Source organism: Kitasatospora sp. NPDC058190 (assembly GCF_042883685.1).
Classification (GTDB): Bacteria; Actinomycetota; Actinomycetes; order Streptomycetales; family Streptomycetaceae; genus Kitasatospora.
In genome coordinates this window covers 1-57,671 of the sequence record NZ_JBHVVI010000023.1, presented here as the reverse complement: position 1 = coordinate 57,671, position 57,671 = coordinate 1, and the positions used below count along the sequence as shown (strand labels likewise).

The window sequence follows — 57,671 nt, the reverse complement described above, 5'->3', positions numbered from 1 at the left end:
GGCGGTCACCCACACCGATGGCTTCCCGGTCGAACCGGCCACCACCCAGGCGCTGCTGCTCGGCATGGGCGAGCGCTACGACGTCCTGGTCACCGCCAAGGACGGCGTCTTCCCGCTCACCGCGCTCGCCGAGGGCAAGAACGCCGCCGCCCTGGCCGTGCTGCGCACCGGCGGCGGCGCCGCGCCCGACGCCGGGACGCGCCCGGCCGAGCTGGACGGCAGGCCGCTGACCGCCGCGCAGCTCAAGGCCGACGCGAGCGTGCGGCTGCCCGCCAAGGCGCCGGACCGGACGGTGACGCTGGAGCTCACCGGCGGCATGGCGAAGGCCGACTGGGCGTTCAACGGCCGCAGGTACGATCCCTCGCAGCGCTACCCGGTGGCGGCGGGGGAGCGGGTGCGGCTGGAGTTCCACAACAGCACCGGCATGTGGCACCCCGTCCACCTGCACGGACACACCTTCGCGCTGGGCGGCGACGGCCCACGCAAGGACACCGCGATCGTGCTGCCGGGCACGACCCTGGCCGTGGACTTCGACGCCGACAACCCGGGTCTGTGGATGGTGCACTGCCACAACGTCTACCACTCGGAGGCCGGCATGATGACCGTCCTCGGTTACCAGGCGTAACCCCGGTCCACGTTCTGAGACACCGGGGCGGGGGCCACCCCCTCGCCCCGGTCCATGTTCTGAGACACCGGGCCGGGGGCCACCTCCCCCGCCCCGGCCTCCGCCCCGCCGCACCATGCCACCCGCCCCGACCTGCGCATCCATGACGTTTTCTTAACGCGGGCCGATGACGTCTCCTTAACGGCTGTCGCATAGCCTGGCGCACTGCCGTCGCCCGACGGCGCTTTTACGGGGTCTTTAAACAAGAGGTGCAAGGTGGTTTCGTCGGGTTCGACGGAGACGGCGACGGAGGATCCGTCGTCGGCTCGAATACGGCTCCGCAGCTGGCTGCTGGAGGACATGTCCCCGGACAAGTCCGCCCACAAGGCCGGCACGGAGGCATCGGAAGGCGGTGCGGAGCCGGGGGACTCCGCCGCCGACGCCGAGCACGGTGCGCACGCCGGCCAGCCGTGGTGGCGCGTGATGTGCCTGACCGGCCTGGACTACTTCTCGACGCTCGGCTACCAGCCGGGCATCGCCGCCCTCGCGGCCGGCCTGCTGTCGCCGATCGCCACGATCGTGCTCGTGCTCGTCACCCTGCTGGGCGCGCTGCCGGTCTACCGGCGGGTCGCCAAGGAGAGCCCGCGCGGCGAGGGCTCGATCGCGATGCTGGAGCGGCTGCTGCCCTTCTGGAAGGGCAAGCTGTTCGTCCTCGCCCTGCTCGGCTTCGCGGCGACGGACTTCATCATCACGATCACGCTCTCGGCCGCCGACGCCAGTGCGCACCTGGTCGAGAACCCGCACCTGACCAGCGTGCTCGGCGGCAAGCAGATGGTGATCACGCTGATCCTGGTCGCCCTGCTCGGTGCGGTCTTCCTCAAGGGCTTCAGCGAGGCGATCGGCCTGGCCGTGGTGCTCGTCGGGGTCTACCTGGCGCTCAACGTGGTCGTCGTCGCGGTCGGCATCTGGAAGATCATCCAGGCACCGCACGTCGTCACCGACTGGTCCAACGCGCTGACCGCCGAGCACGGCAACATCTTCGTCATGATCGGCGTCTCGCTCGTCGTCTTCCCGAAGCTCGCGCTCGGCATGTCCGGTTTCGAGACCGGCGTCGCCGTGATGCCGCACATCAAGGGCGACGCCGGCGACACCGACGCCAACCCGGCCGGCCGGATCCGCGGCACCCGCAAGCTGCTCACCACCGCCGCCGTGATCATGAGCGCCTTCCTGATCGCCACCAGCTTCATCTGCACCCTGCTCATCCCGGCCAAGGAGTTCGAGGACGGCGGCCAGGCCAACGGCCGTGCCCTCGCCTACCTGGCGCACCAGTACCTGGGCGGCGGCTTCGGCAGCGTCTACGACCTGTCGACCATCGCCATCCTGTGGTTCGCCGGCGCCTCCGCCATGGCGGGCATGCTCAACCTGCTGCCCCGCTACCTGCCGCGCTACGGCATGGCCCCGCACTGGGCGCGCGCCGTCCGGCCGATGGTGATCGTCCTGACGATCGTCGGCTTCCTGATCACCTGGCTGTTCGACGCGAACGTCGACGCCCAGGGCGGCGCCTACGCCACCGGTGTGCTGGTCCTGATCAGCTCGGCGGCCATCGCCGTCACCATCGCCGCCTACAAGAAGCGCCAGCGCGGCTGGACCATCGCCTTCGGGATCATCGCGGCGGTCTTCCTCTACACCACCGTGCTGAACACCATGGAGCGCCCGGACGGTGTCAAGATCGGTGCCTGCTTCATCGCCGGCATCATCCTGGTCTCGCTGCTCTCCCGCCTGAAGCGTGCCTTCGAGCTGCGCGTCACGGACGTCGTGCTGGACGAGACGGCCGAGCGTTTCATCCGCGACTACGCCCACCGCCCGCTGCGCCTGATCGCCAACGAGCCGACCAACCGGGACGTCGCCGAGTACCGCGACAAGATCCGGCAGATCCGCGCCGACAACGACATCCCGGGCGAGGACGACCTGGTCTTCGTCGAGGTGACGGTCAACGACGCGTCGGACTTCGAGTCCGAGCTGACCGTGCGCGGCGAGGTGCTGCACAACCGGTACCGGGTGCTCACCCTGGAGAGCTCCAGCATCCCGAACGCGATCGCCGCGCTGGCGCTCACCGTCCGGGACCGCACCGGGCAGCGGCCGCACCTGTACTTCGAGTGGACCGAGGGCAACCCCTTCGCCCAGTTCCTGCGGTTCTTCCTGTTCGGCCAGGGCGAGGTCGCGCCGGTCACCCGTGAGGTGCTGCGCGAGGCGGAGCCGGACCGGACCAAGCGTCCGCGCGTCCACGTCGGCTGACCCGCGCCCCACGCGGCCACGGCCCGTCCGGTCCTCCACGACCGGGCGGGCCGTCGCCGTTCCCGTAGGCACCCCTAGAGTGCGATCGGACCAACACTCCGTTGGTCGAGCACAGCGCCGGACACCGCGAGAAAGGGCCCAGCCCGCATGAGTACCGCACCCGAGCACTACGACCGTCTCCTCGCCGCCCACTACACCTGGATGCTCGGTGGCGACATCCCCGCGCTCGCCGAGGCGCAGGCCGAACTGCTGGCCGGGCTGGGGGTCGCGCCAGGGGCCGGTTCCGGCACCGCCGTGGACCTCGGCGCCGGCCCGGGCACCCAGACCCTGGCGCTGGCCGCGCTCGGCTTCGGGCCCGTCCTCGCGGTCGACACCAGCGGGCCGCTGCTGGCCGAGCTGACCGAGTCGGCGGCGAAGGCCGGGCACACCGAGGCGGTCCGGACCGTACGGGCCGACCTGCGCGGCGCGCTGCCGCAGCACACCGAGCCGGGCTCGGTGGCGGCGGTGGTCTGCATGGGCGACACCCTCACCCACCTGCCGTCCCGCGCGGACGTGGCCGCACTGCTGCGCGACGCGGCCGCCGCGCTCGCCCCGGGCGGGCGGCTGGTGCTCACCTTCCGCGACCTCACCCGCCCGCTGGCCGGCACCGAGCGCTTCCTGCCGGTGCGCTCCACCCCGGACCGGATCATGACCTGCTTCCTGGAGTACCCGGACGAGGACACCGCGCTGGTGCACGACCTGATCCACACCCGCGCCGGCGAGGGCTGGACCCAGCAGGTCAGCAGCTACCCGAAGCTGCGGCTGGCGGTCGGCTGGGTGGAGGAGCAGGTGCGCGCGGCGGGCCTGGAGGTGCGCCACAGCGAGACCAACGCGCGGGGACTGCACGTGCTGGCGGCGGTGCGGCCGTAGCCCGGTCGTAGCGCCGGGGCGCCTCGCGGAGAACCCCTCGGGGGACGACCGCAGGGCGCCGCCCACGCCGGAGGGGGCGTGGGCGGCGGGTCGGTCGGGCGCGGTCAGGACGGCAGGCGCAGCACCAGGCCGGGCTCGATGAGGTCCGGGTCCTCGCCCACCACGGAGCGGTTGAGCGCGTAGAGGGCGGGCCAGCCGCCGGGGACGCGCAGCTCGGTGGCGATCTGGTCCAGGGTGTCGCCCTCGCGGACGGTCCACTGGCCGTCGTCGGCGGAATCGGAGGCGGACGTGGACGCGGGGGCCGACGGGGAGGCCGGCGGCGGCAGCACGGGGGCGTGCCCGTGGTCACGGGTGGCCCCGTGGCCGTGGCCCTGACCGTGGCTGCGGCCGTTGACGGCGCGGGCGCCGCAGACCGGCCACGGGGAGAGGCCGCGACGGTCGGCGAGGTGCTGGGCGACCGCCATCTGTTCCTCGCGGCTGGCGAGGTCGGGGCGCGGGGCGTAGGCCAGGCCGCCGTTCGCCCGCCAGGTGGACTGGTCGAACTGGAGGCCGCCGAAGTAGCCGTTGCCGCTGTTGACGTGCCAGTTGCCGCTGCTCTCGCAGGCCGCCACGCGTTCCCAGTCGTACCTTCCGCCCTCCGGCCTCCCGCCGGGGTCGGTCCCGGTCTCCCCGCCCGGGGGTGCGGCGTGGGCCGCGGAGGAGGCGAGGGCCACGGCGAGGGCGCAGAGCGCGGTGGGGACGAGGCGGCGAAGACGAGCGGTGGGAGGCATGGGCGACTCTCAGATCCGGGAACAGGGCGCGCACCGCCCGGAGGCGGCGCCCTCCAACCGACGCATGCCGAGTGGGGCGTACGGTCGGCGACACGTCCGACAGGTCACCCGCTCGGCCCCCCGGGACCACCCCGGCGGCCCCCGGACATCCGGCCGTTCCCCTGCTGAAGGTCCGACTCCTAGAGTGGCCGGGATGCCTCTCGACGAAGGGTACGGACGAGCGATGACGATCGATCAGGGCACCGTACGGGCCGAGCTGGGTGTGATCGGCGGTTCGGGGCTGTACGCGCTGCTGGACGACGTGGCGGAGGTGCGGGTCGACACGCCGTACGGTCCGCCCAGTGACGCGCTGTTCGTGGGGGAGGCGGCGGGGCGGCGGGTCGCCTTCCTGCCCCGGCACGGACGTGGCCACGAGCTGCCGCCGCACCGGATCAACTACCGGGCCAACCTGTGGGCGCTGCGCTCGCTGGGGGTGCGGCAGGTGCTCGCGCCGTGCGCGGTGGGCGGGCTGCGGGCGGAGTACGGGCCGGGCACGCTGCTGGTGCCGGACCAGTTCGTGGACCGGACCTCGGGGCGGGTGCAGACCTTCTACGACGGGCTGCCGCTGCCGGACGGCTCGGTGCCCGAGGTGGTGCACGCGTCGATGGCCGACCCGTACTGCCCGGCCGGGCGGCGGGCCGCGCTGGAGGCGGCGGCCGGGGCGGCCTGGGAACCGGTGGACGGCGGCACCCTCGTGGTCATCGAGGGCCCGCGCTTCTCCACCCGGGCCGAGTCCCGCTGGTTCACCGCCAACGGCTGGTCGGTGGTCGGCATGACCGGGCACCCCGAGGCGGTGCTGGCACGTGAACTCGGGCTCTGCTACAGCTCCTTGGCGCTGGTCACGGATCTGGACGCCGGGGTGGAGAGCGGCGGGGGCGTCACCCATGCGGAGGTGCTGGAGGCCTTCGCGGCCAACGTCGACCGGCTGCGCACGGTGCTGTTCAAGGCGCTGGAGCTGTTGCCCGGCGAGCGGGACTGCGTCTGCTCGCACGCCCTGGACGGGGTCGTCACCGGGCTGCCGGGGGTGGTCGCCGGCTGAGCCGGGACGCCCGGCCGGCCGCTGTCGCCCGACCGGCCGGGCGGGCGCTCAGCCGACGGGCCGGGTTCGCATGCGTCAGGTCCTCACGCGGTGGCGCCTTCGGCGACCGGCAGCTCGGCCAGGCGCCACTCCAGCATGCCGTCGTGGAGCCGGACCGCCCGCCGCCCGCGCGCGCTGAGCAGCCGGACGGCGTCGTACGCGAGCACGCAGTACTCGCCGCGGCAGTAGACGACCACCTCGGTGTCGGCGGGCAGCTCGTCCAGGCGGTCGGCGAGCTCGTCGACCGGGATGGAGAGCGAGCCCGGGATGTGCCCGGCCCGGTACTCCTGAGCCGGGCGCACGTCCAGCACGACGACCTCCCCGGCCTCGGCCCGGGCGCGCAGTTCCTCGTGGTCCACCTCGCGGGCGCCGTCCTCGCCGAGGTAGGCGTCCAGGGCGGGCGGTACGGCGGCCTGGTGGCGCTCGGCGACCTTGCGGAGCAGGACGAGCAGCTCGCCGACGTCCTCGCCGGAGAGTCGGTAGTGGATCCGGACGCCTTCACGGCGGGTGGCGACGAAGCCGGCCTGCTTGAGCGCCTGCAGGTGGGCGGAGGCGGTGGTCAGGTTGAGTCCGGCCGCCTTGGCGAGCGCGTCCACGGTGCGCTCGCCCTGGGCCAGCAGGTCGAGCAGCTCCAGGCGCTTTCCGCTGGCCAGGGCCTTCCCGCTGGCCGCGAACGCGTCGTACAGCCGCGCCTTCGCGCCGTTCTGGGTCATCGCTTCCTCGCTTTCTCCGCGCGGTGCTCCGGAACCGTAATCCAAGGTTCCATGGAATAGAGTACCGGGCTCGCTTCGACCACCTCGAACCGTCGCCCGCCCTCCCTGATCAGCATCTTCCAAAAATCCATGGAATATTGTCGATGGCGCCGGTTGCTGCATCCGGACGCAGGCCGCACTGTCAAACCAGGAGGACCGAGATGCGTTTCGCCGACGAACACCTGATACCGCTGATCGACGAGGGACTGGGCAACAGCGCCTACCTGGTCGACCTGGGCGACGGCCGCGCCCTGGCCGTGGACGCCAGTCGGGACCTGCGCGCCCTACGGGCCGCCGCCGATCGGCGTGGGCTGGCCGTGGCCTTCGCCGCCGACACCCACCTGCACGCCGACTTCCTCTCCGGCGCCGTCCAGCTCGGCCACGACGACGGCGCCACCGTGCTGGCCTCCGCCGCCGGCCACCGAGCCTTCCCGCACACCCCGCTCGCCGACGGCGACGAGGTCGACCTCGGCGGGCTCGCCCTGCGCGCCCTCGCCACCCCCGGACACACCGACGAGCACCTCTCCTTCCTGCTCCTCGACGGCGCCGGAGCCGACGCCACCGAGCTCGGCGTCTTCACCGGCGGCTCGCTGATCGTCAACTCCGCCGCCCGCCCCGACCTGCTCGGCCCCGAGCGCACCGAGGAACTCGCCCGCGCCCAGTACCGCTCGCTGCGCCGCCTCGCCGCCCTCCCCGACCACCTCCCGGTCTGGCCCACCCACGGCGCCGGCTCCTTCTGCTCCGCCCCGCCCGGCGCCGCCCGCACCACCACCGTCGGCGCCCAGAAGCAGTCCAACCCGCTGCTCGCCGCGCCCACCGAGGACGCCTTCGTCGCCGAACTGCTCGCGAGCCTCGGCAGCTACCCCGCCTACTTCGCCCGCCTCGGCGAACTCAACCGCACCGGGCCCCAGGTGCTCGGGGGCGCGCCGCGGCTCCCGCTGCTCGACGCCGCCCAGCTCGGCCGACTGCTCGCGAGCGGCGGCCAGGTCGTGGACGTCCGCCCGGCCGCCGACTACGCCGCCGGGCACATTCCCGGCGCCCTCTCCATCCCGCTGCGCGGCCAGTTCGCCACCTGGCTCGGCTGGCTGCTGCCCGACACCGCCCCGCTGGCCTTCGTCACCGGCGAGGACCAGGACCTCGACGAGCTGGTCTGGCAGGCCCACAAGATCGGCTACGAGCGCCTGGCCGGCCGACTGGCGGGCGGCATGCGGGCCTGGCGCGAGGCCGAAGGAGCCGTCGCCGCAACCGAGTTCGTCACCCCGGAGGAGGCCGGACAGCGCCCGTACCTGGACGTCCGGCAGGAGTCCGAGTTCGCCGCCGGGCACGTCCCGGGCGCCACCCACATCGAACTGGGCTCGCTGACCGGCCTCGCCGCCGACGCCCCGCAGGGCGCGCTGATCGCGTGCGCCCACGGCGAGCGCGCGATGACCGCCGCCAGCATCCTGGAGCGCGCCGGGCACACCGGCCTGGCCGTCCTGCGCGGAGGGTTCGCCGAGTACGCCGCCGCCCGCGGTGTCCGCCTGGTCGAGGGGGCGGCGGCGTGAGTCCTCTTGCGACTGCCGCGCCGGCCCGTGCCGAACTCCCGGTCCGGCTCGGCCTGCGGGAGAACCGGCTGCAGTTCACCCTGCTTGTCGTGGTCACCGCCACCGTCGGCGGCCTGGTCGGGCTGGAGCGCACCACCGTGCCGCTGATCGGCTCCGAGGTCTTCCGCCTGACCAGCGACCTCGCCGTCTTCTCCTTCATCATCGCCTTCGGCGTCACCAAGGCCCTCACCAACCTGGCGGCCGGCGCCCTCACCGCCCGGTTCCGCCGCAGGCAACTGCTCATCGCGGGCTGGCTGATCGGCATCCCCGTCCCGTTCGTCCTGGCCTGGGCACCTGCCTGGGGCTGGATCGTGGCCGCCAACGTGCTGCTCGGCATCAACCAGGGCCTCACCTGGTCGATGACCGTCAACATGAAGATCGACCTGGTCGGCCCGGCCCGCCGCGGCCTCGCCACCGGCCTCAACGAGGCCGCCGGATACGCCTCGCTCGGCGCGACCGCGCTGGTCACCGGCTACCTCGCCACCGCGTACGGGCTGCGCCCGACCCCCGAGCTGATCGGCGTCGTCTTCGTCGTCGCCGGCCTCGTGCTCTCGCTCGTCGTCCGCGACACCGCGGCGCACGTCGCGCTGGAACTCGCCCGGCACCCGTCGTCGGTCGAGGTCGGGCCGCGCCCCGGGCTCTGGCAGACCTTCCTGCACACCTCCTGGCGGGACCGCTCGCTGCGCGGCGCCAGCCAGGCCGGGCTGGTCAACAACCTCAACGACGGCCTCACTTGGGGCGTCTTCCCGCTGCTGTTCACCGACCACGGGCTCGGGCTCGCCGCGGTCGGCCTGATCAAGGGCCTGTACCCGCTGCTGTGGGGCTTCGGCCAGATCCCCACCGGGCACCTGGCCGACCGGATGGGGCGCAAGCCGCTGATCGTCACCGGCATGCTGGTCCAGGCCGGCGGCCTCGGTCTCGCCCTGGTCCTGCTGGACCGCCCGCTGCTGGCCGGCATCGCCTCGGCCGTGCTGCTCGGCCTCGGCACCGCGATGGTCTACCCGGCGCTGATCGCCTCCGTCTCCGACCACGCCCACCCCGGCTGGCGCGCCAACGCCCTGGGCACCTACCGGTTCTGGCGCGACATCGGCTACGCGGCGGGCGCCCTGGTCGCCGGCGTCCTCGCGGACGCGCTCGGCCTGAACGCGACGATCGTGGCGGTGGCGGCGCTCACGGCGGCCTCCGGGCTGCTCGCGGCCCGACTGATCAGGGACAAGCCCGCGCGCTGAGCTTGCGTCGGGGCAGTGTTCAACTTCCGTTCTCCGTCAGCATGGTTGAGCTCGGCTCGACCGTGCTGTTCGGCTGGGAGCCTCCTCAGCGGCTGCCACCCACGTCCCCGGCATGCGCTTCGGCCGCATCATCGCCGCGGACGGCAACCGGCGCTTCGTCGCCGTCCAGGGTGTCACAGGGACCTTCGCGTCATTGGACGCGGGCCCGTTCACGTGCCGGTGGCCCGGACGTAGATGTCGGCCGCGCCCGCGCCGACGGCGGACGGGTGCTTCACCACGAAGATCCGCCGCCCGGCCTGCCCGTCGGACACCAGCGAGCCCTCGGCCGGCTCGTCGCCGGGCAGTGCCGCCCGCAGGTCCTCCGGCAGCGGTGCAGGGGCACCGGGCTGCGGCAGGTCGTAGGTGCGCAGGAAGTCGTCGATGCCGACGTCGTCGCCGCCGGCGAGTTCGTAGTGCAGGTAGGAAACTGGCACCCCGTCGGTGGTCCGGGACAGCACAGCGTTCGCCGGGACGTAGTACCGACCCTTCTTGGGATGCTGCTCGTGATGCAGGCCCGCCAGTCGCTCTGCGCGGTCGAGGTCTGTTTCAGGTGGATGGCCGAACCGGAGAAACGCGGCCACGCCCCACCAGACGCACCCCACGGTGACCAGCGCGCAGAGCACGAGGAAGAGGCCGAGGAGCCTCCGTGTCCACGGCCTGCCACCGGAGCTGCCGGGTGTCATGTCAGAGCTTCCTGGTCCTGGTTTTGCTGGTGCCCCCCATGTCGAACTCCTGAGCCAGGCCGGTCCGGTGGAGGCGTTGGATGTCGTCGTCGGTCACCCGTCCTACGCCGGGCACGTCGGTGGCCTTGCCGCTGTCCCAGTTGTACCGGTCACGGACTTGGGTCTGGTAGGTGACGGTCACCTCCGGGGGAGCGCCCGGCGACGTCGGCTTGACCTCGATCTTCGCTGCGGTGTTGTAGTGGAAGGAGCCGACCGCGTAGAACCAGTCCATGCTGCTTTGCGGCGTCGCCGACATGGGCTGCCAGCCGGTCTGCTGGACCAGTGCGACGGGCTTGCCGGTACGTCGGTACTCTGCCAGGGCTTCGGCCTCCCAGCCGGCCATGTTGCCGTTCAGCGTGGTGTTCACGCTCTCCTGGAAGTCGGGGATGTCCTTCAGCATGTCCTCGACGTTCAGGTCGAGCGGCTCGCCCGTGCCGGAGAGATAGTGCGCCATGTTGGCGCTGGCGTGGGTGCCCCCGGCCGCGAACGGCATACCCGCGATGCCGGCCCCCAGAGTCGCCGCCAGCTTCCGGTCCCGATCGGTCGGGCTTTCCGAGTCGTAGGCGCCTGCACCCCGGTCGTAGGGGTCGGGTGGCAGCAGCACCCCGCCCTCGCCGCCGAAGACCCTCGGCAGGTCCCGTGCGGCGGCGAGGTCCTCGCCGACCACCCGCTTCGTCCAGTCGTCGAGGTGGCGGTACTTGGCGGCATCATCGATGCGATCCAGCTCGTGCCCGGCCGCGTTGCTGACATCGGCGGCGTAGGTCACTGCGGCTTTCAGTAGATTGCGGATGTCTCCGGCAACGCCGGCCAGTCGACGGGACTCACCCTGACTCTCCGGGTCATTGCTCCCGGTCAACCAGGCGGGATAGCCGATGTCACCGTCGTCCTTGACGGTGAGGTCGTTCACCCGGGCAAGGTCGTCCGCTTCCGCCACCCATCGGCGGGCGAGTGCCAGGCCGGTGGCGGCATTCACCAGGGTGAGCCGCGCGGCCTCCATCTCCTGCTCCGCGATGGACATTTCGTCGAGCAGATCTTTGAGCGCCCGGCGTCCGAGATCCGCGGCCTCGCCGCTCCAGCCCTCCTGGAGTGTGGAGAGGACGTCGACGGTGAGGAAACGGGCAGAGCCCAGGGCGGTCCCGAGTTCGTCCCACTCCTCCGCCGCCCGATGGAAGGCCTCGGGGTCGCAGGACCGGATCTGCTGCAGGGTGACCGGTTTCGCGAAGCGGCGCTCATGGACGGGTTGGGCGACCTTGCGGCGGCCGTCCGGATCCTCGTCCTCGTCGTAGATGGACGGCATCAGCTGTCGCCTTCCAACAGGGCGGTAGCGCTGCGCAGTTGCTCTGCGACGGCGGCTTCCTGCCGGTAGTAGTTGGTGGCGGTGGCCCGAAGCCCTTCGGCGAGTTTGCGCATCGCGTCGGTGATCTTGCCGGTCTCCGTGGACCAGTGGCTGGTGCACGTGCCGAGGGATGAACCGATGGTCCATTCGCTGTGGCGAGTCGCGGCTGCTGCCGACTCACCGAAGCCGGTGTACGCCTGTGAGAGCTTGTCCGCTCCCTCATCCACCTTGGCCGCTGCCACGGGGAGCCGTTCCGGCTCCGACATGTACCCACCCATCCCGTGCCCTCCCCATGCCCCCGGTGCGGTCCTGGTTCTCACACTAACGAGCGAAGGAATCGGGCGCAGGGGAATGGGATGACTCGCGAAAGGGCTTGCTCTCCTGGGGCTCGTCCTCCACAGCCCGCCCGCGCGCTCCTCCGTCGAAAGGCGTGCCAGCAGGCCGAAGGTCGGCGCCGCGCGCGAAGCGGGCCCGGCCGTCGTCCTCAGCTCACGTCGGTCCGCCGTTCCATGGGGACAGCGCGGGTCTCCCGGTTCGGAGTCCCGCGCTGTCGCTGTTCGTGGTCGGCTGGGTGCCGGTGTCCTCAGCTGCGGTGATCGCAGTGCGGCCACTCGCCGCCGTGGTCACCAGTGGTGATGGTCGTCACAGGGGTCGATGATGGTGGGGTCGGTGGCGGTAGCGGTGCCGTTGCCGCCTCCGCTGACCATGGCGGTGTTGGTGAGGGTGCCGGTGGCGGTGCGGGCGACGCGGACCCGCAGCGTGATGGGCGGGTAGGTGTTCCCGGGGTTGAGGACGTCGCTGCGGGTGCAGGTGAGGGTGGCCCGCGTGCAGCGCCATCCCCTGCCGGTGATGCTGAGGGCGGTGAGCCCGGCCGGGAGGGTGTCCTTCATGGTGACGGTGGTGCCGTCGGTCGGGGTGGTCCCGTTGTTGCCGACGGTGATGGTGTAGACGCCCGGCCTGCCCGGGGTGAAGTTCCCGGTGTGGGTCTTGGTGATGGTCAGGGCCGGCCCCGGCGGGGTCGGGGTGATCGCGACCCCTTGCGGGGTGGTGCCGACGCCGACGGTGGTGGTGACGGTGTTGCTGGCGGTGTCGATCACCGACACGTTGTTCGAATTGGCGTTGGCGACGTAGACGTGCTTGCCGTCCGAGGTGATCGCCAGACCGTCCGGGGCGCTGCCGACGCCGACGGTGGTGGTGACGGTGTTGGTGGCGGTAGCGATCACCGACACGTTGTTCGAATTGGCGTTGGCGACGTAGACGTGCGCGCCGTCGGGGGTGATCGCCACGGCGAACGGACTGGCGCCGACGCCGATGTTGGCGGTGACGGTGTTGGTGGTGGCGTCGATCACCGACACGTTGTTGGAGTTCACGTTGCCGACGTAGACGTGCAGGTTGTCCGGGGTGACCGCCACACCGATCGGGTTGGTACCGACGCCGATGTTGGTGGTGACGGTGTTGGTGGCGGTGTCGATCACCGACACGCTGTTCGATTGGATGTTGGTGACGTACGCGTGCAGGCCGTTCGGGGCCATCGCGATGCCGGACGGGTCGCCTTGGACGGTGATGGTGGCGGTGACGGTGTTGCTGGTGGTGTCGATCACCGACACAGTGCCCACGCCCGCGTTGGTGACGTAGACGGTCAGGCCGTTCGGAGTGACCGCCACGCCTCTCGGCGTGTTGCCGACGGGGATGGTGGTGGTGACGGTGTTGGTGGCGGTGTCGATCACCGACACACTGTTCGAGCCGGCGTTGGTGACGTAGACGTGCTTGCCGTCCGGGGTGACCGCGGCACCCGTCGGGGTGCTGCCGACGCCGATGGTGGCGGTGACGGTGTTGGTGGCGCTGTCGATCACCGACACGGTGTTGGAGCCGCGGTTGGTGACGTAGACGCTCGGGGGTGTGGCGGCCCAGGCATGGGACGGGGCGACGGCCGGCAAGGCCAGTCCCGCCAGCATGGCCAGCCCCGCCACGTAGGCCCGCACCCACGCCCATGGTCGTGATCGATGTCCGCTCTCCTCGGGCCCCGGACCGCGATGCGCCTCGGTCTGCTGTCTCCCGTGCCTGATCACTGACACCTCCAGCTCGCGTAAGGGCGGCCTGTGCCAGCAGCACCGGAGGAGGTGGTGACACGGCCAGCGATCACTTGGCGCGATCGCGGCATCACCTTACGTAGCGTGTGGTGGGTCGGGTGAGCTCGACACGCGTCGACCCGGCGCGGTCGGCACCGTCGGCCGCGCAGCGCGTCGACGAGCGACATCGCGCCGCAGTGCTAGCCGGGGAAGACGCGGCTGAGGTGGTAGTGCAGGACGGCGGTCGCTTCCTCCGCTGTCCGTTGGCCGAGGAGGACGCTGAGGCCGAGTCCGGCGGAGACGGCCAGGAGGACGACGGCCTCCTGGCGGGGGTCGAGTTGCGGATCGGCGTCCCCGGCCTGCTGGGCGGCCGTCAGTTGGGCGACCAGGAAGGCCTCCATCTCGTTGGGGGCGGCGAGGAAGGGCTGCCCGCCGAGGGTGGGGTCGGTGACGGAGAGGACCGCGTACTCGGTGTAGATGAGGTGGAAGGCGCGGCTCTCCTCGTCGGTGGGGACGGCCTCCAGGAGGACCGCCTCGATGATGCCGCGTGGGTCGGTGTCGGCGCCGGTCGCGCGTACGCGTCGTTGGACTCGCTCGCCCATGCGGGTCGCCAGGCGGGTCATGGCGGCGAGGAGCAACTGCTCCTTGGTGTCGAAGTAGTACTGGACCAGCCGCACCGAGATGTCCGCCTCGATTGCCGCGGAGCGCATGGTGACGGAGTGGAGGCCGTTGCTCGCCGCCGAGCGGAGCAGGGCGTCGATGATGTGGGCCCGCCGTTCCTCGTGATCCACCAGCTTGGGCATCGGGTTCCCTTCGGATGTTTTTGTGGTACAACCATACCATCAAACCGGGAGGGAACATGACTAGGACCAGCGTCGGACACTTCGTCAGCGAGCGAGCCCGTACCAAGTTCCTTGAGGCGTACGACCGGGCCATGGAGCTGTGGCCGGGCCCGCGCCAGGAGTTCGATGTCGAGACCGCGTACGGGAGCGTTCACGTCCACCGTTACGGCGCGACGACCGGCGAGCCGATCGTGCTGCTGCACGGTCACGCCGGGCACCCGTCCAACTGGTACCCGCAGATCGCCGCCCTGGGCGAGCGCCACCCGGTGTACGCGATCGACACCCTGGACGACCCCGGGCGCAGTGTGCAGCGGGCCGTCGCGGCGGGGTCGGCGGAGAACGCGGAGTGGCTCGGTGAGGTCTTGGAGGAACTCGGGCTGGAGCGGGTGCACCTGGTCGGGGTCTCGTACGGCGGCTGGCTCGCCCTCAACCAGGCCATCCATGCGCCCGAGCGGCTCGCCTCGATCGCGCCGCTGGACCCGGGCGGGATCGAGAAGGTCCCGGCGCGGTTCTACGTCCACATGGTCGGTGGCCTGTTCGGGATGCTGGCCCCACGGCGGTTCCGTCCGGCCGTCGGGCGGCTGCTGGCGAACCCGGCGCTCAGCGCGCCGCGCGAGATGATCGCGCCGCTGATGCTCGCCATGCGGAGCTACAAGCCGAGCAGTCGCCCGCCGGCCCGGCCCTTCACGGACGAGGAGTTGGGGTCGATCGAGCTGCCCGTGCTGGTGCTGGTCGGCAGGCGCAGCGCCCTGCTGCGCCCGCGCCACGTGGTCGAGCGGGTGACGGCGCGGATCCCGGGCGTGCGGGCCGAGATCCTGGAACGGGCCGGGCACGGGCTCAACTTGGAGCAGCCCGAGGCGGTCAACGAACGGCTGCTGGGCTTCATCGGCGCCGTCGGGCGGGAGCAGCAGGCGGCATAGGAGCCGTGCCACCGGTCAGCCGGGCGGGGTCGGCACGCAGTGGCGCAGCACCACGCCCCTGCGCCACCGCACGCCGCCCGGCAGGTCGAACTGTCTCTGACGGCTCACCACCGTGATCCGTTCGACGGCCAGCTCCGCCTTGGCCGTGCAGAAGCCCGCCCGCACCGCCACCAGCCTGCCCTCGCGTACGACGGCCACGATCCCGTTGAGCTCGAAGACCACCTCGATGTCCACCGCGAGGGTGCCGACCGGCACCCCGTCGACCGACACCTTCACCGTCGGGTGGTGGACCGACCTGACCCGGTGGTCCAGCAGTGCGACGACCTCCTCGCTGCCCGGGGCCGCGCACGTGTTCCGCGCGGCCGCCGCGAGCCCGGCGTGGGTGCGCCAGCCGCCGGCCACCAGATCGATCATGTCCAGCCCCAGGAAACCGTGGACGACGCGCGTCACCTCCTGCTCGGCGGCCTGGGAGAGAGCCCTGTTCAGGCCGCCCAGGGCGGTGACCGCGTCCTGTCGGCGGAGGGCGTCGGCGAGTGGCTCCACGGTCCCCAGGAACGTCCCCAGGGAGTACGGGTCATCCGTCGCGACCATCGTCATCGCGCACCTCCTCGATGCTCTGCCGGCCCGGGTCCGGGTGCGGCTCCAGCCGGACGCTGCGCCCGGGCCCGGCGGGCCCGCCCTGCTCGGTCAGCTCGGTCCGGGCGTCGCCCCACGCGCCCGCCTCGGCCGTCACCGTGCCCGACGTGCCGCCTGTCCGCAGGGTGCGGTGCAGCCCGAACGCCGCCAGGGCCGCCGCCGCGAGAGCGCCGAGGACGATCCAGAGCAGGTGGTCCGGCTTCGGTGGCTGAGGCGGGATCTGCCGGGCGACGAGGACCGGGACGGTCTCGGTCACCGTGTGGGTGTCCGCGCATTCCACGGTGATGTGGTGCGGGCCCGTGGGTGCGTTCGACGGGATGGTGGCGGTCACGTCGAACTTTCCCGACCCGTCGGCCGCGACCGGCTGCGACTTGGGCCCGTTGTCCCAGGAGAGCACGACCTGGCGCGACCCGGCGCCCTCGGGGCAGGCGTTCGTCCGGCCGGACAGGTGCAGGGCGGCGCCCGGTGTCGCGGTCATCGTCCTGACGGGTGACGGCTCGGTCGGCGTCGGCGTCGGCGTCGGCGTCGGCGTCGGCGTCGGCGTCGGCGTAGTCGGTGCCGGGGACTGGACCCGGACGTGCGCGTCGGCCGTGATCCGCGGCTCCGATGCACAGGACGCGCGCAGGTCGTGGTCGCCGTCGGCCGCGTCCGGGGGGACGGTGACCGGGGCGCTGAAGCTCCCGTCGGCGTCGGGCTTGCCGGGGCCGGGAAGTGCGGTGGTGTCCCACGTCAGGGCGACGGTGTCGTTCGCGGGACAGGCGAAGCCGGTTCCGGACACGGTCGTGGTGGACCCCGGTGCCGAGCCGGCTGGATCCGCCGTCAGCGTGGGCGGCGCGACGGTGAACGTGGCGGTGGCCGAGGTCGGGGGACGGCCCGGGCAGGTCACCGTGACCGTGTGCGGGCCGTCCTTGGCACCGTCGGGCACCGTGAACGTGCCGGAGGGCGGCTCGTCGTCCCTGGCCTGGACGGTGGTGAGCTCCATGGCCGGGTCGTCCCAGGTCACGCCGAAGGGGATCGAGGCGGGGAACTCCCCGGAGACGGCCGTGCAGCCCCCGGACCCGGACAGCGTCACCTGAACGGTCCCGAGCCGGGGTCCGTGCGTCGGCTGCAGGGAGACGGCTTGTCCCGGCGCGCTGGTCCCCGTGGGCGTGGGCGTGGGCGAGGGCGAGGGCGTGGGCCTGGGCGACGGCGTCGGCGAAGGGGAGGGGCTCGCGCCCGTGGCGAAGGCGGCGAGGACAGCCAGGACCGCGACGAGCGTGGCCAGGCCACCCGGTAACGCCTTCACCGGCGACTCCATCCTGTGCCCGGCCCCGCCGCCCATTCTCACCACCAACCCGTTCGTGTGCACCCCATGGTCGCGGAGCCCCGCGGATCGGGGTGCTCGGCGGCCGGCGAATTCAGGGCGGTACGAGACTTTCCGTCAACTGTCGGCCGGGTGTAACTTCTCCGCCACCCGGCTACCGACCGGTAGCCATCTGGCTGCCCGACAGTCGCCGACGTCGGAGTTGTCCAGACTTCTCGGAGGCCTCACGTGTCACCCGTCACCCGTCGCACCTTCCTCGGCTCCGCCGCCGCCCTCGGTGCGGCGATCGGGCTGGACGCAGCCCTGCCCGGCGCCGCGCCGAGCGCGTCCGCCGCCACGGCCGGCACCACGGGCACCACGGGGACGATCCGGGACGTCAAGCACGTCGTGGTGCTCATGCAGGAGAACCGAAGCTTCGACCACTACTTCGGCACCCTGAAGGGCGTGCGCGGATTCGGCGACCGCACCGCCCTCCAGATCGCGGGCGGCACCAGCGTGTTCAACCAGCCGAACGGCAGCGGGCGGCAGTACCCCTGGCAGCTCAGCAAGACCAACACCTGGTGGTGGGGCGTCAGCGCCGAGCAGCTGGCGCAGTGCGACGGCTCGCTCGACCACTCGTGGTCCACCCAGCACCAGGCGTGGAACAACGGGAAGATGGACTCCTGGATCGCCGCCAAGGGCTCGGACAGGACCATGGGCTTCATGGCCCGCGAGGACATACCGTTCCACTACGCGCTGGCCGACGCCTACACCGTCTGCGACGCGTACCACTGCTCGATCCTCTCGGCCACCGGCCCCAACCGCACCTACCTGTGGTCCGGCACGATCGACCCGGGCGCCACCGCGGGCGGTCCGGCCTACGACGGCGGCTCCGAGTCGGGCCTGCGCTGGCAGACCTATGCCGAGGCCCTGCAGAACGCGGGCGTGAGCTGGAAGGTCTACCAGAACGCCCACGACAACTTCGGCGACAACGGCCTCGCCTACTTCAACCAGTTCACCAGCGCGCCGAGTTCGAGCCCGCTGGCCCAGCGCGGCATGGGCTCGGTGCCCAGCGGCACCGGCTCGACCCCGGACGACATCGCCGCCGCGATCAAGGCCGACGCGCTCGCGGGCACCCTGCCCCAGGTCTCCTGGGTGGTGGCCAACCAGCTGTTCTCCGAGCACCCGGACGGCCCGCCGGAGAACGGCGCGCACTTCGTCAACCTGGTGCTGCAGGCCCTGGCGGCCGACCCGGAGGTCTTCAACTCCACCGCCCTGTTCCTCAACTACGACGAGAACGACGGCTTCTTCGACCACGTGCCCCCGCCCGCGGCCCCGGCCGGCACCGCCGGCGAGTTCTGCAAGGGCGCCAACATCGGCCTCGGCTTCCGCGTCCCGATGATCGTGGTCTCGCCGTGGAGCCGCGGCGGCTGGGTCGACTCCCAGGTGTACGACCACACCAGCGTCATCCGCTTCCTGGAGACCTGGACCGCCGCCCTGGGCACCCCCGCCGTCTGCCCCAACATCAGCACCTGGCGCCGCCAGGTCTGCGGCGACCTCACCGGCGCCTTCGACTTCACCAACCCCGTCTACGGCGTGCCCGCGCTGCCCGACACCAGCGCCACCATCAGCCAGGCCACCGCCAACCTGCAGATCAACCCGAAGCCGGGCACCAACTCCATGCCCACCCAGGAGCCCGGCAGTAAGCCCGCCCGCGCGCTGCCCTACCAGCCCAACGCCTGGGTCGACCGGATCGAGTACGGCGCCAACGGTCGGATCCTGCTCTGGATCGACCTGGCCAACCAGGGCCCGCAGGCCACCGCCTGGGCGCACTACTCGGTGTACGCCAACGCCTACCGCAGCGGCGGCCCCTGGCAGTACACCGTCGCCCCGTACGACACCGCGACCGGCACCGACGGCAGCGCCACCGACTCCTTCGACATCGGCGCCGGCTACGGCAACGGGCAGTACGACCTCACCGTGCTCGGCCCCAACCGCACCCTGCGCCGCTTCGCCGGCAACGCGACCACCGCGGGCAAGACCGCGGAGGCCACCACCTCCTACGCACCGGCGCCGGACACCGGCAAGCCGGCGGTCTGGTTCGCCATGACCAACACCGGCACCAGCACCGTCACCTTCACCATCACCGCCACCAACTACCGTACCGGCAGCTGGACTTACCAGGTCGAACCCGGAGACACCGTTCAGGACCACTTCAACGCCGTCACCATCGCGCAGGGCTGGTACGACTTCACCGTCACCGTCGACAGCGACCCCGCCTGGAGCCGCCGCGCCACCGGCCACCTCGAAACCGGCGCCACCAGCATCACCGGCTGACCGGCACCCACCGGCGGCCGTGACGGGGCCCCAGCCACCGGGCTGGGGCCCCCTCCCCGTGCCCTGCGCTTCGGCGTGCGGCCGGCTCGGCACCGGCCGGGGCTCGCGGGCCCGCCGCGCCGGCCTCCTCCAGCGGGTCAGGCGGCCGAAGGCAGCGCCGTAGCCGACCGCGCCTCGTCGTAGCGCCGCAGCACCAGCCGGGCGACGGCCGGGTGGGCCGCCAGCGGGGCGCTGGTCCAGGTGGCCGCGGTGGTGGCGGCGCGGCGGGCGAAGAAGCCGGGGGAGAGGAGGTAGCCGGCGAGGGCCACGGCGGGGTGGCCCGCGGCGTGGAGAGCGGCGACCGCCTGGTGGGGGGTGGGGGCGGCGGCGGAGAGGTGGGCGGGGATGACCGGTCGGTCGAGGCGGGTGGCCAACAACTCCGCCATCCGGGCGGTGTCGGCGACGGCGGTGGGGTCGGAGGAGCCGGCTCCGGCGAGCACCACCGCTGCGTGGGAAGGGGCGCCGGCCTCGGTGAGGCGGTCGGCGAGGGCCTCGGCGAGCAGGGGGTGGGGCCCGAGTGCGGGGGCGAGGTGGGTGAGGGGGAGGCCCACGGCGGCGAGCGCCTCGGGGAGGTCGACCCGGGCGTGGTGGCCGGTGCCGAGCAGGAGGGGGACCAGGATCGGCCGCTGGTGCGCCAGTTGGGCAAGGGAATCCGAAAGCGCGGGTTGCGCGAGGTCCAGGAAGCAGCAACGAACGGTCAGTTCGGGGCGGAGGAAGCGAACCACCCGCAGCAGAGCCCGGGTCGAGGCCGCCGCCGCCGGATCGCGGCTGCCGTGGGCGACGGCGAGCAGCACCGGGGCCATCAACCCGCCGCCAGCCGGTAGCCGCGCTTGGGGACGGTGCGGATCAGGGTGGCGTGCGGCCCCAGCGCCGCCCGCAGCCGTCCGACCGCGGCCTCCACGGCGTGTTCGTCGGCGGTGGCGTCCGGCCAGGCGGCGCGCAGCAGGTCGGCGCGGCTGAGCACCCGGCCGGGCCGCTCGGCGAGCGCCCGCAACACCGCCGCGCCGCGCGGGCTGAGCCAGTGGCTCTCGCCGTCGACCAGGGCGGCGTTTCCCTGGAGGGTCAACACCCTTCCGGCGAGGGCGACTTCACGAGGGGCCCGGCCCGGCAGGCTGTCCGCGAGCAGCCGGACCAGTGCGCCGAGGCGGCCGCGCTCGGGGTGGACGGCGGGCAGGCCGAGGTCGGTGAGGGGGCGGGCGCACAGGGTGCCGACGCAGACCGGCAGGACGTCCGCGCGCAGCGCGTCCAGCAACGCGTCGTACAGGCCTTCGGCCTGCGCCGCGGCGAGCAGCGCGGTGATCGCGGGCGCGCTGGTGAAGGTGAGGGCGTGCACCTGGCGGCGGACGGTCTGGTCGAGGAGCCTGCGCACCGCGCCCGGGTCCTCCGGAGGCGCCCAGCGGTAGACCGGGACGGAGATCACCTCGGCGCCGCGTTCGCGCAGCGCCGCCGCGAAGGTGTCCAGGCGGACCCCGTGCTCCTGGACGGCGATCCGGCGCCCGGCCAGCGGCCGGGCGAGCAGCCAGGTGAGCAGTTCGTCGGTGGCCTCGGTGTCCGGGGAGTAGCCCTCGTCCAGCCCGCTGGCCCGGACCGCGCCGGTGGCCTTGGGACCGCGGCTGAGCACCACCGCGCCGCGGCAGGCCTCGGCGAGGGCGGCGCCCCGGCCCCAGCCCTCGGCCGCGCTCATCCAGCCGCGCCAGCCGACCCCGGTGGTGGCCACCACGTAGTCGAGCGGGGCGGCCAGGCAGCGGTCGGTGGCCTCGCGCAGCGCGAGGTCGTCGGCGAGCGGCAGGATGCGCAGCACCGGCGCCTCGACCACCTGCGCGCCGCGCCGGGTGAGCAGGGCGGTGAGCTCCTCGCGGCGGCGCGCGGCGGTGACGCCGACGGTGAAGCCGGTGAGCGGTCCTGGCGGGGTGAGGGTTGCTGCCATGCGCGACAGCCTGCGGCGCGCGTGTTACGGGGGCATTGCCCGGCCGTCACCTGCCGGTAAGCGAAAGTGCCGCTGCGGTTACGCCAGATGTCCGGCCGTGCACCCTGGCGGTCGGGCGCCGTGAGCGAGGTGTACCGCGCCCGCAACATCGACGACCCGATCGCGAAACAGCGGGCCGCGACCTTTCTCGGCATGACGCTGACCAGCCCCGCCGTCCTCGCCACGGCCACCGACACGCACTGCCCGTACTGCTCGCTGCAGTGCGGCATGCGGCTGTCGGCAGGCGCGGACAAGCCCGCCGAGGTGCTGGAGCGGCCCGAGTTCCCGGTGAACCGGGGCGCGCTGTGCGGCAAGGGCCGTTCGGCGCCCGCGCTGCTGGACCGGACCGTCCGGCTGACCGGCCCGCTGCTGCGTGACCGGCCCGGTGCCCCGCTGCGCTCGGCGAGCTGGTCGGAGGCGCTGGACCGGGTGGCCGCCGGGCTGGCCCGGACGCGGGCCGAGCACGGCGCGGACGCGGTGGGCGTGTTCGGCGGCGGCGGGCTCACCAACGAGAAGGCGTACCTGCTGGGCAAGTTCGCCCGGGTCGTGCTGGGCACCGCCAACATCGACTACAACGGGCGGTTCTGCATGTCCTCGGCGGCCGCCGCGCACCGCCGGGCCTTCGGCCTGGACCGCGGGCTGCCGTTCCCGCTCGCCGACATCCCGCACACCGGCTGCCTGATCCTGGTCGGCGGCAACCCGGCCGAGACGATGCCGCCCGCCGTCCGCTACTTCCGAGAACTGCGGGAGAACGGCGGCACGTTGATCGTGGTCGACCCGCGCCGCACCCGCACCGCCGAACTGGCCGACCTGCACCTGCAGCCCCGCCCCGGCGGGGACCTGGCGCTCGCCCTCGGCCTGCTCCACCTGGTGATCGCGGATGGCCTGACGGACCGCGAGTTCATCGCGCGACGAACGTCGGGATTCGACCGGGCCCGTGAGTCGGCGATGGCCCACTGGCCCGACCGGGTGGAGCGGATCACCGGCGTACCCGTCCACCAACTCCGCGAAGCAGCAAGGCTGTTCGGCGAGTCGGACACCGGCATCGTGCTGACCGCCCGCGGCCCGGAGCAGCAGAGCAAGGGCACCGACACCGTCGGCGCCTGGATCAACCTGTGCCTGGCCACCGGCAAGGCGGGCCGACCGTACAGCGGTTACGGCTGCCTGACCGGCCAGGGCAACGGCCAGGGCGGGCGCGAGCACGGTCAGAAGGCCGACCAGCTGCCCGGCTACCGCTCGATCGAGGACCCGGCGGCCCGGGAACACGTCGCCGCCGTCTGGGGCGTTCCGGCCGGGAGCATCCCCGGCCCAGGCAAGTCCGCGTACGAGCTGCTGGACGGCCTCGGGCAGCCCGGCGGCGTGCGGGCGCTGCTGCTGGCCGGCTCCAACCCGGCGGTCTCCGCGCCGAACGCCGGGCACGTCACCGAGCGGCTGCGCGCGCTGGACCTGCTGGTGGTCGCCGACGTGGTGCTCTCCGAGACGGCCGCGCTCGCCGACGTCGTGCTGCCGGTCACCCAGTGGGCCGAGGAGGACGGCACCACCACCAACCTGGAAGGCCGGGTGATCCTGCGCCGCCGCGCCCTCGACCCGCCCGAGGGGGTGCGCAGCGAGCTGTGGCTGCTGCGCGAACTCGCCGCCCGGCTGGGCGTTCCGGACGGCTTCCCGGCCGAGGCCGAGCAGGCCTTCGCCGAGCTGCGCCGCGCCTCGGCCGGCGGCGACGCCGACTACGCGGGCATCAGCTACCAGCGGATCGTCGCCGAGGACGGCGTCTTCTGGCCCTGCCCGGCGCCGGACCACCCGGGCACCCCGCGGCTGTTCCTGGACCGCTTCGCCACCCCGGACGGCCGGGCCCGCTTCGCCGAGGTCACCCACCGCCCGGCCGGCGAGGAGCCGGACGAGGAGTACCCGCTGTTCCTGACCACCGGCCGGGTGCTCTCCCAGTACCAGAGCGGCGCGCAGACCCGCCGGGTCGCCGAGCTCAACACGGCCGCCCCCGGCCCGTTCGTCGAGCTGCACCCGCGGCTGGCCGGACGGCTCGGGATCGCCGACGGCGAGCCGGTCGCGGTCACCAGCCGGCGCGGCCGGGCGGTCGCCCCGGCGCGGATCACCGACGCCATCCGGCCCGACACCGTCTTCATGCCCTTCCACTGGGCGGGCGCCGGCCGGGCCAACAGCCTCACCAACCCGGCGCTCGACCCGGTCTCCCGGATGCCGGAGTTCAAGCTCTGCGCCGTCCGGGTGGAGCCGGTCCTGAAAGAGGTGACGGCATGAGCGAGCGGAGCGAGCTCATCGTCAAAAGGCGCGCATGGGCGAACGCCCCTGCCGAGCGAAGCGAGGCGGGCGCATGAGCTCCAGGATCGCCGTGGTCGGCGGCGGCATGGCGGCCGCCCGCTTCGCCGAGCGCTACGGCGCCCTCGGCGGGCCCGGCACGGTCACCGTGTACGGCGCCGAGCCGCGCGCCCCGTACAACCGGGTGCTGCTCGCCGAGGTGCTGACCGGGCGCTACGACGCCGAGTCGATCGCGCTGCCGCTCGGCGGGGCGTCGGCCCGGCCCGGCTGCGAGGTCACCGCCCTCGATCCGGAAGCCCGGACGCTGGGCCTGGCCGACGGCACCGTGGAGCCCTGGGACGAACTGGTGCTCGCCACCGGCGCCAACCCGGTGCTCCCGCCGGTCCGCGGGCTGCGCCGCACCGACGGGTACGGCCTGGTCGAGGGCGTGCACACGCTGCGCACCCTGGCGGACTGCGCCCGACTGGCCGAGGAAGCCGTCGGCGCCAAGCGGGCGGTGGTGATCGGCGGCGGGGTGCTCGGGGTGAGCGCCGCCCGGGCGCTGGCCGCGCTCGGGGTGCGCACCGAGATCGTCCACCAGGCACCGAATCTGATCGAGCGTCAGCTGGACCCGGAGGCGGCCGCCGTGCTGCGCGAACGGCTCCAGGGGCTCGGCGTCGAGTGCTACACCGGTAACCGGGCCCGGACCGTGCACGGCGGCGATCGCGTCGGAGCGGTGGAGCTGGCCAGCGGCTACCGGCTGGACTGCGACCTGGTGGTCCTGGCCTGCGGCACCCGCCCGCGCACCGCGCTGGCCCACGCCGCCGGACTGCCCGTCAACACCGGGATCCTGGTGGACGACCACCTGGCCGCCGCCCCGCACGTGCACGCGATCGGAGACTGCGCCGAACACCGCGGCACCGTCCACGGCCTGGCCGGCCCCGCCTGGGAGCAGGCCGACGTGCTCGCCCGCCGCCTCTCCGGCGCCGAGCCCGAGGCCCGCTACCCCGGCACCAGCCCGCGCGCCCGGCTCAGCACCGGCGACCTGGAGTACGCGGCCTTCGGCACCGTGGACGAGACCCTCGACCCGGGCCTCGACGTGCTGCGGCTCACCGACGCCACCCGCGGCAGCTACAAGAAGCTCGTCCTGCGCGGCGACCGGCTGGTCGGCGCCATCCTGCTCGGCGACCTGGCCACCGTGGACGCGCTGGCCGGCGCCTTCGCCGACGGCGGCGCGCTCGCCGGCCACCCCCTGCACCTGCTCACCCGAGGAACCGCAATGACTGGAGAAGCGCGATGACCCTTGACGACCGCACTGTCCGCGACCTCGTCCTGGTCGGCCACGGCATGGTCGGCCAGCGCTTCCTCGAGGCCTGGACCGAGCAGCCGGCCGCGCGCGGCTGGCGGGTCACCGTGCTCGCCGAGGAACCCCGGCCCGCCTACGACCGGGTCCACCTCAGCTCGCTCTTCGACGGCAGCACCGCCGAGGACCTCGCGCTCTGCCCGGCCGGCTTCCTCGCCGAGCACGGCATCGACCTGCGCCTGGGCGACCCCGCCACCGCGATCGACCGGGCCGGGCGGACCGTCACCACCCGGTCCGGTACCGACGTCCGCTACGACGTCCTGGTGCTGGCCACCGGCTCGGTGCCGTTCGTGCCGCCCGTGCCCGGGACCGACGCCCCCGGCTGCCACGTCTACCGCACCATCGAGGACGTCGACGCCATCCGCGCCGAGGCCGCCGGCGCCGGCACCGGTGTGGTGGTCGGCGGCGGACTGCTCGGCCTGGAGGCGGCCGGCGCCCTGCGGGCCGGGGGCCTGGCCACCCACGTGGTGGAGTTCGCGCCCCGGCTGATGGCCGTGCAGGTGGACGACGGCGGAGGCGCCGCGCTGCGCCGCAAGATCGAGGACCTGGGCGTCACCGTCCACACCAGCGCCGGCGCCGGCGGCGTGCTCGCCGGCCCGGACGGCCGGGTCCGCGCCCTCGCCCTCTCCGACGGCCGTGAGCTGCCCGCCGACCTGGTGGTCTTCTCCGCCGGGGTGCGCGCCCGCGACCAGCTCGCCCGGGACTGCGGACTGCCGGTCGGCCAGCGCGGCGGCGTCGTGGTCGACGCGCACTGCCGCACCGAGGACCCGGCGATCCTCGCCATCGGCGAGTGCGCCCAGGCCGTCGACGGCCGGGTCTACGGGCTGGTCGCCCCCGGCTACCAGATGGCCGAGACGGCGGCCCGGACCATCGCGGAGCGGGAGGGCGAGGGCGCCGGCCCCACCGGCGAGGGCTTCACCGGCGCCGACCTGTCCACCAAGCTCAAGCTGCTCGGCGTCGACGTCGCCAGCTTCGGCGACCCGCACGGCAGCGCCGAGGGCGCGCTCGACGTGCTGTACAGCGACAGCCGCAGCGGCGTCTACCGCAAGCTGGTGATCGGCTCCGACGGCGCGCTGCTCGGTGGTGTCCTGGTCGGCGACACCGAGGGCTACGGCGCCCTGCGCCCGCTCGCCGTGGCCGGCAAGCCGCTCACCGTCGCCCCCGAACAGCTGGTGCTGCCCGCCGGGTTCGCCTCCGCCGGACCGGTCGCGCTGCCCGACGACGCGGTGCTCTGCTCCTGCCACAACGTCACCCAGGGCGCCGTCCGGGCCGCCGTCCGCGAGCAGGGCGCCGACAGCGTCGCCGCCGTCAAGAAGTGCACCCGGGCCGGCACCGGCTGCGGCAGCTGCCTCAAGCAGCTCGGCACCGTCGTCGGCGAGGAGCTGGAGGCCGCCGGGGTCTCCACCGTCAAGGGTCTGTGCGAGCACTTCGCCCACACCCGGGCCGAGTTGTACGAGATCGTCCGCGTGACCGGGCTGGCGAGCTTCTCCGAGCTGCTCGCCGCGCACGGCAGCGGCGAGGGCTGCGAGATCTGCAAGCCGACCGTCGCCTCCATCCTGGCCAGCCTCGGCAACGGCCACATCCTGGACGGCGAGCAGGGCGCCCTGCAGGACTCCAACGACCACTTCCTCGCCAACCTCCAGCGCAACGGCTCCTACTCGGTCGTCCCCCGGGTGCCCGGCGGCGAGATCACCCCCGAGGGGCTGATCGCCATCGGCGAGATCGCCCGCGACCACGGCCTCTACACCAAGATCACCGGCGGCCAGCGGATCGACATGTTCGGCGCCACCGTCGACCAACTCCCGGTCATCTGGAGCAGGTTGGTCGACGCGGGGTTCGAGTCCGGACACGCCTACGGCAAGTCGCTGCGCACCGTGAAGTCCTGCGTCGGCGAGACCTGGTGCCGCTACGGCGTCCAGGACTCCACCGCCCTCGCCATCGAACTGGAGTTGCGCTACCGGGGGTTGCGCTCCCCGCACAAGCTCAAGGCCGCCGTCTCCGGCTGCGCCCGCGAGTGCGCCGAGGCGCAGAGCAAGGACTTCGGCATCATCGCCACCTCGGCCGGCTGGAACCTCTACGTCGGCGGCAACGGCGGCATGACCCCCCGGCACGCCGACCTGCTCGCCGCCGACCTCGACCACGAGACCCTCATCCGCACCATCGACCGCTACCTGATGTTCTACATCCGCACCGCCGACCGGCTGGAGCGCACCTCGGTCTGGCTGGAGCGGCTGGAGGGCGGCCTCGACCACCTGCGCGCCGTGGTCCTCGACGACTCGCTCGGCATCGCCGCCGAGCTGGACGAACTGATGGCACGCCACATCGGCGGCTACCAGGACGAATGGGCCGAGACCCTGGCCGACCCCGAGCGGCTGCGGCGCTTCGCCTCCTTCGTCAACGCCCCCGGCACCCCCGACCCCGCCGTGACCTTCGTCCCCGAACGCGGCCAGATCCGCCCGGCCCGCCCCGGCGAGGCCGGCCACACCCTCAACGCCCCGGTGCTGGTCGCCGGGGCCCGACTGGAGGTGCTCACCCCGTGACCGTACAGATCCACGACGGCAGCCGCTGGCAGACCGTCTGCTCCCTCGCCGACCTCGAACCCGGCCGCGGCGTCGCGGTGCTGCTGCCCGACGCCGGCCAGGTCGCCCTCTTCCGCGACCGCGCCGGGGAGCTGTACGCCGTCGACAACCTCGACCCGTTCAGCGGCGCCCCGGTCCTCTCCCGCGGCCTGATCGGCAGCCGCGGCGAGCGGCCGACCCTCATCTCCCCGATGTACAAGCAGGTGTACGACCTCACCGACGGGCGCTGCCTGGACGAGGACACCGCCCCCGACGGCGCCCCCGCCGTGCTGCGGCGCTGGCCGGTCCGGGCCTTCGACCGGGAGCCGGTGGCATGACGGCCGTCCTCGAAGCGAGAACGCCCGCCCCGCTGGCCGGCTGGGACCCGGAGGACGAGGAGTTCTGGGCGCGCACCGGCGCCCGGATCGCCCGGCGCAACCTGGTCCTCTCGGTCCTCTCCGAGCACATCGGCTTCTCGGTGTGGAGCCTGTGGTCGGTGCTGGTGCTCTTCCTCGGACCCGAGTACCACATCGACACCGCCGGGAAGTTCACCCTCACCGCCCTGCCGACCGCGCTCGGCGCGCTGCTGCGGCTGCCGTACACCTTCGCCGTCGCCCGCTTCGGCGGCCGCAACTGGACGGTGATCAGCGCGCTGCTGCTGCTGGTGCCCACCGCGCTGGCGGCCGTGGTGCTGGAGCCGGGCGTCCGGTACGGGACGCTGCTCGCGGTGGCCTGCGTGGCCGGGGTCGGCGGCGGCAACTTCGCCTCCTCGATGGCGAACATCAACGCCTTCTACCCGCACCGGCTCAAGGGCTGGGCGCTGGGCATCAACGCGGGCGGCGGCAACCTCGGCGTCCCGGCCGTCCAACTGCTCGGGCTGCTGGTGCTGTCCACGGCCGGCGCCGCCCACCCCCGGCTGCTGCCGCTGGTCTACCTGCCGCTGATCGTGCTGGCGGCGGCCGGGGCCTGGTGGAGGATGGACAACCTGCCGGTGTCCGCCAGCGGTGAGGGGCGGGCGCTGCGCGAGGTCGTCCGCGACCCCTACGGCTGGGCGGTGTCCACGCTGTACATCGGCACCTTCGGCTCCTTCATCGGCTTCGGCTTCGCCTTCGGGCAGGTGCTGCAGGTGCAGTTCCACGAGCGCTTCGACACCCCGGTCAAGGCCGCCGCGCTCACCTTCCTCGGACCGCTGCTCGGCTCGCTGCTGCGGCCCGTCGGCGGGCGGCTCGCCGACCGGTACGGCGGCGCGCGGGTGACGCTGGCGACCTTCCTCGCCATGGGGGCCGGGACGGCCGTCGTGCTGGCCGCCTCCCGAGCGGGCTCGCTGCCGCTGTTCCTGGCCGGGTTCATCGCGCTGTTCGTGCTCAGCGGCATCGGCAACGGCTCGACGTACAAGATGATCCCGGCGCACTTCCAGTCGATCGCTCGCAGGGCCGTCGCGGGCGGCGCCGATCCGGACGCCGCCGAGGCCGATTCCCGGCGCCGGGCCGGGGCACTGATCGGGCTCGCCGGGGCGATCGGCGCCTTCGGCGGGGTGCTGGTGAACCTGGCCTTCCGGCAGTCCTTCCAGGCCAGCCACAACGGGGACGCCGCGTACCTGGGGTTCCTGGCGGCGTACGTGCTCTGCTCGGTGCTGACCTGGGCGGTGTGGCTCCGGCGGCGATGAGGGGGCGCCCGCCTCGGCCGCACCGGCGCCGGGTCGTTCGTACGGCGATCGGACGACTCGGCGCGCGGGTGTTCGGAACGCCGGTTAGCGTCGGCCGCAACACGTCCTCAGCCCCGGAGGTTGCAGTGCAGCGGTGGATCGTCCTGACGGTACTGACCTCGGCCCTCGTCGGCCTCGCCCCTCCGGCCCTGGCCGCCGACCCCGACCCGACCGATGACCCGGTCACCACGACGGTGACCCTCGGTAAGGCCCGGATCGATCCGAAGGTCCCCGGCCGGGTCCGGGTGGACGTCGACTACCTGTGCTCGGTCGCCGACGAAGCCCGCTCGCTCACCGTCTCGGTCGAGCAGAAGGACCCGGAGGACTCCTCCTCCATCGCCTTCGGCTCCAGCCGGACCGCCGAGGCCGACATCCTCTGCGACGGCACGCAGCAGCAGCGGCAGCTGATCGTCCAGTCCAAGACCGTCAACTGGATCCCGGGCGCCGACGCCGTCGTGATCGCCACCGTCTCCAACATCGGCGCCACCCCGTCGGCCGCCGCGGACTCCCTCCGGGTGAAACTCGCCGTCGGCTGACGCACCCGCCCGTCCGGGCCGGCGCCCTCGTCCTACCGCTGCACGTACCACCACGTCATGCGCGGCATCCTGACGGCGGTCGGAGCCTGACAACCCAGGCCCCGACCCGCGGCTTGACCCCTGTCCGCTCGGGCTCTATGCCTGAATTGAGGTACATCGCTCCGGGGCCCTGCGCCCGGAGGATCAGGAGGCCGGGAGATGACACGCGCGGTCGGGATAGACCTGGGTACGACGAACTCGGTGGTCTCCGTCCTGGAGGGCGGCGAACCCACCGTCATCACGAACACCGAGGGCGCACGGACCACACCGTCCGTCGTCGCCTTCGGGAAGGGTGGCGAGGTGCTCGTCGGCGAGGTGGCCAAGCGCCAGGCGGTCACCAACGTCGATCGCACGGCCCGGTCGGTCAAGCGGCACATGGGCGAGGGTGCCTGGCGGTTCCCCGACAGCGGGGACGTCGAGGGCCACCGCTACACCGCGCAGGAGATCTCCGCCCGGGTGCTCCAGAAGCTCAAGCGTGACGCGGAGTCGTACCTCGGCGAGAACGTGACGGACGCCGTGATCACGGTGCCCGCGTACTTCAACGACGCCCAGCGCACCGCGACCAAGGAGGCCGGCGAGATCGCCGGGCTCAAGGTGCTGCGGATCGTCAATGAGCCGACTGCCGCCGCCCTCGCCTACGGCCTGGACAAGGAGAGCGACCAGACCGTGCTGGTCTTCGACCTCGGTGGCGGCACCTTCGACGTCTCCCTGCTGGAGATCGGCGAGGGCGTGGTCGAGGTGAAGGCCACCAACGGCGACACCCATCTGGGCGGCGACGACTGGGACCAGCGCGTGGTCGACCACCTGGTCAAGCAGTTCAAGAACGGCTACGGCGTCGACCTGTCCAAGGACAAGATGGCCGTCCAGCGGCTTCGGGAGGCCGCCGAGCGGGCGAAGGTGGAGTTGTCGTCGGCGACCGAGACGACGATCAACCTGCCGTACATCACGGCCTCCGCCGAGGGCCCGCTGCACCTGGAGGAGAAGCTCACCCGCGCCCAGTTCCAGCAGCTCACCGCCGATCTGCTGGAGCGCTGCAGGGCGCCGTTCCACCAGGCGGTGAACGACGCGCGGATCGAGGTCTCGGACATCGACCACGTGATCATGGTCGGCGGCTCGACCCGGATGCCCGCGGTGACCGAGCTGGTGCGGGACCTCACCGGCAAGGACCCGCACAAGGGCGTCAACCCGGACGAGGTGGTCGCGATCGGCGCCTCGCTCCAGGCGGGCGTGCTGAAGGGCGAGGTCAAGGATGTCCTGCTGCTCGACGTCACGCCCCTGTCGCTCGGGATCGAGACCAAGGGCGGCATCATGACGAAGCTGATCGAGCGCAACACGACCATCCCGACCAAGCGCTCGGAGATCTTCACGACGGCCGAGGACAACCAGCCGTCCGTGCAGATCCAGGTGTTCCAGGGCGAGCGCGAGATCGCCGCGTACAACAAGAAGCTCGGCATGTTCGAGCTGACGGGGCTCGCCCCGGCCCCGCGTGGAGTCCCGCAGATCGAGGTCACCTTCGACATCGATGCCAACGGCATCATGCACGTCGCCGCGAAGGACCTCGGCACCGGGCGGGAGCAGAAGATGACCGTGACGGGTGGCTCGGCGCTGCCCAAGGACGACATCGACCGGATGGTCCGCGAGGCGGAGCAGCACGCGGAGGAGGACCGGCAGCGCAAGGAGGAGGCCGAGACGCGCAACGGCGCCGAGCAACTCGTCTACTCGACGGAGACGTTCCTCCGGGACAACCAGGACAAGATCCCGGGTGATGTGCGCGGCGAGGTGGAGACGGCCGTGGCGGAGCTGAAGGAGAAGCTCAAGGGCGAGGACAGCGCGGCGATCCGGGACGCGCGGGACCGGCTCGCCCAGGTCAGCCAGAAGCTCGGCCAGGCCATCTACGGGCAGGCGGGCGGGGGCGGGTCCGGGGCGTCGGGCACCGCGGGCGCGTCCTCGGGGGCCGCTGCCGAGGAGGAGGTTGTGGACGCCGAGATCGTCGAGGACGAACGAGGTGGCAAGGCCGGCTGAGCACCCTTGTCCGCCTGGGCGGGGCGGGAGAGGCTGGAGGGAGTGGGGCCGCGCCGAGGTCAGGAGGCAGCGGTGGTTCAGGTGAGCGTCCCCGTGGTCTTCCCGAGCGGTGGCGGTGTGCTGATTCCCGCCGCCGAGGTCACCACCATGCTCCGCAAGGTGGCGGCCGGCTGGGTGAACCTGGCGAACGGCCGGGACGGGGAGACGGACTACGACCCGGAGACCCTCCTCGCGCTCGCCGGGGCTCTGGGCCGGTTGGCCGACCAGATCGACGTGGAGTGCATCGCCTTCTCGTCGCGCGGCCGCGAGTGAGGAGGCGACCCTTCCTTTTCCTCTGATTCCACAGGTGAACCGGGAGACCTCGGTCTGGCTCCGTGTTCTACAGTGCTGTAGAACTATGGCCCTATGGCCCACAGGTGAACAGCGAACGGGGGGCACACCATGGACAGGCCGCTTCGACTGCCGCAGCAGGACCGGGCCGACTTCGAGACGGAGCTCGGCAGAGCGCTGGCGGCGCCGCAGGTGCGGGCCGCGCTGCGGGACGCCGGCGAGGAGGCGCGCGGGGTGGAGCGGTTGCGGCGGACGGCGCGGGAGAACGCCGAGTACGTGCTGGCCGCTGCTGCGCCGGAGTACGAGCGGTACGCGACGTTGCGCGCGGACGCCGACTCGGCGGCCCGGCTGCCGGTGGACGCGCCGGCGCGGGAACGGGTGTCCGGGTGGTGGGGGGTGCTGGGGGTGATACTGCCGATCGTCGCCGCCGCGGCTGCCGCGGTGCTCCTGGTGCTCGGTTATGTGCTGGGGCTGTCCGAGGACATGGAGGTGCTGGGGCGCGCGCTGGTGACCGCCGGCTGGGTGGCCGCAGGGGTGGCGGCGGTGTGTCTGCTGGTGGGCGGGTTGGGCCTGTTGGGGGCGGCGGCCCGGGGGAAGGGGCCGGCGGCCGAGGAGGCGAGCGGGCTGGGGGAGTTGGTGCAGGCGCGGGACGCCTGGCGGTCGGCGTTGGCGGAGCGCGGGCTGGTGCCGTTCCTGGTGGCACAGGCGAACGCGGGGCGACACGCCTGACGGGGGGAATCCCAAGGCGAGGTCGGGTCGGGTAAGGGGCAGTTAAAATCCGCGCCGGGTCGCCGAGTTGGCGAGCCGGTCGCAGGGGTGTCGGCTCGGGGACCATCGGGCCAGGTGGGGCGGGTGCGCCACCGCGCCGGGGTGGGGTCGGGCGGGGTGTCCGTGGGCGGGTGGCGCCGGTTCGCGCCGCTCGCAGGGGCCTTGTGCGCGAGGTTCAGTGAAATATCATATGGCGCATTGCACAGCGGCCCGGGCGAGATCCGGTTCCCCATCCCCAGCCCCCGCCGCTTACGCGCACCCTCCCCCCACGTCATGAGAGACGGAACCCGACCCGTGATCAGATTCCGATCCCGACTGTTCCAACGCGGCCACCGAACCGCACTGGTGGCCCTCGCCGCCGCCCTGGCCGGCGCCGCGCTGAGCAGCCCGCTGACCGCCATGGCCGAGCCGCACAAGGCGGAGACCGCCACCGTGGTGGCCGAACCGGGCACCCCGAAGACGGCCGCCGCCCCGCAGAAGTCCGGCCCGCACCGGGCCCGGGCCGCCCGGACCGGCCCGGTCGCCACGGCGAACACCGGCAACAAGAAGACTCCCCAGCTGATGGACGGCGCCGACCCGGGCACCGGCAAGGACGGCGACGGCAACGTCGCGAACCAGTACGACCTCCAGGTCACCTACAAGGGCGGCCAGGAGTCGACCGGTGTCGTGATCGGCGCGCCCAAGGTCTACCTGGTGCTCTGGGGCTCCCAGTGGGGGACCCCGTCGACCAACTCGACCGGCGACACCGTGACGACCGGGGACCCGGATCAGGCCGCCCCGTACCAGCAGGACTTCTTCAAGGGCCTCGGCAGCGCCGGCGACGGCTGGAGCGCCGTCCTGACCCAGTACTGCGAGGGCATCGCCGCCGGTTCCGTCCAGTGCCCGGCCGGATCCGCGCACATCCCGTACCCGCAGGCGGGGAGCGTGCTCGCGGGTGTCTGGGTGGACAACGCCGCCCCCGCGCCGCAGGCCGCGACCGAACCGCAGCTCGGTGCCGAGGCGCTGGCCGCCGCCAAGCACTTCGGCAACCTGACCGAGGCGCAGAACCGCAACGTCCAGTACATCATCGACTCGCCGCAGGGCACCGACCCGGACAAGTGGAAGGAGCTGGGCTACTGCGCCTGGCACGACTTCCAGCGCTCGCCGTACGGCCAGCTCGCCTACACCAACATGCCGTACCTGACGGATGTGGCCGGCTGCGGCACCAACTGGTTCGGCGAGAACACCCCGAGGGGCCGACTGGACGGCTACGGGATCATCGGCGGCCACGAGTACGCGGAGACGGTGACCGACCCGAACACCCCGGGCGGGTGGACCGACGCCACCGGCCAGGAGGTCGGTGACAAGTGCGCCTGGATCCCGCAGGGCGCCAACGGCGGGCTGTTCTTCGAGAACCTGTCGACCGGCAGCTTCCCGCTGCAGACCCTGTGGTCCAACACCGACCACCTGTGCATGGCCTCGGACCCGGTGGTGACCAGTCCGCCGGTCTCGGTGAGCACGATGTGCGACCGGACCGACAAGGCCGGGCAGCCGCTGTCGGTCCCGGCGGTGGGCGTGTCCAGCAGCGGTTCGGCCCTCACCTACAGCGCCACCGGGCTGCCGCAGGGGCTGGCCATCGACGCGAAGAGCGGGGTGATCTCCGGCACCGCCGCCGCGACCAACGGCTACCAGCGGATCACCGTGACGGCGACGGACGCGGCGGGCAAGGCGGCGTCCACCGGCTTCTGGGAGAACCTCAGCGCCGCCGGCGGGACGGGCTGCGGCTCGATCGAGCAGCTCATCGACGCCGGTTTCGAGAACGGCTCGGCGGACGTCAACCACACCGTGATGACGGACGCGTGGAGCCCGTCGGGGTACAACATCATCACTCCGTCCAGCCTGCACGCGCCGCACTCCGGCTCGTGGTACGCCTGGCTCGGCCAGAACACCGGGACGGACGACTCCATCACCACCTACCTGAACACCTACCCGGGCTACGGGCAGGCGAGCTTCTCCTTCTGGCTCGACACCGAGTCGACCAACGCCTCCACCACCGCGCCCGACACCCTGTCGCTGGTGGCGATCAACCAGTACACCGGGCAGCCGATCGGCACGGTGAAGACCTGGAGCAGCCAGAACCCGACCAACGGCTACCAGTACCAGTCGGTGGATCTCTCCTCGGTCATCGCCCAGGTCGGCTGGGGGACCACCATCGGCCTCAAGCTGGTCTCCCACGAGACCGGTGCGACCCCGACCACCGCGTTCCTGATCGACGACGCCTCGGCCCGGGAGAGCTGACCTCCCGCACCGAGCGCCCGAACTCCGGCCCCGGCACCGCGCGTTGCGGTGCCGGGGCGCACCGCGTGCCGATCACGGCCCGGGGGTCACGGCCCGGGAAGCGGCGGCGTGCCGGTACGGGCGGCGTCGGTCAGGAGCTGGGCGGCATCGAGCGGGATGTCGAGCCGCCGGGCGATCCACGGGGCCGGGCGGCCGGCCCTGGCGAGCATCCAGGCCGAGTACAACTGGCCGAGCTGGGGGGCGTGTTCGGTGAGCAGCAGGGGGCGGACGGCCTCCATCGGGAAGCCTTCGAGCGCCCGGGCGCTGTACTCGCGCCCGTTGGGGCCGAGCGGTGGCAGCGGCAGCGGGCGGCGGGCGTCGAGCCATCGGCTGAACAGCACCGCGCCGACCACCAGCAGCCCGGAGCAGGAGGCACCGATCAGGATGCCGCCGATCACCGGGCGGTCCTCCTCCTCCGCCATGCCGAGGGCGACCTCCTCCAGGACGAGCAGCCCGAGGACGGCGAGCAGGACCGCCGCCTCGCGCGGGCGCGGGAAGAGCCGGGACGTCGTCATCGGGAACCTCTTCCTCGGCAGGGGCGCCGGGGGTCGGGGGCGGGCGCGGCGACTCACCTTCCGTACAACGGTGGCGGGCGGCCCGGGGCACGCCTGGACGACCGGACGGTGGAAGACCGGTCGCCGAGTTGACGTAGCGTCAGAAGATCACCGGGCGAGCCGAGTTCTGCCGGACGGCGGCTCGGGGGTTCGGGGGCGGACGTGGGCGTGGTCGCGGGCCGGACTCCTGCGGTCCATGGGTCTCGCCTCCTTCCGGTCGGGCGCGCCGGGTTGGTGCGGACGTCGACGGGGCGGGAACTCATCGTGCGGACCTCCGCCAGCATAGCCCGGTCATGCCAAGCTCGACAGCGTTGTCGAAGTTGGCATGCGGAGCGGCCAACTCCCCGGCCGCCCTTGGGTGGTCGACCAGCGCGTAACCGGTGCGAATGGTGCCCGGACCCACTCGTGACGCCCGTGCGCCGGCGGCTTCAACGCGATCTGGCCAGGAATTCCGTGGCCTTAGTCATCGGGAGGAATGGCTTCCCTGAGCTGGGCGGCGCGGAGCGCCGCCGCATCGCGGATAGTGCATCAGCAGGTGGACGTGGTCGCGCTCGCCGTTGAACTCGCGCAGCTCGGCGCGGAAGTCGGCGCACACGTCCCGCATGATCTCTTCGCAGCGCCGCAGGATGCCGTCGGTGAAGACCCCGCGCCGGTACTTGGGGGCGAAGACCAAGTGGGCGTGAAGCATGTAGACGACGCTTCGACCCCTGTGTATAGCAGGGTTTGGTTCCCGTCGTGGTGATACGGACACCATGTTACGGTGGTTCGCATGTTGACGGCGATTCAGGTAAAGCTGATGCCGTCGCCCGAGGCGGCGGTGGCTCTCGCCAACACCCTGTCCGTCTGCAACCGGCAGGCCAATCGTGTCTCCGAGCTGGCGTTCCACACGGGGGCAAGGGCCCGGAGGACCTTGCAGGGTGCGGCGTATCTTGAACTGAAAGCGGCCGGTCTGTCGGCTCAGCCCGCGTTGCACGTCATCCGCAAGGTCGCGGACGCCTACTCGGCGCTGGTGGCGAACATCCGGGCCGGGAACCTTGGCAGGCGGGGAAGCAAGCGGCGTACCAGGCGTCGTTGCGCACGCCGACCGCAACGCCTCCCGCAACATCGCCCACCGAGCGGCCGTTGCCTGGGATGCGGGGCGGCAGTCATCCGCCCCTGTCACCGCGTAGCGGTGGCTGGACGCGGGAGCCCACCCAACAGCCAGTTGGGCGCTACCTGCAAGCTCGGCCGTTTACAGCCGAGAAGCTGACTCGCCCTACCGAAGTGATGGACCGGGCTTGCGGGTAGGGCGCGGCTGGCTGTCGCGTGGCCTCCCACGAGTACGCCCGCAGCCCGCGCGCCCTGGTGCGGCTCGGCGCGGAGGCGGTGGACTGCGAGGGCCGGGCCATTATGCTCCAGGAGCTGTAGGAGGCGGCGCCGGCGCGGGGTGGAGCTCTCCGCCGCCAGGCACTGGGGCGGCTCGCCGCGCTCGATCGCCTTCAACTCCCAGTGGTTCCGCATCGCCGTCGACCCGGACACCGGCGAGATCCGCATCCTGCGCAGCGTCCACGGCGCCGACGCCGGAAAGGTCATGAACCCGCTGCAGTGCCGGGGCCAGGTCGAGGGCGGGGCCGCCCAGGCGCTCGGCGCGACGCTGTTCGAACGGGTGCTGCTGGACGAGCGGGGCGAGGTCACCACCGCGGCCTTCCGCCGCTACCGGCTCCCGGCGTACGCCGATGTGCCGCGCACCGAGGTGCACTTCTCCGACACCTCGGACGCGATCGGCCCGCTCGGCGCCAAGTCGATGAGCGAGAGCCCGTTCAACCCGGTCGCCCCCGCCTTCGCCAACGCGCTGCGCGACGCCATCGGCATCCGCTTCACCGACCCGCCGTTCCTGCGCGACCAGGTGTGGCAGGCGCTGGCCGACCGGCCGCAGTGACGCGGCGGTCACCCTGGGTGGGGACTCCTCTTTCGCGGCCGGTGGTCCACAGTAGTAGGGGAGGCCGGGACGCATGGGACTCACCAGTCACAGACTGCTGGCGCTGGCGGCGTTGCTCGCGGTGGCCACCGTGCTCGGCACGCTCTGGGTCTGGCCCAAGCTCGCCGTCCGCAGCTGGCCCGCGATGTTCCTGCGGCTGGGCACCATCGCCCTCACCCAGGTGGTCCTGCTCGCCACCCTCGGGCTCGCCGTCAACGACTACTTCATCTTCTACAGCAGCTGGTCCGACCTGCTGGGGCGCGAGCACGGCGCCGGTGTCATCCAGGGCGCCGGAGCCACCCCGGGCACCAGCATCACCCCGGGCAGCAGCATCACCCCGGGCGCCGGCGGCACTCCGGGCGCCGGCGGTACCCCGGGCGCCGGCGCCACCCCGCCCGCCGGCGGCACTCCGGCGGGCGGGCACCCCGGGGTGCAGGCGCTCGGCACGGCGGAGATCACCGGCGCCGACTCGGCCAACCGGGACCCGGCCCGGATCGGCCGGCTCGACCAGGTCCGGCTGCCCGGTACCACCACCGGGCTGAGCACCGACGGGTACGTCTACCTGCCGCCGCAGTACTTCCAGCCCGGCAACGAGGGCCGGCACTTCCCTGCCGTGCTGGTGATGACCGGCTTCCCCGGGGACGCCAAGAACCTGGTCACCAAGCTGCGTTACCCGGCCACCGAACTCGACCTGCTGCACAAGGGGACGATGAAGCCGACCGTACTGGTGCTGATGCGGCCCTCGCCCAGTATGCCCCGGGACAGCGAGTGCGAGGACATCCCGCACGGCCCGCAGGCACAGACCTACTTCACCACCGACGTGCCCGCCGACCTGCGGGCCTCCTACCGGGTGCTGGGCGGTGCGGACGGCCTGGGCGCCATGGGCGATTCGACCGGCGGCTACTGCGCCCTCAAGCTCGGTATGGAGCACCCGGCGGTCTTCCCTGCCGTGGCCTCGCTCTCCGGCTACTTCAAGGCCCCGGAGGACGTGACCACCGGCGACCTCTTCGGCGGCAGCCAGCAGCGCCGCGACGAGGCGAACCTCGACTGGCGCCTCACCCACCTGCCGCCGCCCGCGCTCGCCGTGCTGCTCGCCGACAGCAAGGAGGACGGCAGCACCTACGCCGACTCCACGGCGTTCGCGGCGTCCGCCCGTCCGCCCCTGGTGGTGGCCCAGGCGACGGTGGACACCGGCGGCCACAACTTCACCACCTGGGACCGGTTGATCCCGCCCTCGCTCAGCTGGCTCAGCGCGCACCTGGCGGATCCGGCGTAGCGGGCGCGTCGGGCGGGCCGCGTGCTCACCGCGCGAGCAGCGGCAGTGGTGCCCCCGTACGGGCGGGAAGTTCGAGCCGGGTCAGCAGCGCCGACGGCGAGACCTCGACCACCCGGCAGCCGGCCCGGTGCCGGCAGTGCCGGGCGACCGACGCGCCGCGCAGCCGGTCGAGGCCGCGCCGGGTGGCGGCGCCCAGGACGAGCAGGTCGTCCGGGCCGGTGACGGCGCCGACCAGGGCGGGTCCCGGCTCGGCGTTCACCACCATGGGGTGGATGACCAGGCCGGACGGGTAGCCGCCGTAGGCCTGCTCGAAGGCGATGTCCAGCCGCCGCCGGGCGGCGTGCTCCAGCTCGGAGAGCGGGCGCAGCCCGTCCTTGTCGCCCGCCGTCCACGCGGCGACGGGCACGAGCACGGCCTCGTGCCGGGCCGCCTCGCCGACGGCGTGGTAGAGGGCGGCCAGACTGCTCAGTGATCCGCTCAGGCCGACGATCACTCGGTTTGTGCCGGTCATGGCCGTTCGCCTCCGTCTCTCCGGTAGTTCACTCCGGTCGAGTTCCGCCGGTTCGGTACTCCTTGCTTCGGATGACTCCAGTGAACCCCGGAACAGCGCCGTCCGTACGGCCGCTGACACCGTCATGACGCCGGTCGTGCACATCTTGACGGCCTACTGACAGGTCCGCCGCTCCGGAGGGATTCAGCCCAGTCCCGGCACGAACTGGATCAGCAGGTCGATCGCCTTGATCCCGAGGAACGGCAGGATCAGCCCGCCCAGCCCGTACACCCGCAGGTTGCGCCGGAGCAGGTCGGTCGCGGAGGCGGGCTGGTAGCGCACGCCGCGCAGCGCCAGCGGGATCAGCGCGATGATGATCAGCGCGTTGAAGATGATCGCGGAGGCGATCGCCGAGGTGGGGCTGTGCAGTTCCATGATGTTGAGGTGGTGCAGCCCGGGGTAGGCGTTCGCGAACATCGCGGGGATGATCGCGAAGAACTTGGCCACGTCGTTGGTGATCGAGAAGGTGGTCAACGCTCCCCGGGTGATGAGGAGTTGCTTGCCCACGCGGATGATGTCGATCAGCTTGGCCGGGTTGGAGTCGAGGTCGACCATGTTGCCGGCCTCCTTGGCGGCCGGGGTGCCGGAGTTCATCGCGACGCCGACGTCGGCCTGGGCGAGGGCGGGGGCGTCGTTGGTGCCGTCACCGGTCATCGCGACCATGTTCCCGGCGGCCTGCTCGCGCCGCAGGTGGGCGAGCTTGTCCTCCGGGGTGGCCTCGGCGAGGAAGTCGTCCACGCCGGCCTCCGCCGCGATCGCCTTGGCGGTCAGCGGGTTGTCGCCGGTGACCATGACGGTGCGGATGCCCATCCGCCGCAGCTCGGCGAAGCGTTCGGCGATGCCCTCCTTGACCACGTCCTTGAGCTCGACCACGCCGAGCGCCCGCGCGCCGTGCCGGTCGTGCACGGCGACCAGCAGCGGAGTGCCGCCGGTCTCGGCGATCCGGTCCACCAACGGCTTGGCCTCCATCGGCAGCCGCCCGCCGCAGTCCTCCACCCAGCGGGCGACGGCCGCGGCCGCGCCCTTGCGGATCAGGCAGCCGTTGCCGTCCGACCAGCGCAGGTCGACGCCGCTCATCCGGCTGTGCGCGGTGAACGGAACTGGCTGCTGCTCGCCCAGTTCGCCGGGGGCCCTTGGCGGGACCCAGTACTGACGGTTCGTCAGTTCGATCAGTGAGCGCCCCTCCGGGGTCTCGTCCGCGACGGACGCCAACTGCGCGGCCTCGGCGAGCTGTTCCATCGTGGCGCCGGGCAGCGGGTGCAGCGCGACGGCCCGGCGGTTGCCGTGGGTGATGGTGCCGGTCTTGTCGAGGAGCAGCACGTCGACGTCGCCTGCGGCCTCAACTGCCCGGCCGGACAGGGCGATCACGTTGCGCTGCACCAGCCGGTCCATTCCGGCGATGCCGATCGCGGACAGCAGGGCGCCGATCGTGGTCGGGATCAGCGCGACCATCAGCGCGACCAGCACGATCGTGGTCTGCGGTGCGTGGGCGTAGATGGCCATCGGCTGGAGCGAGACGACTGAGAGCAGGAAGATGATGGTCAGCGAGGCGAGCAGGATGTTCAGCGCGATCTCGTTCGGCGTCTTCTGCCGGTTGGCGCCCTCGACCAGGGCGATCATCCGGTCCACGAAGCTCTGCCCGGGGCGCGAGGTGACCCGCACGATCAGATGGTCGGAGAGCACCAAGGTGGCGCCGGTGACGCCGGTGCGGTCGCCGCCGGACTCGCGGATCACCGGCGCGGACTCCCCGGTGATCGCCGACTCGTCGACGCTGGCGACGCCCTCGACCACCTCGCCGTCCTGCGGGATCACCTCCCCGGCGGGGACGAGCACGATGTCGTGCAGCATCAACTCCTCGGCAGGGAGCACCTCGTGGCGGTGGTCGCGGGTGCCGACCCGCCAGTGCAGCAGCCGTCGGGCCGTCGTCCCGGCCTGGGCGCGGCGCAGCGAGTCGGCCTGCGCCTTGCCCCGGCTCTCCGCCACGGCCTCGGCGAGGTTGGCGAACAGCACGGTCAGCCAGAGCCAGAAGGAGATCACCCAGGCGAAGACGCTCGGGTGGATCACCGCGCTGATGGTGGTGAGCGCGGAGCCGGTCTCGACCACGAGCATCACCGGGTTGCGCGTCATCACACGCGGGTCGAGCTTCCGGACGGCGGCGGGCAGCGCCTCGGCCAGCTGCCGTCGGGTGATCAGCGTGCGGCGGCCTCTGGGTGAGGAGGGGCGGTGGCTCGGATGGTGCTGCGGGGGTCGCTCGGGCGCGGGCGCCGGGCGGCGGAACCAGTTCTGCTGGTGGTCGGTGGCATCCGGTGTGGTGAGGGCCGAACGGCGCATCGTCTCGGGGACCTTCCGGGCCGCCCCGAAGCGGCGGGGCGGCGGGCTCGGTGGCGACGGGGAACGGCCGACAGCCCACCACCGGATCCGGCCGCGCCATGCGGCTCTTGACGCAGGCTTGGCGGGGAACCGGCCGTCTTTGACAGTTCCCTGACACCATGATCGATTCGACTTCGACCTGCACGAACGGCCGTTCGCAGGGGCTGGAACGAGGGGGACGTCAGGAAGTCGTCAAGGTGCGCCCCCGATGCGTAGGCCGTGCGTCAAGGACCGGTGCCATCGGCGTACGGAAGGTCTCCACTGGAACCGAGGGTCGCCGGACGACGACCCCGCAGACCCGAGGAGCCCGCCGTGACCACCGCCACCGCCGTCATCGACGTCGACGCCGACCGGCCGCAGGAGCGCACCATCCGCCTGGTGCCTGCCGCCGGACGCCAGGACCGCCCGGAGCCGCCCTCGGAGGCCGCTGCGGTCGACCAGGCCCGGACCCGCCCGGCGCACTGCCGCTTCGCGATGCACTACGAGGACTGACCCACCGTTCCTAATCAGTGAGCAGGAGTGAGTCTTGGACCCACGTTCCGGCACTGCGCGCATCCCGAACGGTTTTGGGTGCGCTGGTCGCCCGCGTTCTCGTGGTCCCCGTTCGGGCGCGCAGCTCGCGGCTACGGTCCGTGACGGGGCGGCGGGTTTCCTCACGCCCCCGGATGCCCGATGGGGCCTGGACGGTCCGATGCCCACGACGATCGCTCCGGTCGTCGTGGGGCGGTGTTGTCCGTCGCCGGATCGGGTGTCCGAGGGCGCGTCGCCCGATCGCGACAGCAGCGCTGTCGTGTCGGGTGGTCTTACGGGTGGGTGTCGTGAACGGCTTCTGCCAGTGCTGCGCGCCCCATCGGGAGGTGTAGGCGGGGTCCACGGCGACGATGACCATGTCCAGCTCGGCGGCCATGGAGACGAGCCGGGCACGAAGCTTTCCGGTGGGGAGGCCGGAGATGAGCTGCCGGAACCGCTTCTTGCGGCCGTGTTTCTCACGGGTGGTCTCGGCGGTGAAGTCCAGGTTCTCCAGGCCGATCGCGGCCACGCCGGACCGCTTGGCCCAGTGCAGCAATTGGCTGATGGCGTGGCGGATCTGCGCATCGCGGTGGCTTGCGGTGCCGGAAAGGTCGTAGGGGAACCGCGCGGGGTCACCGACCGGGTTGCCGTGCGTGTCGAGACGCCAGCACGCGAAGTGGTCGGCGTTGGTGTCCACCCCGACCATCCCGGCCGCGCGGGCCGCCTCCAGCGGCATCGTCCGCACTACCGGCCGGGTCCAGGACGCGTCCAGGTACCAGCGCCCGCGTTCCACGTCCAGGTGGATGCGGTACGCCACCGCCAGGTTGCCCTCGATCCGGTCGGCCCACTCGGTGCCCCGGTGCGCGAATGCCACCTTCGCGGCCAGGACGTACCGGCCGCTGGTGGCGTTCGCATGCTCGGCGAGCGGCGCGGGCAGCTTGATCGACACCTCACCGTCCGGGGTGACCCGGATCGTCTCGTTGCCGAACCGCTTGCCCGACTCCCCGTCAGCGGACAGGAACCAGCGGGACGCCTCCCACCGCTTTCGCCAGCCGGCTTCAGTGAGACCGGCGGCGGCCAGGTTGTGCCGGGTGTTCAGCATCCGCCCACCGCGCGCCACATGCACGCGACCGGCCTCACCATCGGCCCGGGCGGCCGCGTACCGCTCCTCCAGCGCCGCGAGCCGACGGGACTTGACGAACCACTCGTGCCTGGAGCGGTAGCCACCGGGTACGCGCTTGGTGCCCTTCTGCCCGACCGGCAGCGACAGCCGGTGGCGCAGCATTCGGATGCCCGTGTCCAACGAGTCCAGGTACGCGGCCTGCCCACGCCGGGCCAGCGCCCACTGGTCATGCGTCGCTTTCGTGACCGAACCGGCCCAGCGAGACGACGACTCCACGGTCAGGTCACGTTTACGCGCGGCCCACGTCTCCTTACCGTGCTCCAGCCCGTCCGCGCAGCGCGCCTTCAGGTCCCGCGACGCCAGAGCACCCATATGCCCGCCGACCAGCCGCAGCACCTCCTCATCCTCGGGCGTAAGGCCCCTGAGACGGTCACGGACCGTCACACCCGACGGGCCAAGGGAAACGAACGGCGCGTCGATCCGCCTGAGCTTCCTCTTCGGCCCGGTCACGTCATCCCCCTCCCCGTCAGTGCCACCACCCTCACACACACCACCGACAGACGTCCCATCGATCCGACAATCCGTCATCGACAACAAACTCATGGACACCTATGGGCACCAAAACGACCTCAATCCACAGCAGTTCACAACCCCCTTTCTCGACCTTTCGTAGGAGTAGCCGCCATGACCCAGCTCATCGCCCCACCCGTCCCCACCGCCCCCGCCGACGCGCTCGGCGGACCCTGGCCGGCCTCGGCGCGGCCCGGTCCGGGCGGCGAGGTGCTGGTCGGCGGGGTCGGGCTGGCCGAGGCCGCCGAGCGGTTCGGCACCCCGCTGTACGTCCTGGACGAGGGCGAGGTGCGCGCCCGGGCGCGGGCCTACCGCCGGGCGCTGCCGCACGCCGACGTGCTGTACGCGGCCAAGGCCTTCCTGTGCAGTGCGATGGCCGAGTGGGTCGTGGAGGAGGGGCTGGGCCTGGACGTCTGCTCCTCGGGCGAGCTGTGGTTGGCCGTCTCGGCCGGGTTCCCGGCGCAGCGGATCCTGCTGCACGGCAACGCCAAGTCCCCGGAGGAGCTGCGGTTGGCGCGGCGGCTGCGGGTCGGGCGGATCGTCATCGACGGCCCGGCCGAGATCGCCCGGCTCGCGGCGCTGGTGGCTGCCGACACCCCGCAGAAGGTGCTGGTCCGGGTCGTCCCCGGGATCGCCGCCGGACACCACGCGGCGGTGCGAACCGGCATCGGCGGGCAGAAGTTCGGCTTCCCGATCGAGGGCGGCGACGCGGCCGACGCGATCGCCCGGGTGCTTGACCAGCCCGGCCTCGAACTGGCGGGCCTGCACTGCCACCTGGGCTCGCAGATCACCGAGGTGGAACCGTACCTGCGGGCGGTGGACGCCCTGGTACGGCTGCTCGCCGAGGTCCGGGAGCGGCACGGCGTGGAACTGCCGGAGCTGGACCTCGGCGGCGGCCACGGCATCCGCTACCTGCCCGGGGACGCGGAGTTGGACCTCGCCGAGTTCGCCGTCCGAGTCACCGACCGACTGGCGGTGCGCTGCGCCGAGGCGGACTTGGAGGTACCGCGCCTGGTGGTCGAGCCGGGCCGTGCCATCGCGGGACCGGCCGCCGTGGCGGTCTACCGGGTGCTGTCTCTCAAGCACACCGCCGACGGCAGCTGCTTCGTCGCGGTGGACGGCGGGATGAGCGACAACCCGCGCCCGGCGCTGTACGGATCGCCCTACAGCGTACGGTTGGTGGGGCGCCGCTCGGACGCTGGCACGGCCCGCATGGACGTGGTCGGCCGCCACTGCGAGGCCGGCGACGTGCTGGTGCGCGACGCGGTCCTGCCCGCCGACCTGCGCCCGGGAGACCTGCTCGCGGTACCCGCCGCCGGCGCGTACCAGCTGTCGATGGCCTCGGGCTACAACCTGGTCGGCCGCCCGGCCGTGGCGGCGGTGAAGGACGGGCGCGCCCGCCTGCTGATCCGCCGCGAGACGGTCGAGGACTTCCGTCTGCGCGAGGTCGGCCGCTGAGCGGGCCCGGCCGACTTCCCGCGCGCCGTCCCGGGATAACGGAAGTGCCAAGATCCCGCGAGGCCCGGCCGTCCCCGCTACGCTCCGCCGCATGGGCGGAGTGGATGTGGTCAACGGCGTTGCCGGCGCCGTGATCGGGATGCTGTTCGCGGTGCTGTTCCAACAGCCCTTGCAGGACGCATGGTTCAAGGTACGCCGGCGCTCGGTCGGCGCGGTGCGAAGCCTTCGGTCCAGGTCGGAGTCGAGTCCGTCATGGACGACCTTCTCGCTGGGGCCGCTCCACACCTCGGCGCTGATCGTCGAGGGCGACGGCGAACACCCCATCCCCGCCGAGGGCGTTCACATCCAGGTCCTCGACGGCGAGACCAGGCTCCCGGGCGAGATAGCGCACTGGTGGGACGAGATAGCGGCCGAGAGCAGCCGGCTCCAGGAAGAGGGCCGGACGCCGGTCTGGAACGGTCTCCGGTACGCGGTCGAGTCGCTCGACATCTCCCGGACGCCCGTCGAGGAGCATCCCGAGGTCCGCCTGCGACTGCGGCCCACGGACTACTACACCTTCCTCGCGGCCCAGCAACTCGACCGTCGGACGCCCGACGGATCCACCCTGCGGTCCCGCTACCTCGACCCCGATCGCCCGCTGGAAGCGCCGGCGTTCCTGCAGTGCAGCCTGGGTGTCAACGTCGCCGTGGTGACCGCCGACGACATGCTGGTCGTCAGTCAGCGGAGCAACCGGGTCCGGATAGCGCCGGGCACCTGGAACTCCTCCGTCAACGAGGGCGTGTCACGGCAGATCGACTCGTCCGGCAGGAGTGCACCGGTCCTCCACGCGGTCGCCCGGCGCGGCATGCGGGAGGAACTGTCGCTGGAGCCGCACGAGTACTCGCTCGAACTCCTGGCCTTCGTGCTGGACGTGGAGAAGCGCCACTGGAGCGCCCACTTCTACGCCCGCCTGAACGAGCTGACCCGCCAGGGCCTCCAGGACCGGCTGAGCCGAGGGGTCGCCGACCGGTGGGAACACGAGACCATCGACTACGTCCCCTTCCGCGCTGCCACGGTGGCGGGATACCTGCTCCACCCCGACCGCATCCACCGCTGGGCCCCGGCGGCCCCGGCACTGTTCCACCTGGCGCTGGTCCACGTCCACGGGCGAGCGACGGTCGAACGGGCCGAGGCCCAGGCCGTTCGACGCTACCGCGCATGACGAGCTGGGGCCTGAGCATTGCGCGAGAAGTCGGCCGAGCCGACTTCTCGCGCAAGTGTGTTCAGGTGCTGGGCAGTTCGCCCGCCTTGATGGCGGCGACGAAGGCCGTTCACGCGCCGTGGCGAACAGGGACCGACCGGAGGCCAAGCCGCTGTACGCCGCGCACTGTCGTCCGATGCCGCGGGCGAGCCGGGTGTCTCGACGAGGCGGGAACGGAGCGCGCGGACGCTACCGCCCGGTGTAGGTGAACTCGTCCGCCGGGCTCTTGGGAGAGGTGGCCTGGCCGACCTTCACGGTGATGTCAACCGTCTGGTGGACGTCGAGCAGACCGGGCGCGGTCGCGATGATCTGGCCGGTGTTGACGAACCTGACCGAGTCGGATGCCTTGTCCTTGAAGTACACGGTGGCGCCCTGGGCGAAGCCCTCGCCGCTGATGGTGACCGGGGTGCCGACATTTCCGCTGGTCGGGCTGACCGCACTGACCACCACGGGCGGGGGTCCGCCATAGGCGAACTGCCCCATCGCGACGGCCGGGGAAGTGCCGAGGGTGTTGGTGACGCGGACGTGGACGACGCCGGTGTGGACGACGCCGGTTCCGTCGGGGACCTGAGCGGTGATCTTGATGCCGGAGGGGTCGATGGTGAACGTGGTGCAGGCGAATTGGTCGAAGTCGACCACGCTGTCCGGACTGAAGCCGGTGCCGTTGATGGTCACCGTGTCGCCCGCTTTGCCGAAGGAAGGGGTCACGTTCGTCACCTCCGGCCTGGGAGGGAGGTCAGGCGCCCCCACCAGGTCCAGGTAGGTGTCGTTGGCGTGCTGGAAGGCGACCTGGCCGAGGAAGTCCTGGGTGGTCTTGTTGACCAGGCTCTTGTTGAGGCTCGTGTATCCGGTGTTCATCAGGCAGAGCGTGCCGGGTTGGACGTAGACGTTGCCCTTGGTGCTCTGGGCGAACGTCCCGATGAGCAGCTTCACCTCGTCGGTCGCCTGCGGTCCCGGGCTCGGGTACCAGCCGGCGGTGGTGTCGAGATCTGCCCACGCGTGCGGTACCAGGTCGTAGGCGTTGTTCTGACGCTCGTCGATGACCCACGACAGGGAGTTGAAGTAGTCGACGAAGCTCTGCACGCCGGCAGTGGGAGCGGCATAGGTGATCACCGCGAACTTCGGCTGTTTCTTCCAGGTCTTCGCCTGTGCCTGCAGGTACGGCGCGAGCATGCTGGCGATGCAACCGCCGAGGCTGTGACCGGTCAGGTAGACGGTCGGCTGCGGCGAGGTGGGCGCCGCCTGGATCGCGGCGGCGAGCGCCTGGACGAGCGTGAGGTTCGGGGAGGGCGAGGCGATCGAGACGGCGTTGGCAACCCGGTCGAACGCATCCTTCGCCCCCTTGGAAACGTAGGGCTTCGGCGATCCGCTCTCGGGGAACGGGACGACTTTGCCGACCTCGATGTCCTCGAAGATGTCGGTCCAGTCGGCGTCGGTTCCGCGGGCGGCCACGGCGAACTCGTTCGAGCCGTTGGTGCTCTTCGCGATGTAGGCCATGTTGGCGTTGGCGTCGCTCAGGGCGAGCCACACCAGCTGCCACGCGCCCTGCGTCGCGAGGGAGGGATCGCTCAGTTGCGCGTTGATGCCGGTGATGATCCGTGCGGTCTGGTGCTCCAGGCTTTCCCCGGACGGACGCGGGGTGGCCCCGGTGGACGCAAGGGCAGCCAGGGTCATGGTCACTTGGGCGATTGTCGGATCGGGTGCCATCGTCGTTCCTGCTCCTCGGATGTTGTGCCGGTGCGGAGGCGGGACGGCCTTTCGGCAGCATCAGGGCAGGCCTGTGCCGAACCGACCGTCAGAATGGATCGCGCACAATCAGACCTCCCGCCCGCACCGTCCGGTGCTTTTCCTGCCTGCAGGTTGACCAGGTTCACCTCGTTGGCCGTCCGTCACACGCGTGTGCGGTTGCCGAGTCGGGTGTGCACTGATAACGGATCGGTCTCGGAGCCCGCTCGCCACGTGCGCAGGGGTTGACGGCGTGCGGCGGGCAGGCGTTTGCTGGCTCCCGCTCGTGCGAACCTGTTGGGTTCTGCTTTGTTTTGTGTGTTTGAACGTTCAAACTGAACGTCGCCCCGCAGCACTCCCTTCCCTCCCTTGCCCTCCTGCGTCGCCCACAGAGAGGAATGCAATGTCACACCTTTCCCGTCGAGACCTGCTCCGCACCTCCGGGGCCGGCCTGCTGGCCCTGGCCGCCGGCGGCACCCTCGCGGCCTGCGGATCGTCCGGCTCGGGTGGCGGTTCGGGCGGGGACGCCGACACCGGCACCGTCACCGTCTGGTCCTGGGCCACGGCCGCCGCCGCCCTGCGTGGAGTCGTCCCGGCCTTCGAGAAGGACAACCCCGGCATCAAGGTCGACGTGCAGGACATCGGCAACCCGGCCATCTGGGACAAGATCACGGTCGGCCTCGCGGCCGGCGGCCAGGGCCTCGGCGACGTCCTGCACATCGGCTGCGACTACCTGCCCGGCTACCTGGAGAAGTTCCCCGGCGGCCTCGCCGACCTCTCCGCCTACGGCGCCGACGCGCACAAGGACACGTTCGCCAAGGGCCTGTGGCCCGTCGTCACCGGCAAGGACGGGCACGTCTACGCCATGCCCTGGGAGGTCAACCCGCTGGGCTTCTTCTACCGCAAGGACTACTTCGACAAGGCGGGCATCGACCCCACCGCCCTCGCCACCTGGGACGACCTGATCGCCGTCGCCGACCGGTTCAAGGCCGCCAACCCGGGCATCTCCCTCATCGGCATCAGCAAGGCCGCCAACCCGGCCCCCGACCTGGACTTCCTGCAGTCCCTCATGCAGCTCCAGGGCGCGTTCTACTTCGACCTCCAGGGCAGGATCACCCTCGCCTCCGAGCCGGGTGTGCGGGCCCTCACCACCATCAAGCGCCTGGAGGACGCCGGACTGATCGCCGACGTCCCCGGCGACCAGGGCTGGGCCACCGCGATGAAGGCGGGCAAGCTCGCCGTCGCCCCGACGCCCGCCTGGGCCGCGCACTACCTGGAGTCCAAGTTCGCCGACCAGACCGGCAACTGGCGCCTCGCCAAGCCCCCGGCCGTCACCCCGGGTGGCAAGCGCACCGCCCTGGTCAACTCCACCCACCTGGCCGTCTCCGCCGCCAGCCCGCGCCGCCGCGCCGCCTGGAAGTTCGTCGAGTACGCGCTCACCCGCCCCGACTCCGTCAACAGCATGTTCGAGGCCGGCGGCGTCTTCCCCGCGCTCACCGCGGCCTACACCGGCCCGATGTACGCCGCGCCCCACCCGTACTTCGGCGGCCAGCCCGTCCTGAAGACCTTCGCCGACCTGGCCGTCGACGGCGGCGACCCGACCAACTACTCCGGCGACTACGCCCGCGCCCTCAAGCTCGCCGGCGACGCCCAGACCAAGGTCTTCCTCAAGGGCGGCGACCCCGCCGCCGTCCTCCAGGACGCCGCCAAGCAGCTCGCCCAGCAGACCGGACGCGGCATCGCATGACCGCCGCCGCCCAACCCGTCGTCCTCGCCGAGAAGGCCGCACGGACCCGCCGCCGTCCCCAGTGGCGCCGCACCGCCCTGCCGTACCTGCTGCTCGCCCCCGCCCTGGTCACCTTCGGCGTGTTCAAGGCCTACCCGATCGTCGACTCGCTGCTGCTCTCCTTCACCACCGGATCCGGCACCGCCACCCGCGCCGCCGGACTCGCCAACTACCGCCGCCTGCTGGACGATCCGCTGTTCTGGACGGCCCTGCGCAACACCGGCGAGATCCTCGTCGTGCAGGTTCCGCTGATGCTCGGCCTGGCCCTGCTGATGGCCGTCGGCATCAACTCCGCCCTGGTGCGCTGGCGCGCCGTGTGGCGACTCGGCGTCTTCATGCCCGCCGTCACCGGCCTGGTCGCCACCGGCGTGATGTTCGCCTTCCTGCTCAGGACCGACGACGGCGCGGTCAACTGGCTGCTCGACGCGGTCGGCCTGCCCACCGTCGACTGGCTCGGCCAGCCGTTCTGGGCCCGGATGTCGGTCGTCCTGGTGCTCACCTGGCACTACACCGGCTACAACGCCGTCATCTACCTGGCCGGTCTGCAGTCCATCCCCCGGGAGCTGTACGAGGCCGCGATGGTCGACGGCGCCGGACCGATCCGCCGCTTCACCGCCGTCACCGTCCCCGCGCTGCGTCCGGTGCTGCTGTTCACCGTCGTGCTGTCCACCATCGGCACGCTCCAACTCTTCGACGAGCCATACGTGTTGACCGGCGGCGGCCCGGACAACGCCACCCTGACCGTGTCCATGTACCTGTACCAGAACGGCTTCCGGTACTTCGACTTCGGCTACGCCTCCGCCATCGCCTACGCGCTCACCCTGCTGGTGTCCGTGCTCGGCGCGGTCCAGATGCGCCTGATGGGGGACAAGGACAGATGAACCTCAGGAAACTGCGCGGCTGGCCGCTGACCTTCCTCCTCGCCGCCGTCACCGGCCTGTCCATCGGTCCGTTCTACTGGCTGGTGATCGCCACCACCCGGAAGGACACCGATATCTTCGACTGGCCGCCCGCACTGCTCCCCGGGGGCCACCTCGGCGACAACCTGGACCGGCTCCAGCGCCGGATCGGGCTGCTCCGGGTGATCGGAAACTCGTTGCTGGTGGCCGGAGTCCAGACGGCCGGCGCGCTGATCGTCGCGCTGCTCGCCGGCTACGCCTTCGCCAAGTTCCGCTTCCGCGGCCGCACCCTGCTCTTCGCGCTGCTGCTCTCCACCCTCGTGGTGCCCGAACAGGTCATGCTGGTACCGCTGTTCAAGATGATGATGAGTTTCGGGCTGCTCGACTCCTACCAGGCGATCATCCTGCCCGGCCTGTGCGTGCCCTTCGCGATCTTCCTGATGCGCCAGTCGCTGAGCGGCCTGCCGGACGAACTGCTCGACGCCGCCCGGGTCGACGGCGCCGGCGAGTTCCGGGTGCTGTGGAGCGTCGTCGTCCCGGTCATGCGGCCGGTCCTGGCGGCTCTCTCGATCTTCCTGTTCCTGGGCTCCTGGAACCAGTTCGCCTGGCCGCTGATCGCCCTGCGCAGCCCGGACATGCACACCCTGCCGGTGGCCCTCGCGACCCTGTACGGCAACAAGAGCACCACCGACTACGGCGCGATCCTCGCCGGCACCGCGCTGTCCACCCTGCCGATGATGGTCCTCTTCCTGGTCCTCCAGCGGCAGTTCATCTCCGGCCTGCTGGCCGGCGCCACGAAAGGCTGAGCATGTCCGAGACCTCGAACGACATCTGGGAACCGCACGCCCCCGCCGTCGCCGGCGGTCTGCGCCCGCTGTCCGCGCAGGGCCTGGACCTGAGGGCGAGCGGCGCGGCCACCGTCCGCGCGGTCGCCGACGGAGTGGTCGAGGTGAGCGCCGAGAGCCCGGGGGACGTGCGGATCGAGTGGCGGGTCCCCTGCGTGGACGCCACCGCCTTCTGGACCCCCGAGCCGCGCGGCACCGGCTGGCTGCCCGCCGCGTGGAGCGCCCCGCGCCGTACCGGCCTCGCGGCCGGCGCGCCGATCGCCGCACTGGTCGGCACCGGGGACGTCGCGCTGTGCGCCTTCGCCGCCGAGCGCCCCGACGTGCTGGCCGGGGCCGGAGTGGTCGAGGAGACCGGTGAGTTCCGGTTCTGGGCCCAGGCCGAGGGCCGGCTCACCGTACGGATCGACACCTCGGGGCGGCACTTCGCCCGCTGCCTGGCCGACCTCGCCGCCTGGTGGGGCAGCGGCCGCACCGCCGACATCCCCGAGGCCGCCCGCCGCCCCGCCTACTCCACCTGGTACTCGATGCACCAGGACATCACGCCCGAGGGCGTCGAGACCCAGGCCGCGCTCGGCAAACAGCTCGGCCTGGACGTGATCATCGTGGACGACGGCTGGATGACCGCCGACCGCACCCGCGGCTACGCCCACTGCGGTGACTGGGAGCCGGTCTCACTGCCCGACACCGCCGCCCACGTCCGTCGGGTGCACGAGCTCGGCGTGCGCTACCTGCTCTGGTACGCACTGCCGTTCATCGGCAAGGACAGCGCCGCCTACCGGAAGATCGGACACCACGCCCTCGCCGACGTCGCGCACCTGGGCGCGATCGTCGCCGACCCGCGCTATCCCGAGGTCCGCGACTTCCTCACCGAGCGGCTCGCCCGCGCCGTCGAGGAGTGGGGCATGGACGGCCTCAAGATCGACTTCGTCGACTGGTTCGTCCGCGCCGAGCCCCCCGCCGCCGGCCCGGAGGCGGACTGCGCGGGCGTGGACGAGGGCGTGGAGCGCTTGCTCGCCGCCATCCGCGGCCGGATCACCGCCGCCGACCCCGAGGCGATGGTCGAGCACCGCCAGCCGTACGTCAGTCCGGGCCTGTGGCCCTACGTCACCATGATCCGCGCCACCGACTGCCCGCTCGGCCCGCAGGAGAACCGGCAGCGGACCGTCGACCTGCGGCTCGCCGCCGGACCCGTCCCGGTCCACTCCGACATGCTGATGTGGCACCCGGCCGAGCCGCCGGAGCAGATCGCCTGCCACCTGATCAACGTGCTGTTCTCGGTGCCGCAGGTGTCCGTCGACCTCGCCGCCCAGAGCACCGCCCAGCGGGAGACGATCGCCTTCTGGCTGGGCGTCTTCCGCGCGCACCTCGACACCCTGCAGCTCGGCGAGCTGCGCCCGGCCCGTCCGGACCTCGGGTACCCGATGGTCACCGCCCTCGGCGCCGGGACCGTCGTGGTGGCCCGCTACGCAGCCCTGCCGGTGGACGCCGCGGGTACGGGCTGGCGCACCCTCATGGTGGCCAACGCCGACGCCGACCCGGACGTCCGGCTGACCGGCGGCAGCGGGACGGCCGCGGTCACCGTGCAGGACGCCCGGGGGCGTATCGTCCGGCAGGGTGAGGTCGAGCTCGACCGGGCGCAGGAGATCCCCGTACCCCGCGGCGGGCTGCTGACGCTGCGCCGCCCCTGACCACCCCGATCACCGGCCTGGAGGACGGCATGCCCGAGGGACCACGCCGACCGCGGCGCGGCGCCACCACCATCGAGGAGGTCGCCCGCGCGGCCGGGGTGTCCCGGCAGACCGTCTCCAACGCGCTCAACGCCCCGCACCGGGTCCGACCGGCGACGCTGGCGCGGGTGACCGCGGCGATCCGCGGACTCGGCTACCAGCCCGACCAGTCGGCCCGCTCGCTGCGCAGCGGCGCCCGGCGCACCATCGGCTACCTCGCCCCGGTGGACGACCCCTTCGACCCCAACCCGCTGATGGCCGGCTTCCTGGAGGCCCTGGTCGACGCGGCCGGGGCCCGGGGACAGCGGGTGCTGCTGTTCCGGCCCGTCCCGCCCACGGCGGATCCGTCGGCCGCCGTCGACGAACTGGTGGCGGCCCGCCAGGTCGACGGGCTGGTTCTGGCGGACGTGGTCCGCGAGGACGCCCGGGTCGGGCACGTCGCCCGGCTCGGCGTCCCGTTCGTCACCTTCGGCCGGACGGGGCCCGGTGAGCCGCAGCACTGGGTGGACGTCGCCAACGACGCCGCGATGGCCGCCGTGGTGCGCCACCTCGCCGCGCTCGGCCACCGGAGGATCGGCTACCTCGGGGCCTCCGAGGACCTGCCCTGGATGGCGGCGCGGCGGGCGGGCTTCCTCGCGGAGGCCCGTCGGCTGGGGCTGTCCGCCCTCGTGGCCGCGGGCCCGGAGACGGCCGCGGGCCCGGAGACCGCGGCGGTACGGGCGCTGCTGCGCGGGCCCGACCGGCCGACCGCCGTCGTGGCGGGCAGCGACCTGCTGGCACTGGACGTGTACGAGGCGGTGCGGGCGGAGGGGCTGACGGTCGGGCCGGGCGGGGTCGCCGTCACCGGTTTCCACGACACGCCGCTCTGTCGCCATCTCCATCCGGCGCTGACCTCGGTCCGGCTGCCGCTGCAGGCGATCGCCGTCTCGCTGGTCGGGCGGCTGCTGGACCAGGTGCGCGGGCAGCCGGCGCCGACGGCGGGGGTGGAGTTGGCCGGCGAGCTGGTGGCGCGGGGGAGTTCGGGTCGACCGGCCGCCGCGCCCCGGCGCGCGGTCCCGCGCGAGTCCGTCGACACCGGCCCCGACACCGCGTGAGAGGTCGGGCCGGCCGACTTCTCACGCACGACGTCGCCCCGTCGGGCAACGGCTCGACGGGGCGACGTGCGGTCAGTCGAGGGGACTCACCCGGTGTGGGCGGCGCTGACCAGGTCGGGCAGCAGGTTCGCCGCGTTGGGAGTGCCGAGACCGGTGATCGGGTCCCAGCCGGTGGTGGCGGGGTAGCCCGGCACCGTCGGGTCGGCGGTGTTGTTGCCGAGGGTGACGTCGTTGAAGTCGGCCGCGTACTTGGCCGGGTCGGTGCTCAGCTTGTACAGGGCCGGGTTGATCTGGCCGAGGCCGCCGCCGTTGATCTGGTCCGCGATCGAGACCAGGCCGGCCCACTGCGGGCAGGAGAGCGAGGTGCCGCCGATGTCGTACCAGCCGGTGCTGCACGGCGTGCCACCGCAGTTGAGGCCGGAGGAGCCGTCCGGCGGCAGCGACAGGTAGACCAGCGCGCCGGTGCTGGAAGCGGCCTGCAGGGACACGTCCGGCACGCCGCGCTTGGCGCCGATCGGGGTGGAGCCGGCGGGCAGCGCCGACTGGTAGGCGGGCTTGTCGAAGACCTGGCTGAACCCGCCGCCCGCGTTGGTCCAACCGACCTCACCCGCACCGGGGTTGGCCTGGCACTTGCCCGGGTTGTCGGCGCTGTCCACGGTCCGGCCGCCAGTCGCGTCGGGGTCGGTGCACAGGTACGTGCCGCCGACGCCGGTCACCAGCGGGTCGGAGGCCGGCCACTCGACCGACGGGTACGGGAGGGTGGTGCCGCCCGACTTCACCGGGGTCTTCACCGAGCCGGCCGTGCCGTTGTCGCCGGAGGAGCCGAGCACCGTGACGCCGTTGAGGGCCGCCGACTTGAAGGCGTGCCGCAGGGGCTCGATCGACTGGGGGCTGCCGAAGGCCCCCTCGGCGGAGGCGAAGGACTGCGAGATGACGTTCGCCAAGTGGTGGTCGACGACGTACTGTTCGGCGTTCATCAGGGCGGGGAAGCCCTGGACGCCGAGCGTCTCCGCGGTGGGCGTGGAGACCAGCAGGATGTTGGCACCCGGGGCCATCGCGTGCGCGGTCTCGACGTCGAGCGCGACCTCGAGTGCCCAGGCGGCCTTGTTCTCCTGGCCGGTGCCCTGGCTGGTGGACGGCGGCGCGGTGGTGCCCGGCGAACCCTGGACGTGCAGCTCGCTGAAGGTCGGCATGCCCGGCTGGCAGGTCACGCCCTCCTCGCCGCACATCGCGTTGACGCCGAACGCCTGGTCGAAGACGTGCAGGTCGTGCGCCATGGTGTCGCTGCCGTACGAGTCGAAGATGGCGATCGTCTGGCCGCGGCCGTCATAGCCGTTGGCGTACAGCGGGCCCAGGTTGTAGGCGGCCCGGATCGCCTGCGGGCTGAAGCAGCGGCGGCCCGCACTCGCGCACTGCGTCTGGGTGGGGGGAGTGGCGCCGGTCGACACCTGGGCGAAGTCGGCCACTGTGGGGTGCGCCACCGGGTAGCCGGTGGCCACGGCGCTGCCGACCGTGGGGACGGCGAGCGCGCCGGAGGCCGCGAGGGCCAGGCTGCTCACCCCTGCCAGGAGCATGCGGCGTATCGTTGATGCCTTCAAGTAGTCCTCCATGAGGGTTGGTTGGGGGACGTCGGCGGGTGACCCGGGTCGGATCGAACGGCCCGGGTACGTGGGGGCGTCCGGGACGGAAGGTCACGGACGGGCGCGAGTGTAGGCCTGGGAGTGGCCCGGCCTCAATGGCCCGGCGGACGCCGGATCGGCAGCCGTTCTCGCACACCGTGCCCCGGCGGCCCGCCCGAAACCCGTTCGGGTGAACGGCCGCCCGGTTGCTTCGTCCACAGCCGTCGACCCGTCAGGCTGGGCCGCGAATCCGTGGGAACCCCTGAGGAAGGACGGCCGATGGCTCGCGCGCTGATCGTGGTGGACGTGCAGAAGGACTTCTGCGAGGGCGGAAGCGTCCCGGTCGGCGGAGGCGCCGACCGGGCCCGGGCGATCGCCGAGTTGGTCCGGGGCCCGGAGCGGGGCGGCTGGGCGCGCGTGGTCGCCACGCGGGACCACCACATCGACCCCGGCGGCCACTTCTCCGAGCGCCCGGACTTCCGCGACTCCTTCCCGGTGCACTGCGTGGTCGGCACCGAGGGCGGCGAGTTCCACCCCGCCTTCGCGCCCACCGTCGAGGCCGGCCTGGTGGACGAGGTGTTCTTCAAGGGCGCCCACTCGGCGTCCAAGAGCGGCTTCGAGGGCTTCACCGCGGCCGGCACCCGGCTCGCCGACTGGCTGCGCGACCAGGGCGTGGAGGCGGTTGACGTGGTCGGCATCGCCACCGACCACTGCGTCAAGGCCACTGCCCTGGACGCGGTCAAGGCCGGCTTCGACACCCGGGTGCTGCTGGATTACACGGCGGGCGTGGCGACCGACACCACGGAAGCCGCGCTCGCCGAACTGAGCGGCGCGGGCGTCGATCTGACGGGCGCGCCGGTCGTGCTCTCCTGAGCGGGCGGCCGGTGACCGGCAGCACACCGGCACCGGCCGTCAACGCCGCTTTCAGCATCAACTGAGCGCGACGCCCACGCGCAGGCCGTACACCGGGGAGCCGGGCTGCTGGCTCCAGGAGTCGTCGATCCCGCCGGCGTCCA

At 72.4% G+C, this 57,671-nt stretch carries 45 protein-coding genes and 3 pseudogenes (1 of these 48 running past the window's edge); 29 read left to right on the top strand and 19 right to left on the bottom strand.

Annotation, left to right across the window (positions count from 1 at the left end; genetic code table 11):
* The 3 genes from ACFVWU_RS13870 to ACFVWU_RS13860 all read left to right on the top strand — a co-directional run.
* Positions 1–625, top strand: the final stretch of a protein-coding gene (locus ACFVWU_RS13870; RefSeq protein WP_387619437.1) for a multicopper oxidase family protein. The gene continues 1,004 nt to the left of window position 1, outside the view; the window shows 625 of its 1,629 coding nt (coding positions 1,005–1,629); its start codon lies off the left edge, out of view; it ends in the stop codon at positions 623–625.
* A 339-nt stretch (positions 626–964) separates the two neighbouring features.
* The gene (locus ACFVWU_RS13865) at positions 965–2,899 is read left to right on the top strand and encodes an amino acid transporter (RefSeq protein WP_387619434.1); all 1,935 of its coding nucleotides are present in this window, start codon (positions 965–967) and stop codon (positions 2,897–2,899) included.
* Positions 2,900–3,046: 147 nt separating this feature from the next.
* Positions 3,047–3,808: a methyltransferase domain-containing protein gene (locus ACFVWU_RS13860; RefSeq protein WP_387619431.1), complete on the top strand. Its 762-nt coding sequence runs from the start codon at positions 3,047–3,049 to the stop codon at positions 3,806–3,808.
* A gap of 104 nt (positions 3,809–3,912) precedes the next feature.
* On the opposite strand, the gene ACFVWU_RS13855 is transcribed toward ACFVWU_RS13860, so the two are convergent.
* Positions 3,913–4,578, bottom strand: a complete 666-nt coding sequence (locus ACFVWU_RS13855) for a transglycosylase family protein (protein WP_387619429.1) — start codon at positions 4,576–4,578, stop codon at positions 3,913–3,915.
* A 223-nt stretch (positions 4,579–4,801) separates the two neighbouring features.
* On the opposite strand from ACFVWU_RS13855, the gene ACFVWU_RS13850 reads away from it, so the two are divergent.
* The gene (locus ACFVWU_RS13850; protein ID WP_387619426.1) at positions 4,802–5,656 is read left to right on the top strand and encodes an S-methyl-5'-thioadenosine phosphorylase; all 855 of its coding nucleotides are present in this window, start codon (positions 4,802–4,804) and stop codon (positions 5,654–5,656) included.
* 83 nt (positions 5,657–5,739) lie between these two features.
* On the opposite strand, the gene ACFVWU_RS13845 is transcribed toward ACFVWU_RS13850, so the two are convergent.
* Positions 5,740–6,408: an ArsR/SmtB family transcription factor gene (locus ACFVWU_RS13845; protein ID WP_387619423.1), complete on the bottom strand. Its 669-nt coding sequence runs from the start codon at positions 6,406–6,408 to the stop codon at positions 5,740–5,742.
* A gap of 200 nt (positions 6,409–6,608) precedes the next feature.
* On the opposite strand from ACFVWU_RS13845, the gene ACFVWU_RS13840 reads away from it, so the two are divergent.
* Complete coding sequence (locus tag ACFVWU_RS13840; protein WP_387619420.1) at positions 6,609–7,991, top strand: rhodanese-like domain-containing protein; 1,383 nt, start codon at positions 6,609–6,611, stop codon at positions 7,989–7,991.
* Positions 7,988–9,259 (top strand): MFS transporter, encoded by a 1,272-nt coding sequence (locus ACFVWU_RS13835; RefSeq protein WP_387619417.1) that lies wholly within the window; start codon positions 7,988–7,990, stop codon positions 9,257–9,259. The genes ACFVWU_RS13840 and ACFVWU_RS13835 overlap by 4 nt, the downstream gene beginning before the upstream one ends.
* A 209-nt stretch (positions 9,260–9,468) precedes the next feature.
* On the opposite strand, the gene ACFVWU_RS13830 is transcribed toward ACFVWU_RS13835, so the two are convergent.
* The 5 genes from ACFVWU_RS13830 to ACFVWU_RS13810 form a co-directional block, all read right to left on the bottom strand.
* Positions 9,469–9,981, bottom strand: a complete 513-nt coding sequence (locus tag ACFVWU_RS13830; protein ID WP_387619414.1) for a hypothetical protein — start codon at positions 9,979–9,981, stop codon at positions 9,469–9,471.
* A 1-nt stretch (position 9,982) separates the two neighbouring features.
* The gene (locus ACFVWU_RS13825) at positions 9,983–11,317 is read right to left on the bottom strand and encodes a hypothetical protein (RefSeq protein WP_387619411.1); all 1,335 of its coding nucleotides are present in this window, start codon (positions 11,315–11,317) and stop codon (positions 9,983–9,985) included.
* On the bottom strand, positions 11,317–11,622 hold the full coding sequence (locus ACFVWU_RS13820) for a type VII secretion target (RefSeq protein ID WP_387619408.1): 306 nt from the start codon (positions 11,620–11,622) through the stop codon (positions 11,317–11,319). Before ACFVWU_RS13820 ends, ACFVWU_RS13825 begins: the two co-directional genes overlap by 1 nt.
* A 357-nt stretch (positions 11,623–11,979) precedes the next feature.
* The gene (locus tag ACFVWU_RS13815; RefSeq protein ID WP_387619406.1) at positions 11,980–13,338 is read right to left on the bottom strand and encodes a beta-propeller fold lactonase family protein; all 1,359 of its coding nucleotides are present in this window, start codon (positions 13,336–13,338) and stop codon (positions 11,980–11,982) included.
* Positions 13,339–13,625: 287 nt separating this feature from the next.
* On the bottom strand, positions 13,626–14,228 hold the full coding sequence (locus tag ACFVWU_RS13810; protein WP_387619403.1) for a TetR/AcrR family transcriptional regulator: 603 nt from the start codon (positions 14,226–14,228) through the stop codon (positions 13,626–13,628).
* A 56-nt stretch (positions 14,229–14,284) separates the two neighbouring features.
* Here ACFVWU_RS13810 and ACFVWU_RS13805 point away from each other — a divergent pair, with 56 nt between their 5' ends.
* Entirely contained in the window at positions 14,285–15,187 is a 903-nt protein-coding gene (locus ACFVWU_RS13805) for an alpha/beta fold hydrolase (RefSeq protein ID WP_387619400.1), read from the top strand.
* Between the two features lie 15 nt (positions 15,188–15,202).
* On the opposite strand, the gene ACFVWU_RS13800 is transcribed toward ACFVWU_RS13805, so the two are convergent.
* A complete protein-coding gene (locus tag ACFVWU_RS13800; RefSeq protein ID WP_387619398.1) occupies positions 15,203–15,784 on the bottom strand; it encodes a hypothetical protein in 582 nt (193 codons plus the stop codon).
* On the bottom strand, positions 15,762–16,895 hold the full coding sequence (locus ACFVWU_RS13795) for a hypothetical protein (protein WP_387619395.1): 1,134 nt from the start codon (positions 16,893–16,895) through the stop codon (positions 15,762–15,764). Before ACFVWU_RS13795 ends, ACFVWU_RS13800 begins: the two co-directional genes overlap by 23 nt.
* 459 nt (positions 16,896–17,354) lie before the next feature.
* Here ACFVWU_RS13795 and ACFVWU_RS13790 point away from each other — a divergent pair, with 459 nt between their 5' ends.
* Complete coding sequence (locus tag ACFVWU_RS13790; RefSeq protein ID WP_387619393.1) at positions 17,355–19,442, top strand: phosphocholine-specific phospholipase C; 2,088 nt, start codon at positions 17,355–17,357, stop codon at positions 19,440–19,442.
* A gap of 137 nt (positions 19,443–19,579) precedes the next feature.
* Here ACFVWU_RS13790 and ACFVWU_RS13785 read toward each other — a convergent pair whose 3' ends face one another.
* Entirely contained in the window at positions 19,580–20,284 is a 705-nt protein-coding gene (locus ACFVWU_RS13785) for a sirohydrochlorin chelatase (RefSeq protein WP_387619391.1), read from the bottom strand.
* Positions 20,284–21,408 (bottom strand): uroporphyrinogen-III synthase, encoded by a 1,125-nt coding sequence (locus ACFVWU_RS13780; protein ID WP_387619388.1) that lies wholly within the window; start codon positions 21,406–21,408, stop codon positions 20,284–20,286. The genes ACFVWU_RS13785 and ACFVWU_RS13780 overlap by 1 nt, the downstream gene beginning before the upstream one ends.
* 192 nt (positions 21,409–21,600) lie before the next feature.
* On the opposite strand from ACFVWU_RS13780, the gene ACFVWU_RS13775 reads away from it, so the two are divergent.
* The 10 genes from ACFVWU_RS13775 (at position 21,601) to ACFVWU_RS13730 (ending at position 35,313) form a co-directional block, all read left to right on the top strand.
* Complete coding sequence (locus ACFVWU_RS13775) at positions 21,601–23,718, top strand: molybdopterin oxidoreductase family protein (RefSeq protein WP_387619499.1); 2,118 nt, start codon at positions 21,601–21,603, stop codon at positions 23,716–23,718.
* A 73-nt stretch (positions 23,719–23,791) separates the two neighbouring features.
* Positions 23,792–25,015, top strand: a complete 1,224-nt coding sequence (locus tag ACFVWU_RS13770) for an NAD(P)/FAD-dependent oxidoreductase (RefSeq protein ID WP_387619385.1) — start codon at positions 23,792–23,794, stop codon at positions 25,013–25,015.
* On the top strand, positions 25,012–27,618 hold the full coding sequence (gene nirB, locus ACFVWU_RS13765) for a nitrite reductase large subunit NirB (RefSeq protein WP_387619383.1): 2,607 nt from the start codon (positions 25,012–25,014) through the stop codon (positions 27,616–27,618). Before ACFVWU_RS13770 ends, nirB begins: the two co-directional genes overlap by 4 nt.
* On the top strand, positions 27,615–27,974 hold the full coding sequence (gene nirD / locus ACFVWU_RS13760) for a nitrite reductase small subunit NirD (RefSeq protein ID WP_387619380.1): 360 nt from the start codon (positions 27,615–27,617) through the stop codon (positions 27,972–27,974). Before nirB ends, nirD begins: the two co-directional genes overlap by 4 nt.
* Entirely contained in the window at positions 27,971–29,302 is a 1,332-nt protein-coding gene (locus tag ACFVWU_RS13755; RefSeq protein ID WP_387619377.1) for a nitrate/nitrite transporter, read from the top strand. The genes nirD and ACFVWU_RS13755 overlap by 4 nt, the downstream gene beginning before the upstream one ends.
* A gap of 125 nt (positions 29,303–29,427) precedes the next feature.
* Positions 29,428–29,877, top strand: a complete 450-nt coding sequence (locus tag ACFVWU_RS13750) for a hypothetical protein (protein WP_387619375.1) — start codon at positions 29,428–29,430, stop codon at positions 29,875–29,877.
* 198 nt (positions 29,878–30,075) lie between these two features.
* Complete coding sequence (gene dnaK, locus ACFVWU_RS13745; protein ID WP_387619372.1) at positions 30,076–31,938, top strand: molecular chaperone DnaK; 1,863 nt, start codon at positions 30,076–30,078, stop codon at positions 31,936–31,938.
* A 72-nt stretch (positions 31,939–32,010) separates the two neighbouring features.
* Positions 32,011–32,250 carry a DUF6213 family protein gene (locus ACFVWU_RS13740; protein WP_387619370.1) on the top strand — a complete coding sequence of 80 codons (240 nt, stop codon included), beginning with the start codon at positions 32,011–32,013 and terminating at the stop codon, positions 32,248–32,250.
* A 129-nt stretch (positions 32,251–32,379) separates the two neighbouring features.
* Entirely contained in the window at positions 32,380–32,997 is a 618-nt protein-coding gene (locus tag ACFVWU_RS13735) for a hypothetical protein (protein WP_387619367.1), read from the top strand.
* Between the two features lie 333 nt (positions 32,998–33,330).
* Positions 33,331–35,313: an Ig domain-containing protein gene (locus ACFVWU_RS13730; RefSeq protein ID WP_387619365.1), complete on the top strand. Its 1,983-nt coding sequence runs from the start codon at positions 33,331–33,333 to the stop codon at positions 35,311–35,313.
* A gap of 86 nt (positions 35,314–35,399) precedes the next feature.
* Here ACFVWU_RS13730 and ACFVWU_RS13725 read toward each other — a convergent pair whose 3' ends face one another.
* Both ACFVWU_RS13725 and tnpA read right to left on the bottom strand, forming a co-directional pair.
* Complete coding sequence (locus ACFVWU_RS13725; RefSeq protein ID WP_387619362.1) at positions 35,400–35,867, bottom strand: hypothetical protein; 468 nt, start codon at positions 35,865–35,867, stop codon at positions 35,400–35,402.
* A gap of 556 nt (positions 35,868–36,423) precedes the next feature.
* Positions 36,424–36,660, bottom strand: a pseudogene (gene tnpA, locus ACFVWU_RS13720) (IS200/IS605 family transposase); the annotation flags it as partial.
* A 581-nt stretch (positions 36,661–37,241) separates the two neighbouring features.
* On the opposite strand from tnpA, the pseudogene ACFVWU_RS13715 reads away from it, so the two are divergent.
* Both ACFVWU_RS13715 and ACFVWU_RS13710 read left to right on the top strand, forming a co-directional pair.
* Positions 37,242–37,824 (top strand): annotated as a pseudogene (locus ACFVWU_RS13715) (molybdopterin cofactor-binding domain-containing protein); the annotation flags it as partial.
* A gap of 73 nt (positions 37,825–37,897) precedes the next feature.
* A complete protein-coding gene (locus tag ACFVWU_RS13710; protein WP_387619359.1) occupies positions 37,898–39,139 on the top strand; it encodes an alpha/beta hydrolase in 1,242 nt (413 codons plus the stop codon).
* Between the two features lie 25 nt (positions 39,140–39,164).
* Here ACFVWU_RS13710 and ACFVWU_RS13705 read toward each other — a convergent pair whose 3' ends face one another.
* Positions 39,165–39,650 (bottom strand): universal stress protein, encoded by a 486-nt coding sequence (locus ACFVWU_RS13705; RefSeq protein WP_387619356.1) that lies wholly within the window; start codon positions 39,648–39,650, stop codon positions 39,165–39,167.
* Between the two features lie 183 nt (positions 39,651–39,833).
* A complete protein-coding gene (kdpB, locus tag ACFVWU_RS13700; RefSeq protein WP_387619353.1) occupies positions 39,834–42,020 on the bottom strand; it encodes a potassium-transporting ATPase subunit KdpB in 2,187 nt (728 codons plus the stop codon).
* A 351-nt stretch (positions 42,021–42,371) separates the two neighbouring features.
* Here kdpB and ACFVWU_RS13695 point away from each other — a divergent pair, with 351 nt between their 5' ends.
* The gene (locus ACFVWU_RS13695; protein ID WP_387619350.1) at positions 42,372–42,551 is read left to right on the top strand and encodes a hypothetical protein; all 180 of its coding nucleotides are present in this window, start codon (positions 42,372–42,374) and stop codon (positions 42,549–42,551) included.
* 10 nt (positions 42,552–42,561) lie between these two features.
* Here ACFVWU_RS13695 and ACFVWU_RS13690 read toward each other — a convergent pair whose 3' ends face one another.
* A complete protein-coding gene (locus ACFVWU_RS13690) occupies positions 42,562–44,202 on the bottom strand; it encodes an IS200/IS605 family accessory protein TnpB-related protein (protein WP_387619348.1) in 1,641 nt (546 codons plus the stop codon).
* Positions 44,203–44,376: 174 nt separating this feature from the next.
* Here ACFVWU_RS13690 and lysA point away from each other — a divergent pair, with 174 nt between their 5' ends.
* Positions 44,377–45,720, top strand: a complete 1,344-nt coding sequence (gene lysA, locus ACFVWU_RS13685) for a diaminopimelate decarboxylase (RefSeq protein ID WP_387619345.1) — start codon at positions 44,377–44,379, stop codon at positions 45,718–45,720.
* 91 nt (positions 45,721–45,811) lie between these two features.
* Positions 45,812–46,921, top strand: a complete 1,110-nt coding sequence (locus ACFVWU_RS13680) for a hypothetical protein (RefSeq protein ID WP_387619343.1) — start codon at positions 45,812–45,814, stop codon at positions 46,919–46,921.
* Between the two features lie 228 nt (positions 46,922–47,149).
* Here the strand turns inward: ACFVWU_RS13680 and ACFVWU_RS13675 are convergent, their stop codons facing one another.
* Complete coding sequence (locus tag ACFVWU_RS13675) at positions 47,150–48,634, bottom strand: IPT/TIG domain-containing protein (protein WP_387619496.1); 1,485 nt, start codon at positions 48,632–48,634, stop codon at positions 47,150–47,152.
* Positions 48,635–49,088: 454 nt separating this feature from the next.
* Between ACFVWU_RS13675 and ACFVWU_RS13670 the strand changes: the two genes are divergently transcribed.
* The 5 genes from ACFVWU_RS13670 to ACFVWU_RS13650 are packed head-to-tail and all read left to right on the top strand — an operon-like array spanning position 49,089 to position 55,036.
* On the top strand, positions 49,089–50,432 hold the full coding sequence (locus tag ACFVWU_RS13670) for an extracellular solute-binding protein (RefSeq protein ID WP_387619341.1): 1,344 nt from the start codon (positions 49,089–49,091) through the stop codon (positions 50,430–50,432).
* Positions 50,429–51,352 carry a carbohydrate ABC transporter permease gene (locus tag ACFVWU_RS13665; RefSeq protein WP_387619339.1) on the top strand — a complete coding sequence of 308 codons (924 nt, stop codon included), beginning with the start codon at positions 50,429–50,431 and terminating at the stop codon, positions 51,350–51,352. Before ACFVWU_RS13670 ends, ACFVWU_RS13665 begins: the two co-directional genes overlap by 4 nt.
* Positions 51,349–52,176, top strand: a complete 828-nt coding sequence (locus ACFVWU_RS13660; RefSeq protein WP_387619337.1) for a carbohydrate ABC transporter permease — start codon at positions 51,349–51,351, stop codon at positions 52,174–52,176. The genes ACFVWU_RS13665 and ACFVWU_RS13660 overlap by 4 nt, the downstream gene beginning before the upstream one ends.
* A gap of 2 nt (positions 52,177–52,178) precedes the next feature.
* Positions 52,179–53,903, top strand: a complete 1,725-nt coding sequence (locus ACFVWU_RS13655) for a glycoside hydrolase family 36 protein (RefSeq protein ID WP_387619335.1) — start codon at positions 52,179–52,181, stop codon at positions 53,901–53,903.
* Positions 53,904–53,932: 29 nt separating this feature from the next.
* Positions 53,933–55,036: a LacI family DNA-binding transcriptional regulator gene (locus ACFVWU_RS13650; protein WP_387619333.1), complete on the top strand. Its 1,104-nt coding sequence runs from the start codon at positions 53,933–53,935 to the stop codon at positions 55,034–55,036.
* Between the two features lie 86 nt (positions 55,037–55,122).
* Here ACFVWU_RS13650 and ACFVWU_RS13645 read toward each other — a convergent pair whose 3' ends face one another.
* A complete protein-coding gene (locus ACFVWU_RS13645) occupies positions 55,123–56,610 on the bottom strand; it encodes a protease (protein WP_387619331.1) in 1,488 nt (495 codons plus the stop codon).
* Between the two features lie 324 nt (positions 56,611–56,934).
* On the opposite strand from ACFVWU_RS13645, the gene ACFVWU_RS13640 reads away from it, so the two are divergent.
* Positions 56,935–57,528: an isochorismatase family protein gene (locus ACFVWU_RS13640; RefSeq protein ID WP_387619329.1), complete on the top strand. Its 594-nt coding sequence runs from the start codon at positions 56,935–56,937 to the stop codon at positions 57,526–57,528.
* 57 nt (positions 57,529–57,585) lie between these two features.
* On the opposite strand, the pseudogene ACFVWU_RS13635 reads toward ACFVWU_RS13640, so the two are convergent.
* Positions 57,586–57,671: pseudogene (locus ACFVWU_RS13635) on the bottom strand (NADP oxidoreductase); the annotation flags it as partial.

Coding starts and splice junctions, on each gene's coding strand:
- ACFVWU_RS13860 (WP_387619431.1), top strand. CDS start 3,047: ATGAGTACCGCACCCGAGCACTACGACCGTCTCCTCGCCGCCCACTAC.
- ACFVWU_RS13865 (WP_387619434.1), top strand. CDS start 965: ATGTCCCCGGACAAGTCCGCCCACAAGGCCGGCACGGAGGCATCGGAA.
- ACFVWU_RS13670 (WP_387619341.1), top strand. CDS start 49,089: ATGTCACACCTTTCCCGTCGAGACCTGCTCCGCACCTCCGGGGCCGGC.
- ACFVWU_RS13850 (WP_387619426.1), top strand. CDS start 4,802: ATGACGATCGATCAGGGCACCGTACGGGCCGAGCTGGGTGTGATCGGC.
- ACFVWU_RS13800 (WP_387619398.1), bottom strand. CDS start 15,784: ATGACGATGGTCGCGACGGATGACCCGTACTCCCTGGGGACGTTCCTG.
- lysA (WP_387619345.1), top strand. CDS start 44,377: ATGACCCAGCTCATCGCCCCACCCGTCCCCACCGCCCCCGCCGACGCG.
- ACFVWU_RS13770 (WP_387619385.1), top strand. CDS start 23,792: ATGAGCTCCAGGATCGCCGTGGTCGGCGGCGGCATGGCGGCCGCCCGC.
- ACFVWU_RS13775 (WP_387619499.1), top strand. CDS start 21,601: ATGACGCTGACCAGCCCCGCCGTCCTCGCCACGGCCACCGACACGCAC.
- nirB (WP_387619383.1), top strand. CDS start 25,012: ATGACCCTTGACGACCGCACTGTCCGCGACCTCGTCCTGGTCGGCCAC.
- ACFVWU_RS13780 (WP_387619388.1), bottom strand. CDS start 21,408: ATGGCAGCAACCCTCACCCCGCCAGGACCGCTCACCGGCTTCACCGTC.
- ACFVWU_RS13840 (WP_387619420.1), top strand. CDS start 6,609: ATGCGTTTCGCCGACGAACACCTGATACCGCTGATCGACGAGGGACTG.
- ACFVWU_RS13825 (WP_387619411.1), bottom strand. CDS start 11,317: ATGCCGTCCATCTACGACGAGGACGAGGATCCGGACGGCCGCCGCAAG.
- ACFVWU_RS13725 (WP_387619362.1), bottom strand. CDS start 35,867: ATGACGACGTCCCGGCTCTTCCCGCGCCCGCGCGAGGCGGCGGTCCTG.
- ACFVWU_RS13855 (WP_387619429.1), bottom strand. CDS start 4,578: ATGCCTCCCACCGCTCGTCTTCGCCGCCTCGTCCCCACCGCGCTCTGC.
- ACFVWU_RS13680 (WP_387619343.1), top strand. CDS start 45,812: ATGGGCGGAGTGGATGTGGTCAACGGCGTTGCCGGCGCCGTGATCGGG.
- ACFVWU_RS13705 (WP_387619356.1), bottom strand. CDS start 39,650: ATGACCGGCACAAACCGAGTGATCGTCGGCCTGAGCGGATCACTGAGC.
- dnaK (WP_387619372.1), top strand. CDS start 30,076: ATGACACGCGCGGTCGGGATAGACCTGGGTACGACGAACTCGGTGGTC.
- ACFVWU_RS13735 (WP_387619367.1), top strand. CDS start 32,380: ATGGACAGGCCGCTTCGACTGCCGCAGCAGGACCGGGCCGACTTCGAG.
- ACFVWU_RS13640 (WP_387619329.1), top strand. CDS start 56,935: ATGGCTCGCGCGCTGATCGTGGTGGACGTGCAGAAGGACTTCTGCGAG.
- ACFVWU_RS13820 (WP_387619408.1), bottom strand. CDS start 11,622: ATGTCGGAGCCGGAACGGCTCCCCGTGGCAGCGGCCAAGGTGGATGAG.
- ACFVWU_RS13755 (WP_387619377.1), top strand. CDS start 27,971: ATGACGGCCGTCCTCGAAGCGAGAACGCCCGCCCCGCTGGCCGGCTGG.
- ACFVWU_RS13805 (WP_387619400.1), top strand. CDS start 14,285: ATGACTAGGACCAGCGTCGGACACTTCGTCAGCGAGCGAGCCCGTACC.
- ACFVWU_RS13650 (WP_387619333.1), top strand. CDS start 53,933: ATGCCCGAGGGACCACGCCGACCGCGGCGCGGCGCCACCACCATCGAG.
- ACFVWU_RS13645 (WP_387619331.1), bottom strand. CDS start 56,610: ATGCTCCTGGCAGGGGTGAGCAGCCTGGCCCTCGCGGCCTCCGGCGCG.
- ACFVWU_RS13675 (WP_387619496.1), bottom strand. CDS start 48,634: ATGACCCTGGCTGCCCTTGCGTCCACCGGGGCCACCCCGCGTCCGTCC.
- ACFVWU_RS13845 (WP_387619423.1), bottom strand. CDS start 6,408: ATGACCCAGAACGGCGCGAAGGCGCGGCTGTACGACGCGTTCGCGGCC.
- ACFVWU_RS13665 (WP_387619339.1), top strand. CDS start 50,429: ATGACCGCCGCCGCCCAACCCGTCGTCCTCGCCGAGAAGGCCGCACGG.
- ACFVWU_RS13810 (WP_387619403.1), bottom strand. CDS start 14,228: ATGCCCAAGCTGGTGGATCACGAGGAACGGCGGGCCCACATCATCGAC.
- ACFVWU_RS13655 (WP_387619335.1), top strand. CDS start 52,179: ATGTCCGAGACCTCGAACGACATCTGGGAACCGCACGCCCCCGCCGTC.
- ACFVWU_RS13830 (WP_387619414.1), bottom strand. CDS start 9,981: ATGACACCCGGCAGCTCCGGTGGCAGGCCGTGGACACGGAGGCTCCTC.
- kdpB (WP_387619353.1), bottom strand. CDS start 42,020: ATGCGCCGTTCGGCCCTCACCACACCGGATGCCACCGACCACCAGCAG.
- ACFVWU_RS13660 (WP_387619337.1), top strand. CDS start 51,349: ATGAACCTCAGGAAACTGCGCGGCTGGCCGCTGACCTTCCTCCTCGCC.
- ACFVWU_RS13785 (WP_387619391.1), bottom strand. CDS start 20,284: ATGGCCCCGGTGCTGCTCGCCGTCGCCCACGGCAGCCGCGATCCGGCG.
- ACFVWU_RS13710 (WP_387619359.1), top strand. CDS start 37,898: ATGGGACTCACCAGTCACAGACTGCTGGCGCTGGCGGCGTTGCTCGCG.